The following is a 57671-nucleotide window of genomic DNA, read 5'->3' as shown; positions in this document are numbered from 1 at the left end:
CCCCTGATCATTACCATCCGAAGTATCAGGCGCAGACTGCACAACACTCGACCGCCTCTCAACCCGAAAGAAACTCTGTTGCCTGGATATCAACCGAGCCCCGCAACTGGTCAGATCGCCCTCCAGGGCGATGATGTTTCCTTCGATATGAAAGTTGTTTTCTTCGCCGATGATTTTGCTGGCGCCATGCAGTGGACAGATGACGTCACAGCCCCTGTGCGCTACGGGGAAACCATTGATTCGCTTTGTTTGATCGCCATTGATAACAGACCCTCCGTGGTCTGTGGTATCGCCCTGGACGATGGCCAGAAGTTTCATGCAACTCTCCCTGAGTCGTGTTTTCTACCGACCGCACGAATCCCTGACGTCTGATTTTTTTAATCGACGTGTATGAACAGGCGCGGTGTCTTAATTAATGTGCAGGGAGAGATATCATTACTTTATGTTTTCGGAAATGGCAGATCGCTATTTACGGTATTTAAGGACTGAGCTTACGCTGGGCTGATAAAACTCTTACCTATGGGCTGGATATTTCCCACAGAAATAGAACATTCAGAGGTGGGTATCGGTAATCGATAGGGTTCGCCCTGCTTGATTGATAAATACGGCGAACAGACAGACCCAAGACGTTATCGATTCAGTTGAACCGACTGATCAACCGCCGCCCAACACTACGCTCAGCGCATTGCGCGCATCGTCCAGTTGCACCAGCGAGGCATGGCGTGCGCCGAGGGCGTCGCGGTTCTGGATGGCGGTAAGGATGGCTTTGTGGCGGGGCATGGCCAGCTCGTGCAGGTTGGGGCGTTTGTTGGAGTATTTGAGTGCTTCGCGCAAGGCCAGTGACAGCATGTTGCACAAGTGCGCCAACAGGTCGTTGTGGGTGGCGTCGGCGATCCGGCTGTGGAAGTCGAGGTCCGGTTGCAGCAGGTCTTCCGGCGTCGGTGCGGCTTCCATGCGCAGGTAGGCTTCGTGGATCGACTCGATTTCTGCGTCCGTGGCATGTTGCGCAGCCAGCGCTGCAACAGCCGGCTCGATGACGGCGCGCACGCTGGTCAGCAAGTTGAAGAATTCGTTCTGCGGCGAGCTTTGCATCACCCAATGCAGCACGTCCGGGTCCAGCAGGTGCCATTCGCGGCGGGCCTTGACCACCGTGCCGACGCGTGGCCGTGAGTAAACCAGCCCCTTGGCCACCAGCACTCGGGTGGCTTCGCGCAGTACCGGACGGCTGACCGCGTATTCTTCGCAGAGCAACGCTTCGGCGGGCAGCTTTTCGTCAGGTTTGAAACGGCCGGATACGATCTGCATGCCCAGTTCCTGGACGATACGGGCGTGCATGCTTTTTCGGTCGGAAGGCTTTCGGTAGTCCATGGGAACGCAAGTCGGTCCTGGCGGTGATTGCTGGGCATCATACCATCGCATAACGGTTGCGGCGGTCGCCAGAACAGGGACCGCCGCTTCTTTTAATGCAAGTAGTGCAAGTGACTAGTGCGAGTGACGAGGCACTTCGGAACCCCGGCAACCGACCAGAAAGTCGAAATCACAGCCTTGATCGGCCTGCATCACTTTATCGATATACAGTTGGCGATAGCCGCCAAGCAACAATTGTGGCGGGGCTTGCCATTGCGCCAGGCGTGCGGCCAGTTCGGCTTCCGGGATGTCCAGATGCAGACGGCCGCTGGCGCAGTCAAGCTCGATCCAGTCGCCTTCCTTGACCACCGCAAGCGGGCCACCGGCGGCCGCTTCCGGAGCGACATGCAGAACCACCGTGCCGTACGCTGTGCCGCTCATGCGTGCATCGGAAATACGTACCATGTCAGTCACACCCTGAGCGAGCAGCTTGGCCGGCAGACCCATGTTGCCCACCTCGGCCATACCCGGATAACCCTTGGGGCCACAGTTCTTGAGAACCATTACCGAGCTGGCGTCGATGTCCAGATCCGGGTCGTTGATCCGCGACTTGTACATTTCGAAATTCTCGAACACCACCGCACGGCCACGATGCTGCATCAGTGCCGGCGTGGCGGCCGACGGCTTGAGCACGGCACCCAGCGGGGCGAGGTTGCCGCGGAGCACACAGATGCCACCGTCGGCCCGAATCGGGTTGTCCAAGGCACGGATTACCTGATCTTCACCATAGATGGGGGAATTGCAGGTGTTCTCACCGATGCTCTTGCCGTTGACCGTCAACGCATCCGGGTTGGGCAGCAGTCTGGCTTCGTTCATGCGGCGCAGCACGGCGGGCAGGCCACCGGCGTAATAGAACTCTTCCATCAGGAAACGCCCGGACGGTTGCAGGTCGACGATGGTCGGCATGCCGCGGCCCATGCGGGTCCAGTCGTCCAGGTCCAGATCGACGCCAATGCGTCCGGCGATGGCCTTGAGGTGGATAACTGCATTGGTCGAACCGCCGATGGCCGCGTTGACCCGGATGGCGTTTTCAAAGGCGGCCTTGGTGAGAATCTTCGACAGGCGCAAGTCTTCGCGGACCATGTCCACTGCGCGCATGCCGGACATGTGCGCCAGCACGTAACGGCGCGAGTCCACCGCAGGAATGGCGGCGTTGTGCGGCAACGAGGTGCCCAGTGCTTCAGCCATGCAGGCCATGGTCGAGGCCGTGCCCATCGTGTTGCAGGTGCCTGCCGAGCGGGACATGCCGGCTTCGGCGGAGAGGAATTCATCCAGGCTGATAGTCCCGGCTTTGTAAGACTCGTGCATCTGCCAGACGATGGTGCCGGCACCGATGTCCTTGCCTTCATGCTTGCCGTTGAGCATCGGCCCGCCGGTCACGACGATGGCCGGGATGTCGCAACTGGCGGCACCCATCAACAGTGCAGGCGTGGTCTTGTCACAGCCGGTCAGCAACACGACACCGTCAATCGGGTTGCCGCGAATCGCCTCCTCCACGTCCATACTCGCCAGGTTGCGGGTAAACATTGCAGTGGGGCGCAGGTTGGATTCGCCGTTGGAAAACACCGGAAACTCGACCGGCCAGCCACCTGCTTCGATCACGCCACGTTTGACATGCTCGGCAATCTGCCGGAAATGCGCGTTGCAAGGGGTCAGCTCCGACCAGGTATTGCAGATGCCGATGATCGGCTTGCCCTGAAACTGATGGTCGGCAATACCCTGATTCTTCATCCAGCTACGGTACATGAAGCCATTCTTGTCGGCGGTGCCAAACCACTGGGCAGAACGGAGGGTCGGTTTTTTATCGGAGTCAGACATGATCGGCTCTCTTATTGTAAGACTTAATGACGACGCTGCTGGCTAAGGTAAGCCTAAAAAACCCGTATTGGAAGAGTTGTCAGTTCAAATAGTATTACTATATAGTCGATCTTAGACGAGGGTTCATCCTGGCGTCTGGGCAGCTTCATCAGCACCCAGGCACAGAGATGATCCCCGCAGGTTCCATAACAAAAACAATGGGAGACCGCCTACATGAGCCAGGAACTGCGGCTTATACGCCGCATCACGTTCAAACTGATTCCTTTCCTTATTCTGCTTTACCTCATCGCTTATGTAGATCGTTCCGCCGTGGGTTTTGCCAAACTGCACATGGGCGCGGACATCGGGATCGGCGACGCCGCCTATGGTCTGGGTGCCGGGCTGTTCTTCATCGGCTACTTCCTGTTTGAAATCCCCAGCAATCTGATGCTCGAGCGCTTTGGCGCACGCCGCTGGTTCGCGCGGATCATGATCACCTGGGGCGCGATCACCATCGGCATGGCGTTTGTGCAGGGGCCGCACAGTTTCTATGTGATGCGCTTTCTGCTGGGCGCGGCCGAGGCGGGCTTCTTTCCCGGCGTGCTTTATTACATCACTCAGTGGTTTCCGGTGCGCCATCGCGGCAAGATCCTCGGTCTGTTCATTCTGTCGCAACCCATCGCCATGATGATCACCGGGCCCGTCTCGGGCGGTCTGCTGGGCATGGACGGCGTGCTCGGCCTGCATGGCTGGCAGTGGCTGTTCATCGTCATCGGCACCCCGGCGATTCTGCTCACCTGGCCGGTGTTGCGCTGGTTGCCGGACGGTCCGCAACAGGTCAAGTGGATGGATCAGGCCGAGAAAGACTGGCTGGCCGGTGAACTAAAAAAAGACCTCGAACACTACGGTCAGACTCGGCACGGCAACCCGTTGCATGCGCTGAAAGACAAGCGTGTGTTGCTTCTGGCGCTGTTCTATCTGCCGGTGACATTGAGCATTTACGGCCTGGGCCTGTGGTTGCCGACGCTGATCAAGCAGTTTGGCGGCAGCGATTTGACCACCGGTTTTGTGTCTTCGGTGCCGTACATCTTCGGCATCATCGGCCTGCTGATCGTGCCCCGCAGTTCTGACCGCCTCAATGACCGTTACGGGCATCTGGCGGTGCTTTATGTGCTGGGCGCCATCGGTCTGTTCTGCAGCGCCTGGCTGACCCTGCCGGTCGCGCAACTGGCTGCGCTGTGTGTCGTGGCCTTCGCGTTGTTTTCCTGCACGGCGGTGTTCTGGACCTTGCCGGGTCGCTTCTTTGCCGGTGCCAGCGCGGCAGCCGGTATTGCGCTGATCAATTCGGTCGGCAATCTGGGCGGCTACATTGGTCCGTTCGTGATCGGTGCGCTGAAGGAAATGACCGGCAGCCTGGCCTCGGGCCTGTATTTCCTGTCCGGGGTGATGGTATTCGGCCTGGTGTTGACCGGGATCGTTTATCACGTGCTGGAACGTAAGCATGTGTTGCCGGCTTCTGATTTTGCGGCGAGTGCCAGGTGAAGCAGTTGCGAGCTTCAAGCTTCAAGCGGCAAGAAGAAGCAGGCCTTGGCGTTTTTAATGGTGATGCAGGGAGAATCTTATGCGGTTAGTGCAATTTGAATTGAGCAACGGTCAGCGTCGGGTCGGGCTGATTGACGGTGATCAGGTGCGTGAAGTGCAGGGTGTCGAGAGCGTTCGCGAGCTGGCGCTGGCGGCTATCGAGGCGGGTTCGGGTCTGGCTCGTCAGGTCGAGCAGCGTGGCGTTGGCGAGACGCATGACTACCCGCAATTGCTCAAGGACTTGCGGATTCTGCCGCCGCTCGACCATCCTGATCCGGCGCATTTGCTGGTTAGTGGCACCGGGTTGACGCATCTGGGCAGTGCGTCTGCGCGTGACAAGATGCACCAGCAGTCTGGCGACGAAGCGTCGATGACCGACACCATGCGCATTTTCAAATGGGGCGTGGAGGGCGGCAAGCCAGCGGCGGGGCAGGCGGGTGTTCAGCCGGAGTGGTTCTATAAAGGTGACGGCAGCATCGTCGTACGCCCTGGGCATGCGTTTTCATTGCCGCCCTTTGCCGAAGATGGTGGGGAAGAGCCTGAGCTGAGTGGCCTCTATGTGATCGGCCATGATCGCAAGCCTTATCGCCTGGGCTTCGCTCTTGGCAACGAGTACTCCGATCACATCATGGAACGCCGCAATTACCTGTACCTGGCCCACTCGAAACTGCGCGCCTGCTCTTTCGGGCCGGAGCTGCGCGTAGGCGAGCTGCCACAAAGCCTGACCGGCACCAGCCGCATCTGGCGTGATGGCAAAGTGTTGTGGGAGAAAGAATTCCTCAGCGGCGAGGCCAACATGTGCCACAGCCTGGAAAACCTTGAGTACCACCACTTTAAATACGCCCAGTTCCTAAGGCCGGGTGACGTGCATGTGCACTTTTTTGGCACCGCAACCCTGTCGTTTGCCGATGGCGTACGCACCCAGCCCGGTGATCGCTTCGAGGTCAGCCAGGCCGAGTTCGGCCAGCCGCTGATCAACGGCCTGGCGCCGAGCGAAGCGGTGTTTCAGCCGGGCGGGATTGGCAAGCTTTAACGGTGTTTTAGGCGCTACATTTTCGGCGACTACACCCGCCCTTTCGCGAACAAGTTCGCTCCCACGGCCTACGGCCAGAATCAAGAGCGGACTTGTACAACGATGAGTGCTCTGCGTCCGCTCTTCACCGTGTGACGGCGATCACCGGTGTATCTCCTCCTGCCTTTTGCCCTATCATTCGCGCTTTTGCAGGCCGGATAAATATCATGACCACCACACCCACCACACTGCTCGCCGCCCTTGAAGCGACCACCATGCTGGAAATCGACGGGCTGCACGCCTGGGACTTTTCGCCTGCCGATGACCTGAACATCGAATGCATGGACGGTCGCGAGCGCAAGGTATGGCGTTTCAGCAAAGCCCAGGTCGAAGCTGCAACCTTCGATGAGTCCCTGCAAAGCTGGGTCGTCAACGATGGCAATGCCGATCACCGCATCATCTGCCTGGACGCTTTTACCCCCTCTGATGAAGATGATTCCGGGGAGGATTGATTAAATTCGGGTGGGCGCTGTCATAAACCCGACAATGCCGTAACAGGCATCAATAACCTCAACAAAAAGGGATGCCCCCATGCCCCATAAACTCCTGCCCTGGCTGGCGATTGCCAGTGCCATGAGCGCGTTCACCCTGCAGGCCCAACCCATGCCCGATACTGAATTGCTGATGGGTTCCTACACGCAAGGCAAAAGTGAAGGGATCTACCGCTTCGGCTTCAACAGCCAGACCGGCTTGATCGATGCCAAACCGTTACAGGTCATCAAGTCCGACAACCCCTCCTGGCTGACCTTATCCAAAGACCAGCGTCACCTGTTCGCGGTCAATGAAAACGGCCCGGGGCAAAAAGACGTGGTCGGCAAGGTCAGCAGCTTTGCGATCGACCCGAAAACCCGTCAGATCACGCCGATCAATCAGGTTCAAAGCCGTGGTGAAGAACCGACGCACTCCAGCCTCAGCTACGACGGCCGCTACCTGTTCGTTGCCAACTACGCCGTGAACCCTGACCCGGGCGGCGCGCTGACAGTGGTCCCGGTAGGCAAGGACGGCACGTTGAGTGAGGCCGTTCAGGTCTTGCCACTGGGACCCGGAAGCAAGGTCAACAGTGAGCGGCAACTGTCGTCACATGTGCATCTGGCCGTGCCGACCCCGGATAACAAGTACGTGGTGAGTGCCGATCTGGGCGCCGACAAGCTGTTTGTGTATCGCTACGACGCGAACCAGGCCAAGCCACTGCAGCCTGCCAAAGTGCCGACCGTGCAGTTGCCAGGCGGCTCGGGGCCACGTCATACCCTGTTCAGTGCTGATGGCAAGCATGCCTGGCTGGTGCTGGAAATGACGGCGCAGGTTGCTGTGTTTGATTACCACGACGGCGGCTTCAAGCAGACCCAGCTGGTCGACATGAAGAACAAAGGTGTGGAGGAGAAAAACGGTGGTGGTGCCTTGCACACTTCACCGGATGGCAAGTTTCTGTACGTGACCAATCGGGGTGACGCGAACCAGGTCGTGGTGTTCCGGATCGATCAGGCCAGCGGCAAGCTTGAAGAAATTCAGCGTCGTTCCCTGGAAGGCAAGGAGCCTCGCGAGTTCGCTTTTGATCCGACCGGAAAGTTCATGCTGTTCGCCAATCAGAAGAGCAATCAGATCGTGACCGTGCGCCGTGATCCGCAAAGCGGAATGATCGGTGACACGGTGCAGAAATTTGATGCAGATTCACCGTCTTATTTGCGTTTTCTGACCGAAAAGTAGGTCAGTTCGGCTCCAGCCCGCAAGATATAAGGGCTGGAGCCGTTATCATTCTTGATGATATGGGTTAGTGCTACAAAAGATTTCTGCTGAACCACCCTCGGGCGTAAGTTTGAGTCACGGCCAAGACGGCCAACACGTCAAGCAAACGTACAGACAGACAACGAGGGGTGACCGATATGAACTTCAATATTTTCTCCATCATCGCTGCATCGGCTATTTCGGCAAGCGTCGTGCTTCCGGCCAGCGCCAGTGTCGACGTCACTGATAAAAAAGCTTACGCCAGCCAGACCTACACCACGAAATATCTGCAACAAAGCGCCAATTTCTACGCCGCGCTGGACCACAAAACTCCCCAGTAAATCGTCAGCCGTCACGCTTTCGCGAGCATGTTCGCCCACACAGGTCCCTGCGACTTACTGCCCACTGCGCGGCAGGCCATGCACGGAATGTCAGGTGAGCCTGTTCGCGAAAGCGCTTATGGCGGTGGTGCATTCAAGATCGGACGCAGAGCGTCCAGAGCGGCATGCCGATGTGGAGCGTCGCACGATAGTCATAATTGAGATTATCGTTCCCTACGCTCCAGCGTGAGCATGCCGTTCGTGACGCTCTGGGTCACAGGTTTCTCAGTTACCCACCTCGATCGTACTCAACCCATTGCCCTGACGACGCACTCTGATCTGCACCGGAATTCGCTCATGCATTTCCTGTACGTGAGAGATAACGCCGACTTTGCGGCCCTGTGCCTGCAAGCCGTCCAGTGCGTCCATGGCCAGTTGCAGCGACTCAGGGTCGAGGCTGCCGAAGCCTTCGTCGATGAACAGTGATTCGATACGCAGCGTGCTGGAGGCCATCGACGCCAGGCCCAGCGCCAACGCCAGCGAGACCAGAAAGGTTTCCCCGCCTGACAGCGAATGCACCGAGCGCAGTTCATCGCCCATTTCGGTGTCCATCACCAGCAGGCCGAGCATGCTTCCACCGCGTTTCAGGCGGTAGCGGCGCACCAGTTGCTTGAGTTGCGCATTGGCGTGATGCACCAGCAGATCGAGGTTGTAGGCCTGAGCGATCTTGCGGAATTTATCACCTTCAGCCGAACCGATCAGTGACGCCAGACGAGCCCAGCGCAGGTATTCGCTGTTGGCGTCGGCGATACGCGTCTGCAGTTCGCTGTTGGCATTGCGGCGACGCTGATCTTCACTGAGTTCGGCGCGCAGGTCGGCGCACTGCTGCTCACTCTGCGCCAGTTGCTCCTGAGCCGTTTGCAGGTCGGCGGTCAGTTGCTGGTCGTCGTTCAGGTCGCTGTGCTGCGCCTGATGCTGTTGCAGGCGCTGATCACGTTCCTGCAGCAAGACTTTCGCCTGCTCCAGGTTCTTCTCGGTCGCCTGCAATTGCTGGCGCAGTTGATCGACGTGTGCGTCATCGTAGGTCAGCAGCGTGTCGAGCGCGGCATCGTCCAGTTCCGGGTGCTGACTGCGCCATTCACTGATCTGCACGTCGAGTTCGGCCAACTCTTGCTGAATGGCGTGCTGCTGTTGCTGGCCGGATTTGAGTTCGCCAGCCAGCTGGATCAACTGGCTGTGAATCTGCTGCAAGGCCTCGGCGGCCGAGCTTTCGGTTTGCCTGGCCTGCTCGATGGCGTTCTCCAGCGCCTGCTGCCATTGCTCGGCCGTGGCATGCTCGCCCAGCAGACCGGTCAGTGCCTGCTGGCTGGCCTGTTGCTGCGCGTCGAGCCGGGTGACTTCAAGCGCCAGTTCGCTCTGACGTTGCAGGCGCGCCTGCTGCTCGATTTGCTGCTTTTCGAGCTTCTGCTGGCGTTCGCGCTGTTCCTGCTGTTCTTCAGCCTGTTGCTCAAGCTGGTCCAGACGCTGGGTGATTTGCTGCTCAAGCTGCATCACCGTAGCCGATGCGTCGCTGCGCAGGCCTTCAAGCACCTGCGGCGAGACCAGCGGTGTGAACGCCGTCAGTTCTTCTTCCAGACGCTGTTGATCGGCGTCCAGTTGCTTGAGTTGCTCGGCAACATGGCGCGCAGCGGTCTGGCTGGCGTCGGTTGCGGCCTGGAGCTGCTGCTGCAAACGGGCCGCGTCTTTCTGCAAGGTCAGCAAAGCCTGCTGACGCTGCTCGTCACGGGCGATGACTTCGTTCAACTGGCTCAGTTGCTGGCTCAGCCAGCCGTCGCGTTTATCGGCGTCGCGGTCCAGCAATTGAGCGGCGAGGGGATGGGCTTCAAGGTCGGGCGCCAATGCCTGATGACGCTCAAGAAGCTGCTCGTGCTGGCGCAGCAGTTCTTTCTGGCGAGCGATCACGCCACCCACCTGTTCACGCAACTGATTGCGCTGTTCGGTCAGCAGGTCTACCGCTTTCTGCGCGCTGGCCTGCTCGTCGTCGTCATGCCGGGTGAGGCTTTCAAGCAACGCTTCGGGCTGATGCCACGGATGCTCGACGCTGCCGCAGACCGGGCAGGGCTGGTCGTCCTGCAACTGCACGCGCAGCTCTTCGACACTGGCGCTGCGGGCCAGGCGTTGACGCTCCAGCAGTTGCCGGGTGACGGTCAGGGTCTGCTCGGCGACTGCCAGTTCGTCACGAACCCGCAGGCCTTCACTGTTGAGCTGTTCGCGTTGCTGCTGAGCACTTTGCTGTTGCCGGGTCAGATCAGCAAGCTGACGGTCGACGTCTTGCTGGCTGGCCCACAGGCGAGTCAGTTCTTCAAACGCGCGTTGCTGTTTACGGTTGTCCTGCAACAGGCTGCCAAGAATCTGCACCTGCTCGGTCACAGCCTCGACTTCGCAGTCGGCTTCGCGATAGAGCAATTCCAGCGCGCTGCGCTGCTCGTCCAACTGCTGGTCGGCGACGCCAGCGCGTTGTTGCAGCGCTGGCAGCTCACTGTGCCCGTGCTTGAGGCGGTTGGCGATCAGCGTCAGGGATTTCAGGCGGTCGCGCCAGGCGTTCCAGGCCTGAGCCAGCGGGGCCAGCTCGCTGCTGCGTTGCAGTTGTTCGGCAATCCGTTCAAGGCGCTGCGCAACCTGTTGCTGCTGGTCGAGCAGGGTTTGCAGGCTGGCCTGACCTTCAGCGCAAAGCTGCCCGGTGTGCTGATGCAGGTCGCAGGCCTTGGTCAGTTCCTGGGCCAGGTGATTGAGGGTGTTCTGGGCATCAAACGCCTGTTGCAACAGCGGTTTGGCGCTGCCGTGTTGCTGCTGCGCGTCCAGCAGGCTGGTGTGCGCCTGAGCGCGGTGGGTTTCCAGCTGTTGTTGCTGGCCCTGCAGCGAGGTGTGTTGAGCCTGATGCTGACGAATCTGCTCGGCCAGCGGGTCGAGCTGGGCGTTCAAGGTGGTCCGGCGGGCAAAGCGATGGCGTTGCGGGCCCAGACGCTCCAGTTGGCCGAGAGTTTGCCGCTCGCCGCTTTGCTGGTCCCAGGTCTGTTGCGCACTGTTCAGCGCTTCCTGCGCGGCGAGCTGTTCGTCACCCAGACGATGCAGCTCGATCAGCCATTGCTGCTTGAGTTCCAGCTGCCGCTGTTGTGCTTGATGGGTTTTGAGGTGTTGCTGTGCGTCGCTGAAGCGCTGTTCCAGCTCGACCAGTTGCTCCGGGCCCAGCGGGACGATGTTGCTGGCTTGGGTGGTGAGGGCTTTCAGCGCTTCTTCGGCTTCCTTGCTCTTGCTGTAGGCGCGCCGGCCCAACTGGCTGTAGATCGCAGTGTTGGTCAGCTTTTCCAGCAGTTCGCTGCGTTCCTTGTCATCAGCTTTTAGAAAGGCACTGAACTCGCTCTGGGCGAGCATCACGGCGCGGGTGAACTGCTCGAAATTCAAGCCCAGACGGCTTTCGATCAGTTGCTCGAATTCCCGCTTGCTATGGTTGCTGAGGATTTGCTCGCTGTCCAGATCGGTGAGCGTCTGACGGCTGGCCTGTAGCTTCTTGGTGGCGTTGTCCCGTGCGCGATTGTTTTCCCAGCGGGCCCGATAGCGACGCTGATCGATACCGATGAAATCCACCTCGGCGTAACCGCTTCCGGTGCCACGACGCAGCAGGGTGCGCGGGTCACTGGTGGTGATGTCGCCATCGATGTCCGGGACCTTGGACTGACCGATATTGCTCAGCCGCGGAATCGCCCCGAACAGCGCCAGGCACAGGGCATCGAGCAAGGTGCTTTTGCCCGCGCCGGTAGGCCCGGTAATCGCGAACAAGCCGGCGCTGGCCAGCGGCTCGGCGGTGAAATCAATTTCAAACGGCCCGGCCAGCGAGGCCAGGTTTTTCAGGCGAATGGCAAGAATCTTCATGGCTGTTCGCTCTCCTGCTGAACTTCACGCAGCAGCGTGGCGAAATCGGTCAGGGTCTGTTCGTCCACCTCGCTACCAAAGTTGTCTTGCCAGGCACGGCTGAACAATTCCTGTGGGGTGAGCTGGTCCAGTTCGATCAGGCCCGCCTCGCCGTCGCTGCCATCGGCGCTGCCTTTACCGGCGTATTCGGCACCGATGCGCACCAGCCGTACGGCCTTGCCTTGCAGCGCGGTTTCGATCTGGTTGCGCAGGTCCGGTTGCGGCTCATCCAGACGCACGCGCACTTCCAGCCACGGCTGGCGGTCCGGGTCGGCGAGCAGGTCGATGTCCGGCAGCGACTTGAGCTGCACCAGCAGATCAGCCAATGGCGCAGGCCCGAGACGTTGCAGGTTGACGGCGCGCGGGATCAGGCAGGGCTCGACGCTGGTCAGCGTGTCGCCGTCGCAATTGATCTCGAGAATCTGATGCTGGTAGCCGATTTCCGAAAAGGACAGCGGGATCGGCGAGCCGCTGTAGCGAATACGCTCTTCACCATTGACCCGCTGCGGCTTGTGCAGATGGCCGAGGGCGACGTAGGTGATGCTCGGCCCGAACAGGCTGGCGGGCAAGGCTTCGGCGTTGCCGATGATCAGGCTGCGTTCGGAGTCTTCCGAGACCGAGCCGCCCGCCATGTGTGCGTGGCTGATGGCGATCAATGCCTGGCCTGGCTGGCGCTTGAGATTGGCCGCATCGATCAGCAGTTCATGCACCCGGCCAATGCCGCGCAGGTAGTCATCACCCAGGGTCGGGCCGGTGACTTCAGCGGGGCGCAGGAAGGGCAGCGCCAGGCACCAGGCCTTGATGTCGCCATTGGCATCGGGCAACGGCAGCAGCAGACGTTCGGCATCCAGCACGCCGTCGTTCAGCCACATCACCCTGCCCAGCGCATGGGTGCGCAGACGGCGCATCAGCGGCGCGGGCAGTTCGATGCGCGACCCGGAGTCATGGTTGCCGGCAATCATCACGATGGTCAGCAGCGGCTGTTGCTCGTGGGCGTTGACGATGAAGTCGTACAGCCGTTCCTGGGCTTTGACCGGCGGGTTGACGGTGTCGAAGATGTCGCCTGCTATCAGCAGCACATCAGGCTGTCGTTCGGCCAGACGGGCCAGCAGCCAGGTCAGAAAGCAGGCATGTTCGAAGTCCCGTTCCTGGCCATGCAGGTTCTGACCCAAATGCCAGTCGGAGGTGTGAAACAGACGCATTGGTTTACCTTGTCGTGTAAGGGTAATGCCTGCGCTGCATCCTCACTTGGGATACAGCGGCGGCAACCCGGCATCGCCTGCCGGGTCCTGAATATGTTCGGCGGCCGGCAGTTTGCGCACGGCGCGCCAGAGGTCTTCGCCCAGCCACAGCTTGCCGGTTTCGCTATAAAGCGCACCGTTCAGGCCGTCCAGCGCATCAGACAGCGGCACGAAGCGCGCTGCCATTTCGGCCAGGGTTTCCGGCTGTTGGCGGGCCCAGGCGTCGAGTGCCTGACGGGTCCCTTGTGGGTCGTTGGCCAGGCAGGCGCGCTTGAGATCATCCAGCACGGTACGCGGGCTCGGCCCGGCCTGCACGGTCCGGGCGATTGCCGGTTGCCCACGCGCCCGCCACCACAGCGCAAGGCCCAGCAGGGTGGTGCAGACAAACAGCAACGTGCTCAATTGCCAAGGCCAGACCGGCGGGCCGATCACGGTCATACCGCCTTGCTCATTGCTCACCGGTGTGTCCACCGCAAGCCCGGGGTTGTTGCTGATCTGCAGGGTTCGCGCCGGCAGGCTGGTGTGTTCCAGGTAGTCTTCACGGGTGTTCCACCAGGTCACTTCGACGGCAGGCAGTTCGATTGCTCCGGCACGACCGGGTACCAGTGCCTCGCGCTCTTCACGCGTGCCGATCAGGCCCCGTTCGCTGGGCAGGTTGCGCAATTGTGGCTGATCAGGATAACGCCGCAGGCTCGGCACTTCGGTCGGCGCAAGCGGCGGCAATTGCGCACCGGCCAGCCCCTCTGCCTTGAGGGTGATGGTTCGGGTCAATGAGTCGCCGACCTGAGTGGTACCCGGCTCCGGGCTCCAGTTTTCTTCGAGGCTGATGCTGCGCGCTGGCAACCAGGCGATGTCGGCCGGGTAGTTGGCAGGCTTGGGTTTGACGGTCAGCGGGACTTCGGCGGACTTGACCCGCACTGATTTGCCCGGTTGCGGGCCGAACGGATTGGCCTCCTGGCCCTGCGCTTCGGCAGGGGGTTGCACCAGCGTGGCACTGAAAACCTGCGACGGGATGGTAAGCACGCCGCTTTGCTGCGGGTAAATCGCGTAGCGTGTCTCTATCACGCCGTGGCGCACGCCATTGATGAGCTTTTCGTAGGTGCGCGCGTCGCCGAGTTTTTCGACCCGCGCATCCGGCACTTGCAAGGGGTTCAGGCTGCTGTCGTCGAACAGCGACACCGAATGATAGACGCGCAGGGTCAGCACGGCCTGAGCCTGAACATAGACGCTGTCCTGATCAAGACTCGCTTCGATGAAGATCGACGCCAGGTGGCTGGTTGGTTCCTTGGTTTCGCTCTGCATGACCTGCAAGGTCAGGGGCTGGCTTTTCAGTTCACCCAGCTGCAACGAGGGGATGATCACGCTGCCGGTCTCGCGTGGCAGCAGCGTGACGATCCAGCGCGTGGTGGCCTGGCTGCTGCCGTCGAGTGTCTTCAGGCTGTTGAGCTGGCGGGTATCACGTACCTCGAAACTGGCCTCCAGTGAGCTCATATCGGGTTTGCCGAACTGCGTGACGTCGTCGGTTTCCAGCGTTAGCTCGACCGTTTCACCCGCATTCAGGCGCGTGCGGTCAACGCTGGCCGTCAGTTGCGCAGCCTGCAACGACAAGGCGATCAGGCTGAGCAGCAGGCCGGTCAATAAGGTGTACACGCGACTCATCGGGTCTTTTCCTGATGTTGCTGTTCGTAGCGGAATTTGCGCCTCAGCAGTTCGCCCGGATCATCCGGAATCTGCCTCAGCCACTGCTCCAGCTCCTGACGCCGCTCGCCGGTGATCGGGCTGTCGGCGCCCGGAGTCGGCGGGCGAGTGGTGTGTTCGTCGTCCATCGCCGAGCCTGAGGCCGCCTGGCCGCTGGTATCCGGCGGCAGGCTTTCACTGGTGCCGGGTTGGTCCGTTCGGGACGGGTTTTCATCGGCTGGCGACGCGCTGCTGTTCGGGTCCTGTGAGGCTTGCTGGCCTTCTTCGCCCTGATCGGCCTTGTTTTGCTCGTCCTGCGCAGGCTTTTGCACCTTGGCCTGATCCAGCACACCCTGCACCAGCGCCCGATTGGCTTGCGCGGCAGGAAACTCCGGCTGGCGGTCCAGCGCCTGTTCGTAGGCATCCAGTGCAGCTTCCAGCTCACCACTGCGCGCCAGCGCATTGCCACGATTGTAGTGGTCTGTCGCGCTGTTGCCTTGGGCAAACTGCCGGGCGGCGCTGGCGTAATCCTGCGCTTCGTACAGCGCTACGCCTTTCCAGCGCACATCGTCAAAGCGCTGCGCAGCCTCGGCTGGCCGATGCTGTTCCAGCAGCCGCTGGCCCTGTTGATCGGGGCGCAGCCACAGGTCCTGAAACTCGAACGCCTGGCTGTTCTGCGGAAACACGAACACCAGCGGCAGACAGAACAACCAGCCGCGTCGGCCCGCCAGCGCGGCGATCAGCAACAGCGGCAACAGCAACCAGTGACCCTGATCGGCCCAGGTATCGAGTTGCACCAGTTGCCCGTCGCTGCGCACGTGCTGAGGGCTGGCCAACAGCCCGAGGCTGCGCAGGTCTTCTTCGTCGCCGCGCGCCTGACGGTAGCTGCCGCCGACCTGATCGGCGAAGTCATTGAGGCTGGCGCTGTCCAGGCGTGGCACCAGAATCGCGCCCTGATCGTCCTTGAGCAGGCTGCCGTTTTCCTGGGTCACCGGCGCGCCTTCGGCCGTGCCGATGCCGAGGATCAGCAACGGCGGAGACTGGCCGCGCAAGGCTTCGCGAATGCCTTGGCGCTCCTGCTCACTCAGCGACGAGGTGAGCAGCAGAATTCTCCCCTGACCCAGCGCGCCTTGCTTGAGCAGGGTCAGCGCCTTGTGTACCGCCAGGTCGGCGCGCTGGCCGGTCATGGGCATGATTGACGGCCTGGTGGCATCAAGCAGGTTATGGCTGGTGACCAGATCGTCGGACAGCGGCACCAGCGTGTGCGCGCTGCCTGCGTAGACAACAATGGCGGTTTGCGCGTCGCTGCGTTTCTGCAACAGGTCCAGCAGTTTGCGCCGGGCCTGTTCAAGGCGCGTCGGTGGCGTGTCGGTGGCGAGCATCTGCGGGGTCAGCTCGAGTATCACCACCAGCGGATCGACCGGCTTCTGGCTGATTTGCTCGACGCGCTGCCAGCTAGGCCCCATCAGGGCGAACAGTGCCAGCAACCAGGCCAGCCCCAGCGCGAACCACGGCAATTTGCTGTTGCTGCCTCGCCCGCCATTGAGCAAAACGGCATGAAAGTGCGTGGGCAGCAGCGTTTGCCAGCGCCCGGCACGTTTCTGCCGATGCCAGAGACGCCAGATCAGCAGTGCCAGCAATGGCAGAATCAACAACCATTGGGGGCGGAACCAGTGCGGCCAGAGCGCGGCGATCATCGCGACCTCCGCAGACGATTGAGGCGCTCGCGCCATTGAATGGAACGGGCAAGTGCAAGCAGGCGTTGCAGGGCATTGTTGGGCCACAGTTCGCGCAATACCAGCAGCACACTCAGCAGCAGGGCGCTCGCCAGCGGCCATTGATAAAGCGTCTGTGCCGGGCGCGCCTGGGTGGGCTGCTGGGCAACCGGCTCCAGCGCATCGAGGGTGGCACGGATCTTTTCCAACTGGTCGCCGTCGCGCGCGCGGAAATACTGGCCGCCACTGATACTGGCGATTTCCTTGAGCGTCGGTTCGTCCAGGTCAAGGCTCGGGCTCAGGCCCAGCGCGCTCTGCAGGGCGTCTTTATCGGGGTCCGAGCCGATGCCGATGGGGTAGATTTTCACGCCTTCTTCGGCGGCCAGCCGTGCGGCAGTAATCGGATCGATCTGCCCCGCGTTGTTGGCGCCATCGGTGACCAGCACCAGCACACGGCTGTTGGCCGGGCGCAGGCGCAGGCGTTTCAGGGCCAGGCCGATAGCATCGCCAACGGCGGTATTCTTGCCTGCAATGCCTATTTTCGCTTCGTCGAGCCAGACCCGCACGGTGCGTCGGTCATAGGTCAGCGGTGCTTGAACAAATGCCTGCGTGCCGAACAGGATCAGGCCGACCCGATCACCCTTGCGGCCTTCCAGAAAGTCGCCAAGCAGTTGCTGGACCAGCACCAGTCGGCTGACTTCATCGCTTTTCCACTGCATGTCGGGGTAGTCCATCGACCCGGACACATCGACCGCCACCAGCAGGTCGCGACCGCTGGCCGCCACCGGCAAGGGTTCGCCCAGCCATTGCGGGCGCGCAGTTGCAATCAGCAGCAACAGCCAGATCAGCAGAAACGGCGCACGTTGGCGCCAGACCGGCAGATTGGCCTTGGCACGGCGTCCGCTCAGCCCTTCGAGTTCGCCGAGAAAACTGACCTTGAGCGCCGGCTCTCCACTGTCAGCCATCGGCAGCAAGGCGCGCATCAGCCACGGCAGTGGCAGCAGGACGAAAACCCAGGGCCAGACGAATTCAAACATGTTTGCGAATCCACGTATCGACCGCCTGGGTCAGCCCGGTGATGGCCTTGTCATCCAGCTTGCACTCGGGTTTGTAAGCGCCTTCGACCAGAATCATCCAGCGCGTCAGGCCCGCGGCCGGGCAGCGATTGTCGAGGAACGCCAGCCATTTGCGGCCATTGAGGGTGTGGCTCTGGCTGTGCGGGTAATGATTGCGACACAGGCGTTTGAGCAGCCCGTTGATCTGTTGCAGCCAAGCACCGGCGGGCGCGCCGTCATAGGGTTTGGGCAGGCTGGACAGCTCCGCGAGGGCTGCGACGCGAACCGGGTCCAGTGGTTGCTCGCTGCGTACCTTGCCAGCCTTGACCGGCAGCAGTCGGCGTAAGCGCCACAGGCCCCAGCCCGCAGCTGGGATCAGCAACAGCAGCGCCCACCACCCCGGCGCGAGCGGCCAGAAGCCGACAGCGTCGGGGGCGATCAGCGGTTGCAGTTGATCCAGCGGGTTCATTTGCGTTTTACCGGACGCTGGGCGTTGAGGTATTCACGCAGTTGCTCTACCAGTTCGCTTTGCGTGCTCAGGGGCATGAGCAATACACGCAGCTTTTGCGCGAGCAATTCCCAGCGGGCAGAGCGGTCTTCGCCCTGTTGCCGATAGGCGCGGCGCAACTCGGGGTTGAGGGTGTCGAGTTCCAGTTGCGCGCCGCGCTCGGCAAAGCGCAACAGGCCTGCGGCAGGCAGGGCGCGGTCCAGCGGGTCGGACAACGGCAGCAACAGCAGGTCGCTGTGGCGTGAGAGCAGGCTCAACTGTTGTTCGGCAACATCGGACAGCGCGCGCTCATCACACAGCACGATCACCAGGCTGCCGGGGCGCAGCACTTCGCGGGCGCGCCGCAATGCAGTACCAAAGGCATCGCGGTCGGCGGGGATTTCCGTGTGCAACGACTGGTTGACCCGCACCAGGCGGTTGAGCAGTTGCAACAGGCTCTGCTTGCTGCGTCGCGGTTTGATTTCATAGTGCTCGTTATCGCCGAACACCAGCCCGCCGACCCGGTCGTTGTGCTCCAGCGCGGCCCAGCCGATCAGCGCGGCAGCCTGAGCGGCCAGCACCGACTTGAACATCAGGCCGGAGCCGAAAAACAACCGGCGGCTTTGTTCCACCAGAATGAAAATCGGCCGCTCGCGCTCTTCATGGAATAGCTTGGTGTGCGGTTCCTGGGTACGGGCGGTGACGCGCCAGTCGATGCTGCGCACGTCATCGCCCGCCTGATAGACGCGCACCTGATCAAAGTCCACACCCCGCCCGCGCAGCTTGGAATGGTGCAGGCCGATCAACGGGCTGCGTCGGCTCGGCGTGGAAAACAGCTGCACTTCCCGTACCCGATGACGCATCTCGATCAGCTCGCTGAGGCTGACACGAATGCCCGGCTGGGGGATCAGGTAGGGTTGCATGGGGTCAGGCGACGGCCACGACGTCGAGGATGCGCTGAATCACGCGATCCTGATCGATACCGGCGGCTTCTGCCTCGAACGACAGGATGATGCGGTGGCGCAGCACGTCGAACAGCACCGCCTGAATGTCCTCGGGGCTGACGAAGTCGCGTCCGGCCAGCCAGGCATGGGCGCGGGCGCAACGGTCCAGCGAGATGGAGCCACGCGGGCTGGCGCCGTAGGCAATCCATTCGGCCAGCTCAGGGTCGAACTTGGCCGGGGTGCGGGTGGCCATGACCAGTTGCACGAGGTATTCCTCGACCGCATCGGCCATGTACAGGCCAAGGATTTCCTTGCGTGCAGCGAAGATCGCCTGCTGGCTGACACGCCGCTCGGGCTTGGTCTCGCCGTTGAGGGCTTCGCCACGCGCCTGCTGCAAGATCTTGCGTTCGACGGCGGCATCCGGGAAGCCGATTTTGACGTGCATCAGAAAACGGTCGAGCTGGGCTTCGGGCAGCGGGTAGGTGCCTTCCTGCTCGATGGGGTTCTGGGTCGCCATGACCAGAAACAGCGGCGACAGGTCGTAGGTGCTGCGACCGACACTGACCTGGCGTTCAGCCATGGCCTCAAGCAGCGCCGACTGGACCTTGGCCGGAGCCCGGTTGATTTCGTCAGCCAGCACCAGGTTGTGGAAGATTGGCCCTTGCTGGAACACGAAGCTGCCGGTTTCCGGGCGATAGATTTCCGTGCCGGTAATGTCGGCAGGCAGCAGGTCGGGGGTGAACTGAATACGGTGGAACTGCGCTTCGATGCCTTCTGCCAGTTCCTTGATGGCCTTGGTCTTGGCCAGACCCGGTGCGCCCTCGACCAGCATGTGGCCGTCGGCGAGCAGGGCGATGAGCAGGCGTTCGATCAGCTTTTCCTGGCCAAGGATCTGCGTTGAAAGAAATGTTCGCAGCGCAATCAGCGCTTCACGATGTTCCATCGGTGACGATTCCTGGCAGGGTTATCAGCTGTGTCGGGTGACCGCTGAACTGGGGGCGTTACTTTAATCTATCCGGGTCGTTATCCACTAACGACTGGAGGGTTTTTTATTGCATTTAGAGACGGATACCTCACTTATCCGAGAATTGTCCTACACGTTCCGTCGGCAATTATGTAGGGCTTGAGGCGCAGGCCCTGAGCACCGCTCACGGCAGGCGATAGAAACTCGCGGCGTTGTCCCACATTGCACGCTGTGCGTCTTTCTCACCCAGGGCGTCGATCAGCAACTCGATATCGTCTGCCTGGAAAGGGCGCGGTGCTCGGGTCGAAGGCAGGTCGGTGCCGAACATCAGCGCATTCGGGTTGGCGGCATTGATGTCCCTGAGTGCTTCGCGTACCGGAAAGTCCACACGGCCAAAGCCGCAGGCCTTGATGCGCACACCACGTTCCGCGAGGCGCAGCAACACCGGCAGGCCCTCTGCGCTCAATCCCAGATGATCGATGCTGATCGCCGGCAATTTGTGCAGGCGGGTTTCAATTTCAGCCAGCTCTCGTGAGTCGATGTACAGCTCCGAATGCCAGCCCACACGCTCATGCACGCGCAGCGCCAGGGCTTCCAGTTGGTCAAGCTGCTCCGAGCCGCCACGTTTGAGGTTGAAGCGCAGGGCACGAACGCCCGCCGCATTCAGGGTGTCCAGTTCGGCATCGGTAACGCTGGCGGGCAACTGAGTCACGCCAACGAACCCCGGCCCCAGCAGACGCAGGGCCTCCAACAGGTAGCCCTGATCAAAACCCTGGAAAGAACCGGACACAATCGCGCCACCTTGAACGCCCAGCGGCCCGACGCTTGCCAGATAGTCGCTGACGCCGAACGGCTCCGGCAGGTAGCCGTTATTGGCGATCAGCGGGAAGTGCGGGTCGATGATGTGGCAGTGGGCGTCGAAAATACGGTTCATGATGGGCTCCCAGGTGGCGAAGCCATCACTCTACCGGGTTTTGCCCTTCAATCGACGCTGCTGACGTACTCACCCACGTTGGCCGTGATGATGCGCAACGTCCGGTTAACCTCCGCCAGCTCGTCCGCGTCTGTGCCGTGGATGATTTCAAATTGCTCATGCCCCTTGAGTTGCGCGGCATCTGCCGGGCCGATTTGCACCAGCAGGCGCTGGCCATCCAGGGTGACTTCAAGGCTGGAGACGGTGTGCGACGTGTCATCGCCAACGGTGATTTCCACTTCGTTTTCATCCGGGAAACGGGTCAGGGAAAACAGGTCGCCGCCTTCTCCGTGGCAGCACAGCAGCGCCATGTTGTCGTATTCGTCGTCGCAGGCATTGACGATCAGGGCGGCGGTCTTGATTTGCATAGGGTTTCCAGTGCGGTTGGGAAGCGTGGGATGGATTTTGCCAGCACCGGGCATAAATTGTCGGTCGGTATTGGCACAATCGTGCGGATTTTAGCGTGACCTGATGACCGAATATGTCGCAGCTTCGTAAGCAGTGCGCGGTCAGCTCTCGTTAAGCTGCATGGCAGACGAGTGGTGTAGGGTGTCTGCCCTGCGTCCCGGTTTTTTCATCCCGGCATTCAAATGTGACTACCCTGACACAGCGGGCGTTAGTACTTTAGCTTTACACTCGACGGGGTCGTGCCCACACAGTTGAACGTGAGGGCACCCCGGTCGCAACACCTTCTTCAAGCCTCCCCAATAAAAGCCAAAGCGGAGTACCACAGATGGCGTTCTTCACCGCAGCCAGCAAGTCCGACTTCCAGCATCAACTGCAAGCGGCACTGGCTCAGCACATCAGCGAACAGGCACTGCCACAAGTGGCGCTGTTTGCCGAGCAATTCTTCGGCATCATTTCCCTCGACGAACTCACCCAGCGGCGTCTGTCCGACCTGGCAGGCTGCACCTTGTCCGCGTGGCGTCTGCTGGAGCGTTTCGAACACGCTCACCCGCAGGTGCGCGTCTACAACCCTGATTACGAGCGCCACGGCTGGCAGTCGACTCATACTGCCGTCGAAGTGCTGCATCACGACCTGCCGTTTCTGGTCGACTCCGTACGCACCGAGCTGAACCGTCGCGGTTACAGCATCCACACCTTGCAAACCACCGTGTTGAGCGTGCGCCGCGGCGCGAACGGCGAGTTGCTGGAGCTGCTGCCCAAGGGCGCCACCGGCGAAGACGTGCTGCAGGAATCGCTGATGTACCTGGAGATCGACCGCTGCGCCAGTGCCAGCGAGTTGAACGTGCTGGCTCGCGAGCTGGAGCAGGTGCTCGGCGAGGTGCGGGTCGCGGTAGAAGATTTTGCGCCGATGAAAGCGCGTCTGCATGATCTGCTGGCGAGCATCGATGCCAACGAATCCAACACCGATGCGGAAGAAAAGGCCGAAATCAAGGTCTTCCTGCAATGGCTGGTGGACAACCACTTTACCTTTCTGGGTTACGAAGAGTTCGAGGTGCGCACGGACGCCAATGGCGGTCAACTGGTGTACGACGAATCTTCGTTCCTGGGCCTGACCCGCCTGCTGCGTCCGGGGCTGAGCCACGAAGACCTGCACATCGAAGACTATGCGGTGAAATACCTGCAAGAGCCGGTGCTGCTGTCGTTCGCCAAGGCCGCGCACCCGAGCCGCGTACACCGTCCGGCCTACCCGGACTACGTGTCGATCCGGCAGATCGACGCCTCCGGCAAGGTCATCAAGGAATGCCGCTTCATGGGCCTGTACACCTCGTCGGTGTATGGCGAGAGCGTGCGGCAGATCCCGTACATTCGCCGCAAGGTTGCAGAAGTCGAGCGTCGTTCCGGCTTCGATGCCAAGGCGCACCTGGGCAAGGAACTGGCGCAGGTCGTCGAAGTGCTGCCCCGCGACGACCTGTTTCAGACCCCGGTGGACGAGTTGTTCGCCACGGTCATGTCCATCGTGCAGATTCAGGAGCGCAACAAGATTCGCGTGTTCCTGCGCAAGGACCCGTACGGCCGTTTCTGCTACTGCCTGGCCTACGTGCCGCGTGACGTGTATTCCACCGAAGTGCGGCAGAAGATCCAGCAGGTGCTGATGGATCGCCTGAAAGCCAGTGACTGCGAGTTCTGGACATTCTTCTCCGAATCGGTCCTGGCGCGTGTGCAACTGATCCTGCGGGTAGACCCGAAGATCAACCTGGACATCGACGTTGCCCAGCTGGAAAACGAAGTCATTCAGGCCTGCCGCTCGTGGAAGGACGACTACGCCAGTCTGGTCGTGGAAAGCTTCGGCGAAGCGCAAGGCACCAACGTGCTGGCCGACTTCCCGAAAGGCTTCCCGGCGGGTTATCGCGAGCGCTTTGCGGCGCACTCGGCCGTGGTCGACATGCAGCACATGCTGAGCCTGAGCGAAACCAATCCACTGGTGATGAGCTTCTATCAGCCGCTGGCCGGTGATCGTCAGCAATTGCATTGCAAGCTGTATCACGCCGACACGCCGCTGGCGCTGTCCGACGTGCTGCCGATTCTGGAAAACCTTGGCCTGCGCGTACTGGGCGAGTTCCCGTATCGCCTGCACCACGCCAATGGTCGCGAATTCTGGATTCATGACTTCGCCTTTACCTATGGCGAAGGTTTGAGCCTCGATATTCAACAGCTTAACGACACCTTGCAGGATGCGTTCGTGCATATCGTGCGCGGCGATGCCGAAAACGATGCGTTCAACCGTCTGGTGCTGACGGCCGGTCTGCCATGGCGCGACGTGGCGTTGCTGCGTGCCTACGCGCGTTACTTGAAGCAGATTCGTCTGGGCTTTGATCTGGGTTACATCGCCACCACCCTGAACAACCACACCGACATCGCCCGCGAGCTGACGCGTATGTTCAAGACCCGTTTCTATCTGGCGCGCAAACTGGGCTCCGATGACCTGGACGACAAGCAATTGCGTCTGGAGCAGGCGATTCTGACCGCACTGGACGATGTTCAGGTGCTCAACGAAGACCGCATCCTGCGTCGCTACCTGGACCTGATCAAGGCCACCCTGCGGACCAACTTCTATCAGGCTGACGCAAACGGGCAGAGCAAGAGTTACTTCAGCTTCAAGTTCAACCCGCGCCTGATCCCTGAGCTGCCAAAGCCGGTGCCCAAGTTCGAGATCTTCGTGTATTCGCCGCGTGTCGAAGGCGTGCACCTGCGCTTCGGCAACGTGGCGCGTGGCGGCCTGCGCTGGTCGGACCGCGAAGAAGACTTCCGTACCGAAGTGCTCGGTCTGGTCAAGGCTCAACAGGTGAAGAACTCTGTCATTGTGCCGGTCGGCGCCAAGGGCGGCTTCGTGCCGCGCCGTCTGCCAACCACTGGCAACCGCGACGAAGTGCAGGCAGAAGCAATTGCCTGCTACCGCATCTTTATTTCGGGCCTGCTGGACATCACCGACAACCTCAAGGAAGGCGTGCTGGTGCCGCCGGTCAACGTGGTGCGCCACGACGACGATGACCCGTACCTGGTGGTCGCCGCCGACAAGGGCACCGCGACCTTCTCCGACATCGCCAACGGCATCGCTATCGACTACGGCTTCTGGCTGGGTGATGCGTTCGCCTCCGGTGGCTCGGCCGGTTACGACCACAAGAAGATGGGCATCACCGCCAAGGGCGCGTGGGTGGGCGTGCAGCGTCACTTCCGTGAACGCGACATCAATGTGCAGCAGGACAGCATCAGCGTGATCGGCATCGGCGACATGGCCGGTGACGTATTCGGCAACGGCCTGCTGATGTCCGACAAACTGCAACTGGTCGCAGCGTTCAACCACTTGCACATCTTCATCGATCCAAACCCGGAGCCGGCCAGCAGCTTTGCCGAGCGCGAGCGTCTGTTCAATCTGCCGCGCTCGTCGTGGACCGATTACGACACCAGCATCATGTCCGCTGGCGGCGGGATCTTCCCGCGCAGCCTCAAGAGCATCGCCATCACCGAACAGATGAAGGCGCGCTTCGACATCAAGGCCGACAAGCTGACTCCGACCGAGCTGCTGCACGCGCTGCTCAAGGCGCCGGTTGATCTGTTGTGGAACGGCGGCATCGGTACGTACGTCAAGTCCAGCGAAGAGTCGCATGCCGATGTCGGCGACAAAGCCAACGACGCGCTGCGTGTCGACGGCAACGAGCTGCGCTGCAAGGTGGTGGGCGAGGGCGGCAACCTGGGCATGACCCAGCTGGGTCGTGTCGAGTTCGGCCTCAATGGCGGCGCAACCAACACCGACTTCATCGATAACGCCGGTGGTGTGGACTGCTCCGACCACGAAGTGAACATCAAGATCCTGCTCAACGAAGTGGTGCAGGCCGGTGACATGACCGAGAAGCAGCGCAACCAGCTGCTCGAAAGCATGACCGACGAAGTGGGTCATCTGGTGCTCGGCAACAACTACAAGCAGACCCAGGCACTGTCGCTGGCCGCACGCCGTGCGTACGAGCGGATTGCCGAATACAAGCGTCTGATGAGCGACCTGGAAGCGCGTGGCAAGCTCGATCGCGCCATTGAGTTCCTGCCTGCTGAAGACCAGATTGCCGAGCGGGTTGCGGCCAAACAAGGCCTGAGTCGTGCCGAGCTGTCGGTGTTGATCTCCTACAGCAAGATCGACCTCAAGGAAGCGTTGCTGGAATCGCGTGTGCCGGATGATGATTATCTGACCCGCGACATGGAAACCGCATTCCCGCCGTCACTGGGTGCCAGGTTCTCCACGGCCATGCGCAGCCACCGTCTGAAGCGCGAGATCGTCAGCACGCAGATCGCCAACGACCTGGTCAACCACATGGGCATCACCTTTGTGCAGCGCCTCAAAGAGTCGACCGGCATGAGTGCTGCGGCTGTGGCCGGTGCCTACGTGATTGTGCGGGACATCTTCCACCTGCCGCACTGGTTCCGTCAGATCGAATCGCTGGACTACAAGGTTTCGGCTGAAATCCAGCTGGCGCTGATGGATGAGCTGATGCGTCTGGGGCGTCGTGCCACGCGCTGGTTCCTGCGTAGCCGTCGCAACGAGCTGGATGCCGGTCGTGACGTGGCGCACTTCGGTCCGCACCTCGCCGCGCTGGGCCTCAAGCTCGACGAACTGCTGGAAGGTCCGACCCGCGAGATCTGGCAGACGCGTTATCAGGCTTATGTCGAAGCCGGCGTGCCGGAATTGCTGGCGCGCATGGTTGCCGGGACGACTCACCTGTACACGCTGTTGCCGATCATCGAAGCCTCCGACGTCACCGGGCAGAACGCTGCCGATGTGGCCAAGGCTTACTTCGCCGTAGGCAGCGCGCTGGACATCACCTGGTACTTGCAGCAGATCAGCAGCCTGCCGGTGGAAAACAACTGGCAAGCCCTGGCGCGTGAAGCGTTCCGTGACGATATCGACTGGCAACAGCGGGCGATCACCGTGTCGGTCCTGCAAATGGCAGACGGCCCGTCAGACATCGAAGCGCGTCTGGCTCTGTGGCTGGAACAGCATTCGCTGATGGTCGAGCGCTGGCGCGCCATGCTGGTCGAGCTGCGTGCGGCCAGTGGCACGGACTACGCCATGTATGCCGTCGCCAACCGCGAACTGCTGGACCTGGCCATGAGCGGGCAGAGCCTCACGGTCTGATCCGCTTGTAACAGCTTGACCCATGAAAAAACCGCATCGAGAGATGCGGTTTTTTTGTGGTGCGCCAAGCATGGCGCGTTGCGCCTAAGCGCAACCAGCTTGGATATGGTGGCCACGCTGGTGACTTGGAGGTGCAAGTCCTTTACACACCCGGCAAGGGGAAGCGTTAGCCGAAGGCAAGGGTGTCACGGGTGACTGCGGAAGGGGTCTGGTTGCCCCACACACTGTTTCAGACGAGCAATAACGTCCGGCGTCGTTTTGGTTGTGTTGATCCTGCCGATGTCATCAAGATAGACGTCTATCGTTCTTCCCCATTCCGGCGTGATGTCGATGCACCTCTGAAAACCCTTGTCGGTCCACCAATCGAACATCATGAAAAAGTCCTTGTCAGGGAATATGTAGCTGAACTCAACGGCTGAACCGCCCCCTTTGGGCATGTCACCCTTATAGATTCGATGCTGCGTGTTCCAGATGTACCGAAATTCTTCCTTTCCTTCATGTGAAAAATTGACAGCTACGACCGGCGATGCCAAGTACCAAAATGCAATTGGGCAGATTAATAAGGCGCCAAGCACCCATCGGCCATATCTGAACTTAGCGTTATTCGCCTTTTTTTTCACTGGTGCCTTTCCCCCCCCCCCCCATTCTTCTCGCGTTATTGCAAGAAACTCACTTGTTGCCGTCGTGCGGTAATGTTTCCGTAAGTAAGTCGTCTCGGTCTGCATGGTGGCCGTGCTGATTGTCTTTTTTGTGTTGCTGGCAGGGCGCTTTAGGACCGAAAGGGGTCAGATTCACCCACGCATTGCTTCAACCGGGCAATAACCTTAGGAGATGTTTTTTCGATATCGACCCTACCAGTCCTATCAAGGTAGATGTCTATCGTTGCCCAGCGCTTAGGTGTGATGTCGATGCATTTTCGTAAACCTCTGTCGGTCCACCAAAAGAACACCATGAAGAAGTTCTCATCAGGGAATACATGACCAAACTCCGATGTCGCTTCCCCCGGTAGCATTCGCTGCCTTGTAATCTGGTCGTGAGTGTCCCAAATTAAGCGCAGTTCGTCCGTGGCTTCTTTAGGGTAGTGGAAAATTACGCCGGGAGCAGCAAAATACCAAGCCACCAGCGGAGCTATCAATAGGAAAAGGAACAAGCAACGGACCTTAATTTTTTGCATTTGTGCTCAATAACACGTGCTCTCCATTATCGGGCGGCTGGTTGGGCACCTTAAGGCCGGAAAGGATCAGCGTCACCCTCACATCTCTTCAAGCGAGCAATAACGTCAGGGCCAGTTTTAGCAGTTTCGATGCGGCCTCTGCCATCGAGGTAGATGTCTATCACGCCGCCCCATTTTGGCGTAATTGCTATACACCTCCGCAGACTCTTTTCATTCCACCAATCAAAGTTCATAAAGAATTTCTCATTGGGGAAAATATGCCCGGTATCGTATGTGCCCTGACCCGGTAGCATTCCTTCTTTATGGATGTTGTGCTGGGTGTTCCAGATCACACGAAGCTCGTCTGTAGCTTCTTTAGAATAATGGACACGAACAACTGGGGTCGCCACGTACCAGAACAGCGCTGGAAGAACTATGAATGCCCCAATAAGATACCGGGCCTTAATATCTTTCACAGACATTGACACTGGCGCCATCTCCCCATTCTGACGGTGTGACCGCGAGTACTTTGTCCATGATCATTCTTGCCGTGACGCCTCCGTTTGGATTTTCATAGAAGAGTTTCACGCCAATGCTAATAGAAATCCGATCCGGGACGTCATCCCATGCGCGGAGTCCCTCTACGTTCTCGGCACGTTGAGGCCCTCGGTGTTTTCTGCTTTCCTGTGGTTTTGTTATGTCACAGATCGCCTCGACAGTGTCTGAGACTATCTGCTCTAACCCCGCACCGTCGGCAAGCACGCTTTCTGAAAGCCCCCCTGCGCGGCCAACATAACCGTAGTAAATGTTAGACCAAATATCATAAAAATACCCGTACTCTCCTTGCTTGTGGTAATACCAACCGAACTTCTTATGAATTTTCGGCTTGCGGTCCCAATCCTTATACTGCCCGACACGCTCAGTCCAAATCGCCATTGCAGCAGCGCCATTTGCTGCGCCAATAGCTTGAGGGCTCGTCGCGCCAACCCCAGTGAATTCGGGGATATGGGCACGCCTCGGGGACCATAACGTTTGGACACTTACGGTTCTGGAGTGCCGGTTAAGGTCGGAAGGGGTCTGGTCGCCCCACACACCGTTTCAGGCGAGCAATGACGTCAGGCGCCGTTTTCGCCGTGTCTATCCTGCCGATATCATCAAGATAAATGTCTATCGTACTTCCCCATTTTGGCGTGATGTCGATGCACCGTTTGAAACCCTTATCGGTCCACCAATCGAACATCATGAAGAAGTCCTTATCAGGGAATATGTAGCTGAACTCAACGGCTGAGCCGCCGTGCCTGATATCGCCCCTGTGGATTCTGTCCTGAGTGTTCCACACATATCGAAACTCTTCCTTGCTATTCGGAGAAAAATTGACCGCAACGACCGGAGAGGCAAAATACCAAAAAGCCACAGGAAGGATGACGAGTAGAAGAAGCATCCAACGGCCATATCGGATCTTGGGTTTAGGAACAGGCATGTATTTGGACCCCTTTACCCCATGCCTGGGGCGGTACTGCAAGCACTTCGTCCATGATCATCTTGGCCGTGATGCCTCCGTTGGGATGTTGTTGATAGAGCTTCACCCCAATGCTAATAGATATTCGGTCGGGAGCATCATCCCAAGCCCTCAGGCCATCGACATCACCGGAGCGGTTCGGACCGGGTAGCTCCCATTGAGCCTTAGGCTTTGTAAACACCTCATCAACCTTCCGTCCGGCGTCTGAAATTATCTGCTCGGCTCCGGCGCCATCCAATAGAACGCTTTCGGAAAGACCCCCAGCCATGCCCACATATCCGTAATGGACGTTAGACCAGATGTCATAAAAATAATCGTACTTGCCTTGTTTGTGCCAAATCCCACCAATTGTTCGACGGATGATCGGCTTGTGGTCCCACGGGCGATTCTGACCAACACGCTCTGCCCAGATGGCAAAAGCCTTGGCTTGCATGCCGGCCGCCATGCTGTAGAAATCCGGGCCGGGACCAAGGCGCAAGTAAAATGGAAGCGCCTCATACTCCTTCATCTTTGCAGCCGCATCGAAGCTATTGAGGTCTCTCATCTGCCGAACTTCTGGGCTGTTGATGTTGGTGTTCATCTCGCCAGCAATGTAGGTCGCCAGCTCTTCCATCCTGTCGGGATCTTTGCAAACAAAGGTTTCCGCTTTTGGCTCAGGCTTCGCCTCTGACTCTTTACCGGCAGCCCCAGGCTCAACCAAAGTGTTCGCCGCCAAGGCTTTCTCCGTGAGCTTCGGATCAGCCAACAAGGTCGCCATCTTCTCGTCGTCCACGGAACCGTCTGGCCGGAAGGCCCCCAGCGCCATGAAGTTAATAATGGTCGCGCGTCCAGCGTCACCCATGACGAAGCCGCCACCAACATTATTGGAGCCCGTGATGATTGTCCCGCCGTGACTGGTTGGGCTTCCCAGGTGGGCCATAGGACGGCCATTCACTTGAATAGAGGGGAAACCCGAAGTGATGACCGCCCCGCACCCACAGGTATCACCCACGCGTGCCGCGCCCAGGCCGTTGATGTTGACGTCACCGGATGCAGAAGCGATCGGTGTTGTACCGTGACCCGGCACTGGGCAGGCGTGCTTGTCGCCTAATCGAGCTGAAGAAATCATTGCAGGCCGTCCTTGTGTCTTTGATCCTTAGACAATAATCAGCGTTTAGTTGACGCATGGGAGGCTAACGGAAACGTGAAAGGCGGTCTGTAGGAGAAGTCTTGATTTTCGCGAAGTGCCCTGAGAATCTGATCGAGATGTCATCTTTATTTCTGGCTGTGGTGAGTGACATCGTCGTAGTGGTAACAAATCTTAGTGCCTGAAAGGATCTGGCTGGCCGGGGGGGGGGCGGTGGTGTGAGAGGACGGCGGGTGTGACCCCGCCCCCTACTCGATTCTGCGTTTGTAGGTCTCGGGCCCTCAATCAGGCCGCCGCAGTCAGATGCTCGTACAGAATTGTTGTGCCAACCACGATCAGCACGATACCGCCAACGATTTCAGCACGCTTGCCGACCATGGTGCCGAGTACGCGACCGAGCATTACGCCGATGGTAACCATTACGGTCGTGGCCAGGCCGATAGCCAGCGCAGCGACCATGATATTAACGTCGACAAACGCCAGGCCCACGCCAACCGCCAGTGCATCGATACTGGTGGCGAAGGCGGTCACGGCAAGAATCCAGAAGGAGTGTGAGCCGGGTTTTTCCTGCTCCTCTTCGTGGTCATGCTTGAGGCCGTTGTAGATCATGTGCAGGCCGAGCACCAGCAGCAGCGTGAAGGCGATCCAGTGGTCCCAGCTTTCAGCGAAGCGGGCCGCCACTTGACCGATGCCCCAACCGATCACCGGGGTGATGGTTTCGATGGCGCCGAATATCAGGCCGGTACGAAGCGCTTCGATAAAGCGCGGTTTGTGCAGGCTTGCTCCTTTACCCAGGGCCGCAGCAAAGGCGTCCGTGGACATGGCAAGCGCGAGAAAGAGGAGGGAAATCGGGTTCACGGTTATATCCAGTCGGGCTATGAGTCAACGACGCAACCACACGCCCGACTTTAGGCATGGATGCATCGTTGGTCTCGCCAACCAGAAGGTGTTCGTACCACGGCATGCTGCCGAGAATGTTGATACGAACGCTCAGTGACCGGGGTCACGAACAGGCTACTCCCCAACAAGGGCCGTCACTATAGCCATTTGAATGTGAAAAATATATGTACAGACAGGTTTTAGGTTATGTACGAAAAGTCGGCGGGCGAAGGTCAGGCAAGGCAAAAACAGGTGAGGAACGGCCGGGGTCGCGTTCGACTCTACGGGTTGTAGATGAGCATTCCGATCGGACTCGCGCTCGAGCCTGTTTTTAACGCAGCACCACCGAGCGCAGCCACTTTTCGTACAAAGCCCGGCTCAGAGGAAACCATGGACGACCAAGGGCAGTTGATCGGGTAGAGCAGTTCGGCGTCAGGCCATGAGATCAAAGGTCGGGCTGCGCTCAGGCCCCTGTCGCTTTCAGACTCGCTCATGATGGCCGTCATCGAAAATGCGGGCGTGCGACTGACCGTTCCTGATCAAAAAAGTAGCGGTAGGGCGTCCCTGAAAAGTTGATGGTCATTCAAGGCCGGTATCTAAATAAAACATTTTTGGGGTGAAAATTCATACTGATCGGATACGCCTATACTGAGGCGGTGGTCGTAGGAGGTCTGTTGGGCACCGATGAATGAACCTGACTTGCTGGCGTGTGTGGAAGAAACTCGCTCTTCTATATTTCAAGGCGATATGGATGAGGCCATTCTTCTGCATTATGACTTGGTCATGGAGAGCTATCGACGCAAGCCGCTCTTCTATAAGAAGCTGTTGAAGTACGACAGGTTTATCGTCACCCTCTCGCTGTTAAGTTTCATGTTTGCGGACGATAGGGTTCCTCTGTCTAGAGTGAAAGCGTTCTGTCAGGCACGTGGTTATATGTCGCGCAACAGCCTGGATACCTATTTTTCCTTTTTATTGAGCGCGGGCTATATGCAGGTTCGACTCCATGATGAAGATGAGCGGCAGCGTGTTTTCAAATTGACGGATCGGGCCGTGTGCGAGGTCAGACAAATGATTGATTCATATGTGCTGCCCTCGCAGATTGTCGCACCGTATGAACGAGGGCTCGTAGGCGCCGGTATACCAGAAGATGTTGTGCCTTCTTACTTTCATGGCATTGCCAGGGTGTTGTACGCAAACGGGACCCTCGACCAGCGATTGCCTGAAGCAAGGTGGATGATCAACCGGGATGGCGGTCACTTGCCGATGCTTGCACTGTACTCGGATAGCCTGAGGAACGGACCGTTGAAGGTCGGCTACAAAGCCGCGACGTATGTTGAACTCTCGGCACGTCTGGGGGTGTCCAAAACTCATATCATACGAATGGTCAAAGAAGGCGAGTTACGCGGCTATTTCAAATGCCGCAAACATCAGGTTGAACTGCTTCCTGCGTTCATTGATCTCGTCCGAAAAATCATGGCAATCTATTTTTCCGTGGCGCGGGTCAGTATGGAACTGGGCATGGAGTACGGCAGCAAGCGCAACAGACTCTGCGCAGCAGGTTCTTTGTCGGGTGAGTAGTTTTTCGGTTTCAGCGGTTCTTTGAAGGTTGCATAACGGAGGTGGCTTAATTCATGGGGCCGTCCGTTTTTCTTGAAATTATAATCGTCAAGACCGGAGTCTAGTGTGTTTAATCGTCGTATCAAGAATGCCTTGCTTGCCTGCGAGGAAGAGTTGATTGCATTGCAAGTCATGTGCGCCCGCCTCGAATCGGTTTTTCTGTCAGTACATATCAATCAGGCCGGCCGGATCATTTCTGCCAACCACCGGTTTGCCCAGACGCTCGGTTACTTGTTGGATGAACTGCCGGGCGTAGAGATCGGCGACATCCTTGCTGAACCACACGGCGTATTTTCGCCAAGCCTGATGGCCGATGAGCAGATGCGCTACACCGCCGCTGATGGCCGGATTGTAACGCTCAGTACCTGTTGGATAGCTTTGTCGGACTGCACATTCCAGTGCTATGGCTGTCTCGCGCCGATTCTGACGAGGGATGAGCAGGAAAGCATTGAACTGTTATGCGCACTGAACCGCTCGACAGCGATCGTACAGTTCAGCCTCGACGGTACAGTTCTGTATGCCAACAAGCCATTTATCGAGACCATGGGGTACAGCCTCGCGGAAATCGAGGGCAAGCACCACCGATTGTTTTGCCTGGACGAGGACGCGGCCTCTGCGGAATATGCCAAGTTCTGGAAATCGTTGAGTGAGGGAGTGTTCGTCGCAGGGCGATTTCGTCGTCTGGATAAACGCGGCCGGGTGGTGTGGTTGGAGGCTACCTACAATCCCATAAAAGATGCTTCAGGCCAGGTTTATAAAGTCGCAAAGTTCGCCAGTGTCGTGACCGGGCAGGTGGAGAAAGCTGATAGGGTCAAACAGGCAGCAGATATGGCTTACGAGGTCTCACTTGATACCGATGTGAAAGCGCATCGAGGTATGGACCTAGTGGGTGACTCAGTCATCGCCGTGCAAACGATTTCGCAACAGATGGCCTCGGTAACCGACAGCATGACGGCACTTAAATCTCAGGCGCTATTGATCGGGTCCATTGTCGATACTATTGGCTCGATTGCTGCTCAAACAAATCTTCTCGCGCTCAATGCTGCCATCGAAGCGGCGCGAGCGGGCGAACACGGGCGTGGTTTTGCGGTCGTTGCGGATGAGGTGCGTAAACTTGCTGGCCGCACCAGCACCGCCACGAAAGAGATCACCGGCGTGGTACGAGAGAATCGCGGGTTGGCTGATCAAGCAGCAACCCAGGTTCAGTGCAGTCGAGATCAGGCTGATCGGTTGCTGGGGCTGGCGGAGCAGGCAGGTACGGCGATGGCGGATATTCAGCAGGGGGCCAGGCAGGTTGTGGGGGCCATTGGTAAAGTCACCAGCGACCTGGATTGATCGGCGCCTCTCACATCGTTTACGTGAAGTCGGCGTTGATTCTGGACGTTTCGTGACCCTGGCATTTGTCTTGAAAACGCCTGATCTGTCATGACGGCATGACGGCATGACGTCAATGTTCAGGGACAAAAAAACACCCCATAAGAGGGGTGTTCAAGTGAGTTGACTCAAAGTCCCCCGACCTCTGTATTCCTCCTTGCGGGAATACTATAAGGTCAGGGTTCTCTCAATGCTTGATTCCGTGATTACACTTGCAGCGCCGGGATGTTGGCGTTTGCAGCGGCTTCACGGAACTCGGCGATCTGATCGAAGCTCAGGTAGCGGTACACGTCCGCGGCCATTGTGTCGATCTGGTTGGCGTAGCCCATGTACTCTTCGACGGTCGGCAGGCGACCCAGAATCGAAGCGACGGACGCCAGCTCGGCCGAGGCCAGGTAGACGTTCGCGCCGTCACCCAGACGGTTCGGGAAGTTACGGGTCGATGTCGAGACGACAGTCGAATTCGGCTCGACGCGCGCCTGGTTACCCATGCACAGCGAGCAGCCCGGCATTTCCATGCGTGCGCCTGCTTTGCCGTAGATGCCGTAGTAGCCTTCTTCGGTAAGCTGGTGAGCATCCATCTTGGTCGGCGGCGACAGCCACAGACGCGTCGGCAACTGGCCTTTGACCTGTTCCAGCAACTTGCCCGCAGCGCGGAAGTGGCCGATGTTGGTCATGCACGAACCGATGAACACTTCGTCGATTTTCTCGCCCTGTACCGAAGACAGCAGGCGGGCATCGTCCGGGTCGTTCGGCGCGCAGAGCACAGGCTCTTTGACGTCGGCCAGGTCGATTTCGATGATTTCAGCGTACTCGGCGTCTGCGTCGGCTTCGAGCAGTTCAGGGTTGGCCACCCAGGCTTCCATCGCCTGAGCACGACGCTCCAGGGTGCGCGGATCGCCGTAACCCTGTTCGATCATCCAGCGCAGCAGGGTGATGTTCGAGTTCAGGTATTCGATGATCGGCTCTTTGGCCAGCTTGATGGTGCAACCGGCAGCCGAACGTTCGGCCGAGGCGTCGGACAGCTCGAAAGCCTGTTCGATGCTCAGGTTATCAAGGCCTTCGATCTCCAGAATGCGACCGGAGAAGGCGTTCTTCTTGCCTTTCTTCTCTACGGTCAGCAGGCCAGCCTGAATCGCGTAGTAAGGAATGGCGTGAACCAGGTCACGCAGGGTGATGCCAGGTTGCAGCTTGCCCTTGAAGCGAACCAGAATCGACTCGGGCATGTCCAGCGGCATGACGCCGGTGGCCGCGGCGAACGCTACCAGGCCGGAACCGGCCGGGAACGAGATGCCGATCGGGAAACGGGTGTGCGAGTCGCCACCGGTGCCGACGGTGTCCGGCAGCAGCATGCGGTTCAGCCAGCTGTGGATGATGCCGTCGCCCGGCCGCAGCGATACGCCGCCACGGGTCATGATGAAGTCAGGCAGCGTGTGGTGTGTCTTGACGTCGATCGGCTTTGGATAGGCAGCGGTGTGGCAGAACGACTGCATGACCAGGTCGGTCGAGAAACCCAGGCAGGCCAGGTCTTTCAACTCGTCGCGGGTCATCGGGCCAGTGGTGTCCTGGGAACCGACGGTGGTCATTTTCGGTTCGCAGTAGGTGCCAGGACGGATACCGGCTACGCCGCACGCCTTGCCGACCATCTTCTGCGCCAGGGTAAAACCCTTGGTGCTTTCGGCTGGCTGGTCCGGGGTCTTGAACAGGTCGAATGCCGGCAGGCCCAGTTCGGCGCGCGCCTTGCTGGTCAGGCCGCGACCGATGATCAGCGGGATACGGCCGCCAGCGCGAACTTCGTCGAGCAGCACCGGGGTCTTCATTTCGAAGGTGGTGATGACTTCGTCGCTGTCGTGCTTGCAGACCTTGCCTTCGTAAGGGTAAACGTCGATCACGTCGCCCATGTTGATGTTCGAGACATCGAATTCGATTGGCAGAGCGCCAGCATCTTCCATGGTGTTATAGAAGATCGGAGCGATTTTGGTGCCGAAGCAGAAACCACCGGCACGCTTGTTCGGCACGTAAGGAACGTCGTCGCCGAAGAACCACAGCACCGAGTTGGTTGCCGATTTACGCGAAGAACCTGTACCGACCACGTCACCGACGTAGGCGATAGGGAAGCCCTGGCCGCGCATTTCTTCGATCTGCTTCATGGGGCCGATGGAGCCCTGTACGTCCGGAACGATGCCGTCACGGGCCATTTTCAGCATGGCCAGAGCGTGCAGCGGGATGTCCGGGCGCGACCAGGCATCGGGTGCCGGGGACAGGTCGTCAGTGTTGGTTTCGCCCGTCACCTTGAAGACGCGCAGGCTGATCTTGTCGGCCAGGGTCGGGCGCTTCTTGAACCACTCGCCGTCAGCCCAGGACTGCACGACAGCCTTGGCGTGAGCGTTGCCGCTCTTGGCTTTTTCGGCGACGTCGTGGAAGGCATCAAACATCAGCAGAGTGTGCTTGAGTTGTTCGGCGGCGACCGGGGCCAGCGTGGCGTCGTCGAGCAGTTCGACCAGTGTGACGATGTTGTAGCCGCCCTGCATGGTGCCCAGCAGCTCGGTTGCGCGCTTTTTGTCGATCAGGGGAGAAGTGGCTTCGCCCTTGGCCAGGGCAGACAGGGAACCGGCCTTGACGTAGGCAGCTTCGTCAACACCCGGTGGAATGCGATTGGTGATCAGGTCGACAAGGAAAGCTTCTTCGCCAGCCGGGGGATTTTTCAGCAGCTCGACCAGGCCTGCGGTTTGTTCGGCGTTAAGCGGCTGGGGCACGATACCCTGGGCGGCACGCTCTTCGATGTGTTTACGGTAGGCTTCAAGCACAGTATTAACCCTCATCAGTGGTCCCAAATGGGTGTCCGGGACGCTCATCCAGAAATCGTACGCACCCACGCAAGGCTTATTGAGCCTTGTTGGCAGGGTGTCGGCGATTCCTAACAGAAGCTGTTTTCAAAGTTTTACGCCTGCAGAACGGGGGGAGGGACGGTCGACACGGCCATTCTTGATGAGGGAATGGCCCGTCGACGCCGCAATGCGGGGTTAACCTGACTGTGCTCGTGACGCTTTGAAAACAGCTTCCAACGGACATTGGCGCCTTTAAAAGGCTCGCTGATTCTACGCCAAAACTTCGCTAAAGGTAAGTTAGCCCCTACATCTTCGGGGGTGAACTTGCTTAGACAAAGGGCTAACATACGCGCTTGTTTCGCCTTCCCCAGTCCTGCCTGACATGCCCGATTACATCATCAAGACACCCTGCGTCGGCCTTTGCTCCACTGTTTACGGGGATCTAGTGTGCCGTGGCTGCAAGCGGTTCCACCACGAGGTCATCCACTGGAACGGCTACAACGAAGACGAAAAAAGAGCCGTCTGGTTGCGTCTGGAACAATTGCTGGTTCAGGTGATGACCGCCAAGCTTGAAGTTTTCGATGCTGGCAAGCTGCGTGCGCAGCTCACTCAGCGCAAAATCCGCTTCGTGCCGCATCAATCCGAGTACTGCTGGGCCTATCAACTGATCGCCCGCGGCGCGCGGGTCATCAGCCAGGTCGAGGCCTACGGGTTTGTGCTGTTGCCGGAGTTTCGCAACTGGACGCTGCCGGAGCTGCGCGACGCGATCGACCGCGAATTCTTCCTGCTGTCCGAGGCGCACTACCAGCGCTACATCGCACCGGGCTTTCTGAAGGATGCATTCGGCGCCTGAGCGGGTGTTTGTGCTTTTGTGTCGCGAGTCCCTGTTGCTGCTCGTATAATGCCGCGCTTTGCCTCTCTGTCATCTGTGAGCTTATGTACCCGATCCCTGAAATCGAAGCCTTTCTGCTCTGCCGCACACCCGACAGCTGGGTCCAGGCTGCACTGCGCAACCTGGACATCCTGCTGATCGATCATGCGAACAACGAGAAGAAGGCCGCAGGGGCGGCGTTCCAGTTCATGTTCCAGTACAACGACAAGTTCGATCTGCTTAGCAAGATGTCGCGCCTGGCCCGCGAAGAACTGCGCCATTTCGAGCAGGTAATCAGCATCATCAGAAAGCGCCAGATCCCGATGGCCAACATCAGCTCGGCGCGTTACGCCGGAGCGCTGCGCAAACTCGTGCGCAATCACAACCCGTACCGGCTGACCGACGCGTTGATCGTGGGTGCCATCGTCGAAGCGCGTTCTTGCGAGCGTTTTGCTGCCCTGGTGCCGCATCTGGATGAAGAGCTGGCCAAGTTCTACGGCGGTTTGCTCAAGTCCGAAGCGCGGCATTTTCAGGATTATCTGAAGCTGGCTTACAGCTATGGCGACAAGGCTGACGTAGACGCCAAGATCGAGGAAATCCGCCTGGCCGAGCGCGAGCTGATCGAGAGCCCCGACGAAGAATTCCGCTTTCACAGTGGCGTACCAACTGGCGTATCTGCCGCCGCCTGATGTTCGTAACACCTCAAAAAACGACCGCCTCACCAGCGGTCGTTTTTTTTGCGCTTTTAGTAAGCAAGCTAATAAATGCTTTGACAATGGCTGCCTAGGCAGTAATATTTTGTAATCACTGCCTAGGCAGCTATCCGGGTGAAACCTTGAAACATTTCAGCTCCGAGAATTTCGATTCCAGCCTGATCGGGCTGCTGGTCGGCCGCACCAACGCGCTGAAGGACCGCATGCTGGATAAGTACCTGCTGCCTTATGACGTGACATTTGCGCAGTTCAAGGTGCTGATCATCATTTCCCAGTTTTCCAGCGATACGCCGGTGGAATTGTGTCGGCACCTGTCGCTGGACAGCGGTTCGATGACCCGCATGCTGGACCGTCTGGAGCAAAAAGGCCTGATTGCGCGGACGCGCTCGGCGACCGATCGTCGTCAGGTACGTCTGGTGCTCACCGAACAAGGGCAGACCCTCAGCGACCTGTTGCCGCAGATCGGTGCCGATGCCATGAACGAGATTTTCGCCACGCTGGACGCGGAGGAGGTTGCGACCCTGCAACGGATTCTCACCAAAGTGCTGGTGGCCGCAGATGACCACATCACGCTGACTCGCTTGAGCTTCACTCCCAAAGCCAAAAGCTGAACGGTACGACATGGCGAGCCTGCTCGCCGACCACGGCCCTGAACGGGCATTGGCAACTGTCCCACCGTCGCTGACTACAAGGTAATCGTCATGGACACTGCCGCCACTGAAAACACATCTGCAGCGTCACAGGAAAAAAAACCGAATTCCGGCAAACGCAAATTGCTGCTCACCGGGCTGGCGATCATCGTTGTGCTGTGCGGTCTGGCCCTCTGGGGCTGGTACCATTTTTATGGCCAGTGGAGTGAGGAGACTGACGATGCCTACGTGAATGGCAACGTGGTTGAAATCACGCCGTTGGTCACCGGCACGGTCATCAGTATCGGCGCCGATGATGGCGATCTGGTCCACGAAGGGCAGGTTCTGCTGCAGTTCGATCCGAGCGACGCAGCGGTTTCACTGCAAAGTGCCGAGGCCAATCTGGGCAAGGTCGTGCGGCAGGTGCGTGGCCTTTACAGCAATGTCGATGGCATGAAAGCGCAACTGGCCGCACAGCGCACTGCCGTGCAGACCGCGCAGGACAACTACAGCCGTCGTCGCAGCCTGGCAGCGGGCGGTGCGATTTCGCAGGAAGAGCTGTCGCACGCCCGAGACAGCCTGACCAGCGCGCAAAGTGCGTTGAACAACATTCAGCAGCAGTTGAGCACCAGCGTGGCGCTGGTCGATGACACGGTGGTGTCCTCACACCCTGACGTCAAGGCGGCTGCCGCCCAGTTGCGTCAGGCCTTTCTGGCCAATGCACGCAGCACGCTGGTAGCGCCGGTCACCGGTTACGTGGCCAAACGCAGCGTGCAACTGGGCCAGCGTATTCAGCCGGGCACCGCGACCATGGCCGTCATCCCGCTGGACCAGTTGTGGATCGATGCAAACTTCAAGGAAACCCAACTGGGCAAGATGCGCATCGGCCAGCCCGTGGAAATCAGCTCCGACCTGTATGGCAGTGATGTGAAATACAGCGGCACCATCGACAGCCTGGGCGCCGGCACCGGCAGTGCCTTCGCGCTGTTGCCTGCACAGAACGCTACCGGTAACTGGATCAAGATCGTCCAGCGTGTACCGGTCCGCGTGCACATCAACCCCGAAGAGCTGGCTCAGCACCCGCTGCGCATTGGCCTGTCGACCACGGTCGAGGTCAATCTGCACGATCAGAGCGGTCCGGTACTGGCGCAGCAGCCGCGCAAACAGGCGGCGTTCAGCACCCAGGTGTACGCCGAGCAACTGGCCGATGCCGATGCGCTGATCACTCGCCTGATTCACGAGAACAGTGCTGCCAGCGGCAAGACATCCGCGCAGCGCTGAACCGCACTTGTTTTCAGGAATTTGCGATGAGCAACAATGCCCCCGCTTCTTTTACTCCGCCCAGCTTGTTGCTCTGCACCATCGGTCTGTCGCTGGCGACATTCATGCAGGTGCTCGACACCACGATTGCCAACGTAGCGCTGCCGACCATCGCCGGTAATCTGGGGGTCAGTTCGGAGCAGAGCACCTGGGTGATCACCTCGTTCGCGGTCAGCAACGCCATTGCCTTGCCGTTGACCGGCTGGCTCAGCCGTCGCTTTGGCGAGGTCAAACTGTTCCTGTGGGCCACCATTCTGTTCGTGCTGGCGTCGTTTCTGTGCGGAATCTCTCAGTCGATGCCAGAGCTGGTGGGGTTTCGGGCCTTGCAGGGCATGGTTGCCGGGCCGCTCTATCCGATGACCCAGACCCTGCTGATCGCGGTGTACCCGCCTGCAAAGCGGGGGATGGCGCTGGCGTTGCTGGCGATGGTCACGGTGGTTGCGCCCATCGCCGGGCCGATTCTCGGTGGCTGGATCACCGACAGTTACAGTTGGCCATGGATCTTTTTCATCAACATCCCGATCGGCCTGTTCGCCGTGCTGGTGGTGCGCTCGCAGATGGCTAAACGGCCGGTAAGCACTGCTCGTCAACCGCTGGACTACATTGGCTTGCTGGCCCTGATCGTCGGCGTCGGGTCGCTGCAAGTGGTGCTCGACAAAGGCAATGATCTGGACTGGTTCGAGTCGAATTTCATCCTGTTCGGCTCGTTGATTTCACTGGTCGCACTGACGTTTTTCGTGATCTGGGAAATGACCGACAAGCATCCGATCGTCAACCTGCGGCTGTTTGCCTACCGTAACTTTCGTATTGGTACGCTGGTGATGATCGGCGGCTATTCGGGGTTTTTCGGCATCAACCTGATTCTGCCGCAGTGGTTGCAGACACAAATGGGTTACACCGCCACCTGGGCGGGGCTGGCGGTAGCGCCGATCGGCATTCTGCCGGTACTGATGTCGCCGTTTGTCGGCAAGTACGCGCACAAGTTCGACCTGCGTCTGCTGGCAGGGCTGGCGTTTCTGGCGATGGGGCTGAGCTGCTTCATGCGTGCCGGTTTCAACACTGATGTGGATTTTGAGCACGTGGCGATGGTGCAACTGTTCATGGGCATTGGTGTGGCGCTGTTTTTCATGCCGACCTTGAGTATTCTGCTCTCCGACCTGCCGCCGGACCAGATCGCCGATGGTTCGGGGCTGGCGACATTTCTGCGGACCCTGGGCGGCAGCTTCGCGGCGTCGCTGACCACCTGGATCTGGATCCGTCGCGCGAACCAGCATCACGCTTACCTGAGCGAAAACATCAGCACATTCGACCCCACCACCCGCCACGCCCTCGACAGTCTTGGCGGCGCCAGCCCACAGGCCTACGCGCAACTGGAGCGCACCCTCAACGCCCAGGCCTACATGATGTCCACGGTGGACTACTTCTACCTGCTGGGCTGGATATTCGCGGGCCTGATCCTGCTGGTCTGGCTGGCCAAACCCCCATTCGGCGCGAAGGCCGGGCCGGCGGCGGGGGGCGGGCATTGAGAAGGGTTTCTCGTGCCAATGGGGTCGCATGCAGTTGTGACTGCTTTAACTGCTTTAGATCTGCTTTTCGATCACGATGGCACTGACGACGCAGATTGCGACGTAAGTGACGGCTGAGCCCTGACACTGATCCGGGGGGAACTCGGCAAGGATGCCGAGTTAGCTGCACCGGGCCAAGGATGGCCCGTTGCAGCGACCCCCGGATCAGTGTCAGGGCGAAGGAACCCGACGAAGTCGGGCCGGAAACGGAGCCAGGGGTAATGAGATGGTCAGCCCGATCCGAGAAACCCGGAGTGTCTACACTTTCCGGGTTTCTCTCTAACGTCGAGGAGATCACTCATGAAAAACGGCCTCAAGCTCTTAGGCATCGACATTGGTAAAAACAGTTTTCACCTCATAGGCCATGATGCAGGCGGCCACCAAGTATTACGCAAGTGCTTCAATCGCAATCGCCTTCTGCAGTTTGCGGCTCAGATTGAACCCTGCACCATTGCAATGGAGTCGTGCGGTGGCTCTCACTGGCTTGCCAGGAAACTCGCCTCGCTGGGGCACCGGGTGAAGTTGATTGCTCCGCAACATGTGAAGCCCTACGTGACGGGCAACAAGAATGACTTCATCGATGCCGAAGCTATATGCGAGGCGGCCTCCAGACCACGTACTCATTACGTTGCCGTCAAGACTGTGGAGCAGCAGGTACTTTCTGTACAACATCGTCTTCGCGAGTCACTGGTTTGCCACCGTACTGAAGCCATCAACAGGGTGCATGGTTTTTTGCTTGAGTTCGGAATTGCCTTGCCAGCCACCAAGGCAGCGATCGCCAAAGTGCCTGAGCTGATTGACGATTCACGTAGCGACCTGCCGCTGCAGTTCAAAAGGGTCATGGAGCATTTGCTGGAGGATATTCATCGCCTTGATACCGAAATAAAGGCCTGTGATGCGCAAATCAAGCAGCAACTGGCGCAAGACGATGCTGGTACACGCTTGATGACGATTCCTGGCATTGGTCCTATTACCGCCAGCGCATTTGTAGCGGATCTGGGTGACGCTTCCAATTTTCGAGCCTCACGAGACCTTTCCGCTTTTCTGGGGCTGGTTCCCAGACAGTTCTCTACAGGCGGGAGACCCGTATTGCTGGGTATCAGCAAGCGAGGTGACAGGCACCTGCGAACCCTGTTGGTGCAAGGTTCTCGAGCGCTCATGATTCGAATAGAACGCCGCGATGATGCCCTTGGGCAGTGGGTAAGAGACTTGTTGGCACGCAAGCATCCGAACAAGGTGGCATGTGCTTTAGCGAACAAGCTGGCAAGAATCGTATGGGCGGTGCTCAGACGAGGTAGCACTTACAACGCATCAATGATCTGAGTAGGACATAGGCGTACCGGCTTTTGCGACGCAGTGATGATGACGATAAACAGCTCATGGCCAGACTGAAAACCTGATAGGCAAAGCAGCCTTCGAGGCTTTAGGGATTTTTGAGGACAGTAAGGCGGCGAATACTCATCAAGGGCCGGGCAGCGAAATTGCCCAGAATGAGCCCGGATACATTAGCGCAAGCATGCTTTACCGCTCATCGAACTGCGATTGCAGGAGGTGGGCTGACCATACATTTGCCTACTTTGGCCCCATCAAAGTAGGTCGCCGAGGGGCGAAAAGGTGCCTCGAGCCGTAAACAAACATCACTGACCTCGCCGAACCGCCGTGCGACGCAGAGCGTCCAGAACGGCATGCCGACGCGGAGCATCGGCACGATAGTCAGTTAGATTTGTGTCTAACGCTGAGCGCGGGGGAGATAATCATCAAAGCCCCACTTTTCGTGCCGTCAGTTCAGCAACGCAACCGTCTCCGGCACAAAGTCGAACGAGCCGAGATTCATCCCCTGTTCATCGACCTGCAGCACCCAGCCCTGACGGTCCCAGTCACCCAGCACGATACGTTTTGCCGACTGATCGCCAATCTGCAATTTGTGAATCGCCGGGCGGTGAGTGTGGCCGTGGACCAGCGTGCGCACACCGAACTGCTGCATGATCCTCGGCACTTCGTCCGGCGTCACATCGACAATGTCGTTGGCTTTCATGCGCGTCTGGGCGCGGCTTTCGTTGCGCAGCTTGCGCGCCAGTTTATGGCGGGTGCTCAACGGCAGATGACGCAATATGAACAACGTCAACGGGTGGCGCAGGTAGCGGCGCATCCGCATATAACCTTCATCGCGCGTGCACAGGCTGTCGCCGTGCATCAACAGCACCGGCTCACCGTTCAACTGCACGACGCTGGGGTCGCTCAACAGCGTGCAGCCTGCTGCCTTGCAGAAACCCTTGCCGAGCATGAAGTCACGGTTACCGTGCATCAGAAAAATTCGTGTGCCGCTGTCGCTCAGTTCGCGCAGGGCCTGGCAGATCGAACGCTGGAACGGCGACATGGCGTCGTCACCGATCCAGGCTTCAAAGAAATCCCCGAGGATATACAACGCTTCGGCCGTACGGGCACGACCAGCGAGGAGAGCCAGAAACGCCCGGGTAATGTCCGGGCGCTCCTGCTCAAGGTGCAGATCGGAGATCAGCAGTATCACTCAACGATCTCGGCTTTCTCGATGATCACGTCTTCTACCGGTACATCCTGGTGACCGGCTTTGCTGGCGGTAGGGACGCCCTTGATCTTGTCGACGACGTCAGTGCCTTCGATCACTTCGGCGAATACCGCATAACCCCAGCCCTGAGTGGTCTTGGCGCTGTGGTTCAGGAAGGCGTTGTCAGCCACGTTGATGAAGAACTGCGCAGAAGCCGAATGCGGCTCCATGGTGCGGGCCATTGCAACGGTGTACTTCTTGTTCGGCAGGCCGTTGTCAGCTTCGTTCTGGATGCTCGGGCGCTTGTCTTTCTTTTCTTTCATGCCAGGCTCGAAACCGCCGCCCTGGACCATGAAATTACCGATCACACGGTGAAAAACAGTGTTTTCATAGTGGCCGGCGTTAACGTATTCGATGAAGTTGGCTACAGTCAGTGGCGCTTTTTCTGCGTTCAGCTGCAGAACGATGTCGCCGTGGTTGGTGGTCAGCTTTACTTTGGACATGTGGAAAGTCGCTCTCTAGTCATGCATGAGTGGGCACATTATGACCCTGACGCGCAGTTTACAGGCGAGGTAACATTTTTCAGCGCTTTTGCAGCTTTTATGACCTCAAATGTGCAGTCTGTTGTCAGGGGCTTGACAGCTTCGGCTATGATAAGCGCTTTGATTTAGTCGGCCTACCCTGGCCGCGCACGTATGTCCAAGGATCCTATGAGCAAGCCCACTCCAGAACCCGCTGCCCATTCAAAGGCAGGCCCAGCCGTACCGACCAACTTCCTGCGTCCGATCGTGCAGGCAGACCTGGACTCGGGCAAACACAGCAAAATCATCACGCGCTTTCCGCCGGAGCCCAATGGCTACCTGCACATTGGTCATGCCAAGTCGATCTGCGTGAATTTCGGTCTGGCCAAGGAGTTCGGTGGCGATACGCACCTGCGTTTCGATGACACCAACCCGGCCAAGGAAGACCAGGAATACATCGACGCCATCATGAACGACGTCAAGTGGCTGGGCTTCGAGTGGGCCGGTGAAGTGCGTTACGCCTCGCAGTATTTCGATCAGTTGCACGACTGGGCGGTCGAGCTGATCAAGGCCGGCAAGGCCTACGTGGACGATCTGACCCCCGAGCAGGCCCGCGAATACCGTGGCACCCTGACCGAGCCGGGCAAGAACAGCCCGTTCCGTGAGCGCAGCGTTGAGGAAAATATCGACCTGTTCGCGCGCATGAAGGCTGGTGAATTCGAGGACGGCGCTCGCGTACTGCGCGCCAAAATCGACATGGCCTCGCCCAACATGAACCTGCGTGATCCGATTCTGTACCGCATTCGTCATGCACACCACCACCAGACCGGTGACAAGTGGTGCATCTACCCGATCTACGACTTCACCCACGGCCAGTCGGATGCCATCGAGGGGATCACCCACTCGATCTGCACCCTGGAGTTCGAAAGCCACCGTCCGTTGTATGACTGGTTCCTCGACAACCTGCCGGTGCCGTGCAAACCTCGCCAGTACGAGTTCTCGCGCCTGAACCTGAACTACACCATCACCAGCAAGCGCAAGCTCAAGCAACTGGTTGACGAAAAACACGTCAACGGCTGGGATGACCCGCGCATGTCGACGCTGTCGGGTTTTCGCCGTCGTGGCTACACGCCCAAGTCCATTCGCAATTTCTGCGAAATGATCGGCACCAACCGTTCCGACGGCGTGGTCGATTTCGGCATGCTCGAGTTCAGCATTCGTGACGATCTGGACCACAGCGCCCCGCGTGCCATGTGCGTGCTGCGCCCGCTGAAAGTCGTGATCACCAACTACCCGGAAGGTCAGGTCGAGAAGCTGGAGCTGCCGCGCCATCCGAAAGAAGACCTGGGCATGCGCGAGCTGCCGTTTTCGCGGGAAATCTACATCGACCGCGACGATTACATGGAAGAGCCGCCGAAGGGCTACAAGCGCCTTGAGCCCAATGGCGAAGTGCGTCTGCGTGGCAGCTATGTGATCCGTGCCGACGAAGCGATCAAGGACGCCGACGGCAACATCGTCGAACTGCGTTGCTCCTACGACCCGGACACCCTGGGCAAGAACCCCGAAGGCCGCAAGGTCAAAGGCGTGGTGCACTGGGTGCCGGCGGCCGAGAGCGTTGAATGCGAAGTGCGTCTGTACGATCGCCTGTTCCGCTCAGCCAACCCGGAAAAAGCCGAAGACGGCGCGAGCTTCCTGGACAACATCAACCCCGATTCCCTGCAAGTGCTGACCGGTTGTCGTGCCGAACCTTCATTGGGTCATGCGCAACCGGAAGACCGTTTCCAGTTCGAACGCGAAGGTTATTTCTGCGCGGACATCAAGGACTCGAAACCCGGTCAACCAGTCTTCAACCGCACGGTCACGTTGCGGGATTCCTGGACCTGAGATGTCCGAGGGGCAGATAGTGCTTTCTATTTACAACACGCTCACCAAGAGCAAAGAAGTATTCAAACCGCTGGATGGCAACAAGGTGCGCATGTACGTCTGCGGGATGACCGTGTACGACTACTGCCACCTGGGGCACGGCCGCAGCATGGTGGCGTTCGACCTGGTTACCCGCTGGTTGCGCTTCAGCGGCTACGACCTGACGTATGTGCGCAATATCACCGACATTGACGACAAGATCATCAATCGCGCACGTGACAACGGCGAGTCGTTCGACGCGCTGACCGCGCGCATGATAGATGCCATGCATGAGGACGAGGCGCGCCTCAACATCCTCAAGCCGGACATGGAACCGCGTGCCACCGACCATATCCCCGGCATGCATGCCATGATCCAGACGCTGATCGACAAGGGCTATGCCTACGCGCCGGGCAACGGCGATGTGTATTACCGGGTCGGCAAGTTTCAGGGTTACGGCAAGCTGTCGCGCAAGAAGATTGAAGACCTGCGCATCGGCGCGCGCATCGAAGTGGACGAGTCCAAGCAGGATCCACTGGACTTCGTGCTCTGGAAAGGCGTCAAGCCAGGCGAGCCGAGCTGGGAGTCGCCGTGGGGTGCGGGTCGCCCGGGCTGGCACATCGAATGCTCGGTGATGTCCACCTGCTGCCTGGGTGACACCTTCGACATTCATGGCGGCGGCAGCGATCTCGAGTTTCCGCACCATGAAAACGAAATCGCCCAAAGCGAAGCGGCCACTGGCAAGCCTTACGCCAACGCCTGGTTACACTGCGGGATGATCCGCATCAATGGCGAGAAGATGTCCAAGTCCTTGAACAACTTCTTCACCCTTCGCGACGTGCTGGAAAAATACCACCCGGAAGTGGTGCGTTACCTGTTGGTGTCGAGCCACTATCGCAGCGCGATCAACTATTCCGAAGACAGCCTGCGCGAGTCCAAGGCAGCTCTGGAGCGCTTCTATCACGCGCTCAAAGGCTTGCCGGCTGCCGAGCCTGCAGGTGGCGAGGCGTTCGTCGAGCGTTTCACCACCGCGATGAACGATGACTTCGGTACACCGGAAGCCTGCGCAGTGCTGTTCGAGATGGTTCGTGAAATCAACCGCCTGCGTGAAACCGACGTTGCAGCAGCGGCGGGCCTGGCGGCGCGTTTGAAGCAACTGGCCAGCGTGCTGGGTGTGCTGCAGCTGGAAGCCGACGACTTTTTGCGCGCAGGCGCGCAAGGGCGGGTCGATGCAGCAGAGGTAGAAGCGCTGATTCAGGCGCGTCTGGCCGCGCGTGCAGCCAAAGACTGGGCCGAGTCCGACCGAATCCGCGACCAGATCACCGCCATGGGCGTGCTTCTGGAAGACGGCAAGGGCGGCACGACCTGGCGTCTGGGGGACTGATTAGATAAGGCTGCCTGAACTCCGCAGTGGCTTGCACTGGGTGACGCGGAGCGTCACGAAATGCATTCCCAAGCGGAGCGTGGGAACGATAAAGGACTATCCCTGAAACACTGTCGTGCCCATGCTCCGCGTGGGTATGCTGTTCTTGTCCCATCTTCGCTGTGCGGCCTGCCGAGCTCAAAAGCTAAACAATCCGCTGTTCCCGCAACCGCTTGTACAGCGTGTTGCGGCTCACGCCCAACTGTTTGGCCAGCAGTGAAATATTTCCGCCCGCGGCCTGCAACTGGTGGCTCAGGTCTTGCGTCGACGACTGTCGGTAGGGCGATTGACGGGCTTGCGCCGTCTCCCGGCATTCCTCATCCATGCCCACATCCAGCAGAAAGTCTTCCGGCAGGTGTTCGGCACTGATCGGCTGCTCGTCCGCCAATGCCAGTGCCACCTGAATCACGCTGTTGAGCTGGCGAATATTGCCCGGCCAGGGATGGTGTTCAAACAGCTCAAGCACCTCTCGGGAAAACCCCGCCCGTTGATGCGCGTCGCGATGCCGCTCCCAGATACGCTGGATGAGTGCATGTTTGTCGGTGCGCTCGCGCAATGGTGGCAATTCGATGTTGAGCCCGCTGATTCGATAATAAAGGTCCTGACGAAAATGCCCGGTCTGCACCTGATCACGCAGGGTTCGGTTGGTGGCGGATATCAGCCGTATGTCTACCGGATACAACTCGCTGCTGCCCAGTGGTTGAACGCAGCGCTCCTGCAACACCCGTAGCAATCGCGCCTGCACCGGCATCGGCATGTCGCCGACCTCATCGAGAAACAGCGTGCCTTTATCGGCCTTGCGAATCAGCCCGATGCTGCCTTTCTGGTTTGCGCCGGTAAACGCGCCTCTCTCGTAGCCAAACAGCTCGGCCTCGACCAAATCGGCCGGAATTGCCGCGCAGTTCACCGCGATCAGTGGCTCGCTGGCGCGCGAACCGGCCTGATGCAGCGCTTTGACGAACACTTCCTTGCCCACCCCGGTTTCCCCGTGAATCAACAACGGTATGTCTTTTTCCAGCAGGCGCTGCGCCTGGAGCACGGCTTTCTCGATTCTTGCATCGCCGAGGCTGATCGCCTCCAGATCGAGGCTGCGCGGCGCAACAGGTGCCTGAGCGGGCTTTACGCTGTGCAGCTTGAGCGGCTTGCGAGTCGGACGCTTGAGTAGGCATTGAAAGCGATTGTTGCCAAACGCATGCAGCGCGAAGGGGCGCGCTTGCGTCTCGCTCAGCAGTTGCAGAATCGGGCACTTGAACAGCGTCTCGATATTGACACCAGAAAGCCGGGTGCCCAGCAAATTGTCGGCGCGGCGATTAGCGCAGAGAATCCGGCCGCTTTCGTCGAAAATCAGCAGGCCTGCCCACTGGCTGTCGAGGTTGTTCAGGGCTGTATTGAAGATCAGCTGGAAATGCGTGTCGCGGAACTGATCGAGGATCAGGCGGTTTTCCACCGACTGGCTCATCATTTTGACCATGCCCAGCGTGTGCGAAGGGGGAAGGAAGCTGTCACTCGACACATCCAGTACGGCAATGATGCGCCGATCGGCATCGAAGATCGGCGAAGCAGAACCGGTCATGAACCGGTTGGCTTTGAGAAAGTGTTCATCCGGCTCGATATGAATCGCCTGTTCGCAGGCCAGCGCCGTGCCGATGGCGTTGGTGCCGGTGCCGCGTTCGCTCCAACTGGCTCCGGCCAGGAAGCCCAGGGTTTGCGAAGCTTCGACGAAACGCTGATTGCCCCACGACTTGAGTAACTGGCCATCAGTGTCGGCCAGCATGATCAGGCAATTGGAGTTGCTGAGGATGTTTTCATAGACCGGCAACACCTCCTGATGGGTGGTTTGCACCAGACCGTGATGGCGTTCCAGCAGCCGGGAAACCTCTGCGCCCGGCAGCTGGCCGAACGATGGACGCGTCTGATGGCTGAGACCGAAGTCCCGGCAGCGAGTCCATGAATCCTGAATGATGAGGTCGTGAGCAAGCGAAGCGCTGGGTTGAGACATGAGGATGCCTGCGAATATGACGTATTGTTTTTGTTTTTAGGTCCCGTCGGCGTGACCATCCTTGCCCGCAACGTCCGTCCAGTGTCGTTCAGATTCGCTCAAAGTCAATGTTCATTTTGTTCAAGTGTTCAATATTTCTGTTCATTTTTGTTCAGCTGCGAAACCCGTTTGACGCCGTAAAACCGGGCGAATGCTCTGGTTCGGGCTTCTGCGCGAAAGTGCCAGAACTGGCACGAATGTCGCTATCTGCAAAGTGTCACGCATTCACCCTTATGAAAAAAACAACAAAGGGCACGCCATGTCACTCACGCTGGAGCATGTCAGTCGCGCAGTCGATGGCCAGATCTGGATCGACGACGCTTCCCTGAGCTTTGAGCCGGGATCATTCAACGTTCTGCTGGGGCGAACCCTGTCAGGTAAAACCAGCCTGATGCGCCTGATGGCCGGGCTGGACAAGCCCGACAGCGGGCGGGTGCTGATGAACGGGGTCGATGTCACACAACGACCGGTTCGTCTGCGCAACGTCTCGATGGTTTATCAGCAGTTCATCAATTACCCCAGCATGACGGTGTTTGAAAACATCGCATCGCCGCTGCGCCAGGCGGGTCTGTCCAGGGACGTGATCCAGAGTCGGGTGCAGGAAACCGCGAAGATGCTGCGCATCGAGAAATTCCTGCAACGCCACCCGCTCGAATTGTCTGGCGGACAGCAACAGCGCACGGCGATGGCCAGGGCGCTGGTCAAGGATGCCGAGCTGATTCTGTTCGACGAGCCGCTGGTCAACCTCGACTACAAGCTGCGCGAAGAACTGCGCCAGGAGATGCGCGAACTGTTTGCAGCTCGCCACACCATCGCCATTTACGCCACCACCGAGCCCAATGAAGCACTGGCGCTGGGCGGCACCACGACCATCCTGCACGAAGGCCGGGTGGTGCAGAGCGGCAAGACTCCCGAGGTTTATCACCGGCCAGCGACCGTATTGGCGGCAGAGCTGTTCTCCGAACCGCCGATCAACCTGATGCCTGGGCGCATTGAAGGCAACGAGGTCAGTTTCGCCAACTTCGTACATTTCCCGCTCAACGTTGATTTACGTGCCGTTGGCGACGGTGAATACCGCTTCGGCGTGCGCCCCAGTCACCTGAGCCTGGTGCCCTCCAATGATGACGATCTGGAACTGGCCGTTACCGTGGAACTGGCTGAAATCAGTGGTTCGGAAACCTTCCTGCACGTGCGCAACGAGTTGTTCTCGCTGGTCCTGCATTTGCCCGGCGTGCATGCCTACGACGTTGACGCATCGATTCGGGTGTACATCCCGACTCATAAATTATTTGTATTCGATCAGCAGGGCGGCCTGATTCAGGCACCGGGCCTGCGTATGGCGAGGGTAGCCTGATGGCCGAGATTCGCTTGCAGAACCTGGCGCACAGCTATAGCGCCAACCCTGGCCCCGAGGATTACGCGATCCGGGAAATGAGCCACATCTGGGAGCAGGGTGGTGCTTACGCGCTGCTCGGGCCGTCCGGTTGCGGCAAATCGACATTGCTCAACATCATTTCGGGTTTGCTCAGCCCGTCTCAAGGGCAGGTACTGTTCGATTCAAAAGTGGTCAACGAGCTGCCGCCGGAGCGCCGCAACATTGCGCAGGTTTTCCAGTTTCCGGTGATCTACGACACCATGACCGTGTTCGATAACCTGGCTTTCCCGCTGCGTAATCAGGGCATGGACGAGGCGCGGGTGCTCATCAAGGTCAACGAGATTGCCGACGTACTCGACTTGCAACCGTTGCTGAAAAAGAAAGCGCGCAACCTGAGTGCCGATGAAAAGCAAAAGGTCTCGATGGGCCGCGGTCTGGTGCGTGATGACGTGTCGGCAATCCTTTTCGATGAGCCGCTGACGGTCATCGACCCGCACTTGAAGTGGAAGTTGCGCCGCAAGCTCAAGCAGATTCACGAGCAGTTCAACATCACCATGGTCTACGTCACCCATGATCAGCTGGAGGCTTCGACCTTCGCTGACAAGATCGCGGTGATGTATGGCGGGCAAATCGTGCAGTTCGGCACACCTCGCGAACTGTTTGAAAAGCCTTCGCACACCTTTGTCGGTTATTTCATCGGCAGCCCGGGCATGAACCTGATCGACGTCACGCCGCAGCCGGGTGGGGTCGGTTTTGCCGATATTCGTCTGCCGCTGTCTGAATCGCTGCAGCACAAGCTCGCCAATACCTCGTGGGAAAGTCTGAAGGTGGGCATTCGCCCGGAGTTCGTGCACGTCTGGGACGGGCCTTACGACGACGCGATGTGCGCGGATGTGACCTACGTCGAGGACCTGGGGACGTACAAGATCATCACCCTGAAACTGGCCGGCCAGTTGCTGAAAGTGCGTCTGCAGGAAGACAAACCGGTGCCGCAAGGCCAGGCCTGGATCAGTTTTCCGGGGCAATGGCTGATGCTGTATGCCGACGATTACCTGCTTGAAGCCGGTCCTGCGAGTGAGGTGCCCCATGCGTAAGGTGCAGAACAACAAGGCCTGGTGGCTGGTGATGCCGGTGTTTCTGCTGGTGGCATTCAGCGCAATCATTCCGATGATGACCGTGGTCAATTATTCGGTGCAGGACATCTTCGATCAGTCCAGCCGCTATTTCGTCGGCACCGACTGGTTCAGACAGGTCTTGCAGGACCCGCGCCTGCATGATTCGCTGCTGCGCCAGTTCATCTACTCGGGCTGCGTGCTGCTGATCGAGATCCCGCTGGGCATCGCGATCGCCCTGACCATGCCCACCAAAGGCCGCTGGTCGTCGTTGTGCCTGATCGTGATGACCATTCCGTTGCTGATTCCGTGGAACGTGGTCGGCACCATCTGGCAGATCTTCGGCCGTGGCGACATCGGTCTGCTCGGTTACACGCTGAACAACGTGCTGGGCATCAACTACAACTATGCCGCCAATGCCTCGGACGCCTGGGTGACCGTGCTGGTCATCGACGTCTGGCACTGGACCTCGCTGGTGGCGTTGCTCTGCTATTCGGGGCTGCGGGCCATTCCGGATGTTTACTATCAGGCGGCGCGGATCGATCGTGCTTCCGGCTGGGCCATCTTCCGGCATATCCAGTTGCCAAAAATGAAGAGCGTGTTGTTGATCGCGGTGATGCTGCGTTTCATGGACAGCTTCATGATTTACACCGAGCCGTTCGTGCTCACCGGTGGCGGTCCGGGCAACTCCACGACGTTCCTCAGTCAGACCCTGACCACCATGGCGCTCGGTCAGTTCGACCTGGGGCCTGCGGCGGCGTTCTCGCTGGTTTATTTCCTGATCATTCTGTTGGTGTCATGGGTGTTTTACACCGCCATGACTCACAGCGAAAAGAATTGAGGGGCTGGTCATGAGTCTGCGCAAAATCATACCGCTGTGGATTTACCTGCTGTTCCTGCTGGTGCCGATCTACTGGCTGGTCAACATGTCGTTCAAGACCAACACCGAGATTCTCGGCGGGCTGACGCTGTGGCCGCAGGATTTTACCCTGGCCAACTACAAGGTCATTTTCACCGACGAGAGCTGGTACAGCGGCTATCTTAATTCGCTGTATTACGTGTGCCTGAACACGGTGATATCGCTGAGCGTCGCATTACCGGCGGCCTACGCGTTTTCACGCTATCGTTTTCTCGGCGACAAGCACCTGTTCTTCTGGCTGCTGACCAATCGCATGGCACCACCGGCGGTGTTTCTGCTGCCGTTTTTCCAGCTGTATTCGTCCATCGGGTTGTTTGACACGCACATTGCCGTCGCTTTGGCGCATTGCCTGTTCAACGTCCCGCTGGCGGTATGGATTCTGGAGGGCTTCATGTCCGGCGTCCCCAAGGAAATCGACGAAACGGCCTACATCGACGGTTACAGTTTTCCCAAGTTCTTCGTGAAGATTTTCATCCCGCTGATTGGCTCGGGAATCGGTGTCACGGCGTTTTTCTGCTTCATGTTTTCCTGGGTCGAGCTGTTGTTGGCGCGCACCCTGACATCGGTCAACGCCAAACCGATTGCCGCGGTGATGACCCGTACGGTCTCCGCGTCCGGCATCGATTGGGGGGTGCTGGCAGCGGCGGGAGTATTGACCATCCTGCCAGGCATGCTGGTGATCTGGTTTGTTCGCAACCACGTGGTCAAGGGCTTTGCTCTTGGTCGGGTCTGAGGAGTCGAGAAAATGGAGTGGATGTCCTGGACACTGCCGACTGCGGCGTTCTTCATCAGTATCGGGTTGTTGCTGGTGGGTATGACGGTATGGGAATTGCGCTCGGCGAGCATCGAGCGTCGCGGTTTTCTACCGATTGTCACCACGCGTGGCGACCGCTTGTTCATTGGCCTTCTGGGTAGCGCCTACCTGCATTTGCTGGTCATTGGTGTGACTGACTGGAATATCTGGGTCGCTTCAGGGATTTCCCTGGTGTGGCTCGTGGTGGTGATGCGTTGGGGTTAGGCGGCAGTCAGGCGTGATCATCAACGTGATCCGCTCGGCAGTGTTCGAAAAGCGGGACTACATAAGAGCAACATTGGAGATGACTATGTTCAATAAGAAAAACAAGCTGCAACATAGCGTGACGCTGGCAACTATGATCATGCTCAGCGGGTTGAGTGTGTCGGCATGGGCGGATCAGTACGAAGAGAAGGCAAAGGAATGGGCGGCCAAAGAGTTCAAGCCGAGTACGCTTTCCGATGCCGAGCAGTTGAAAGAGCTGGAGTGGTTCATCAAGGCTGCCGAACCGTTCCGTGGCATGGATATCAAAGTGGTGTCGGAAACCCTGACCACCCACGAGTACGAGTCGAAAACCCTGGCCAGGGCGTTCACTGAAATCACCGGCATCAAAGTCACCCACGACCTGCTGCAGGAAGGTGATGTCATCGAGAAGCTGCAAACGGCCATGCAGTCTGACAAGAGCATCTATGACGGCTGGGTCAACGACTCAGACCTGATCGGTACGCACTTTCGCTACGGCAAGGCCATGTCTCTGACCGACCTGATGGCCAGCCCTGAAGGCAGCAAAGTCACGTCTCCGACCCTGGACCTGAAAGACTTCATCGGCACCTCGTTCACCACCGCGCCGGACGGCAAGCTCTATCAGTTGCCCGACCAGCAATTCGCCAACCTGTACTGGTTCCGTGCCGACTGGTTCGAGCGTCCTGACCTGAAAAAGAAATTCAAGGACAAATACGGTTACGAGCTGGGCGTTCCGGTCAACTGGTCGGCTTATGAAGACATCGCCAAGTTCTTCAGTGAAGACGTCAAGGAGATCGACGGCAAGAAAGTCTTCGGCCACATGGATTACGGCAAGAAAGACCCGTCGCTGGGTTGGCGTTTCACCGATGCCTGGTTCTCCATGGCGGGCAGCGGCGACAAGGGCCTGCCTAACGGTCTGCCGGTGGACGAGTGGGGCATTCGCGTCGAGGATTGTCATCCGGTCGGTTCCAGCATCACCCGCGGTGGCGACACCAACGGGCCAGCGGCAGTCTTCGCCACCCAGAAATACATTGACTGGCTGAAAGCCTATGCACCGCCGGAAGCGGCGGGCATGACCTTCTCTGAATCCGGACCGGTGCCTTCGCAGGGTAACGTTGCGCAGCAGATCTTCTGGTACACCGCCTTCACTGCCGACATGACCAAGCCGGGTCTGCCGGTCATGAACGCCGACGGCACGCCGAAATGGCGCATGGCACCGTCGCCAAAAGGTCCTTACTGGAAAGAAGGCATGAAGCTGGGCTATCAGGACGTGGGTTCGTGGACCTTCCTGAAGTCTTCCGACGAGAAAAAACGTCTGGCGGCCTGGCTGTATGCGCAGTTCGTGACGTCGAAAAGCGTTTCGCTGAAGAAAACCATCGTCGGCCTGACGCCGATTCGCGAGTCGGACATCAACTCCAAGGAGATGACCGCTCTGGCGCCAAAACTGGGTGGCCTGGTGGAATTCTATCGCAGCCCGGCGCGCGTTCAGTGGTCGCCAACCGGCACCAACGTGCCTGACTATCCGAAGCTGGCGCAACTGTGGTGGAGCCACGTTGCCGAGGCGGTCACCGGCGAGAAAACAGCGCAGCAGGCGCTGGACGGTCTGGCCAAGGATCAGGATGCAATCATGACGCGCATTGAGCGTTCCAAAGTGCAGGAAGCCAGCAAATGTGCACCGAAGATGAATCCTGAGACGTCGGCCGAAGAGTGGTATTCCAAGGCTGAGAAAAGCGGTGGCAAGTTCCTCGCGCCACAACGCAAGCTGGCCAACGAGAAACCGAAGGGTGAAACCATCGCCTACTCCGACCTGCTGAAAAGCTGGGAAGCCGGCAAGAAGTAAGGTGGTGAAGAGGTAACAAAAAACGGCACCCTTGCAGACTGTGTGAAAACCTAGCAATCTGCGCAGCGCTCAAAGAAAATGCTCCGTATCGAAAGATACAGAGCATTTTTCGTTATGGCCTACATCCAAGGTGAGTCCCGCAGCCAGACCAGCCTATTCCCGGTCTCGCTGGAAGAGTTGATCCCCGAGGATCACCTCGTTCGTGTCATTGACCTGTACGTTGCCAAGCTCGATCTGGTGCAACTGGGCTTCGATAAAGCGATTCCAAAAAGCACGGGGCGCCCTGCTTATGATCCCGCCGATCAGCTAAGACTCTACCTCTACGGCTATTTTCAGCGGATTCGCTCATCGCGACGTCTTGAAGCCGAGTGTCAGCGCAACATCGAAGTGATGTGGCTGATCAACCGGCTCAAGCCCGACTTCAAGACCATCGCCGACTTTCGCAAGAACAATAAACCCGCCTTCATCGCGACCTGCCGTGCTTTCGTTCGATTTTGTCGCACAGCAGGCTTGATCGCCGGTGAATTGGTGGCCATCGACGGCAGCAAGTTTCAGGCGGTCGCCTCCTCACGGCGTCATGTGAATTTGAAGCAGCTCAAGCGCCAGGAAGAAAAACTGGATAAGCGCATCGCTCAGTATCTGGCCGAGCTGGATGAGGCCGACAAGGCTGAAACCACAGATTCAATTGATCGCAGCGCAATCAAAGCAGCACTGGCACAGCTTGAGGCTCGACAACAGGATAATCAGAGTTGCCAGGCACTGATGCGTTCGATGGGCATCGAGCAGTTCAACACTCATGAAAGCGATGCCCGAATGATGCGCACGGCCAAAGGGCCACGTGTGGCCTACAACGTGCAAACCGTCGTGGACGCC

Annotated in this window: 46 protein-coding genes and 1 pseudogene (2 of these 47 only partly in view); 23 read left to right on the top strand and 24 right to left on the bottom strand. The window is 58.9% G+C overall.

What is annotated here, in order from left to right; translation table 11 throughout:
* The 3 genes from PSPTO_RS19550 to PSPTO_RS19540 all read right to left on the bottom strand — a co-directional run.
* Positions 1-318: the 5' portion of a PAAR domain-containing protein gene (locus PSPTO_RS19550; RefSeq protein WP_011104714.1), read on the bottom strand. 267 nt of this gene lie to the left of the window's left edge; only the first 318 of its 585 coding nucleotides appear in the window; its start codon is at positions 316-318; the stop codon falls past the left edge of the window.
* 336 nt (positions 319-654) lie between these two features.
* Positions 655-1368, bottom strand: a complete 714-nt coding sequence (locus tag PSPTO_RS19545; RefSeq protein ID WP_002554489.1) for a FadR/GntR family transcriptional regulator — start codon at positions 1366-1368, stop codon at positions 655-657.
* Positions 1369-1482: 114 nt separating this feature from the next.
* The gene (locus PSPTO_RS19540; protein WP_005769126.1) at positions 1483-3225 is read right to left on the bottom strand and encodes an IlvD/Edd family dehydratase; all 1743 of its coding nucleotides are present in this window, start codon (positions 3223-3225) and stop codon (positions 1483-1485) included.
* 213 nt (positions 3226-3438) lie between these two features.
* Here PSPTO_RS19540 and PSPTO_RS19535 point away from each other — a divergent pair, with 213 nt between their 5' ends.
* From PSPTO_RS19535 to PSPTO_RS19515, 5 genes are all read left to right on the top strand, one after another.
* On the top strand, positions 3439-4746 hold the full coding sequence (locus PSPTO_RS19535; protein ID WP_005769128.1) for an MFS transporter: 1308 nt from the start codon (positions 3439-3441) through the stop codon (positions 4744-4746).
* A gap of 79 nt (positions 4747-4825) precedes the next feature.
* Positions 4826-5818, top strand: a complete 993-nt coding sequence (gene araD1 / locus PSPTO_RS19530) for an AraD1 family protein (protein WP_005769130.1) — start codon at positions 4826-4828, stop codon at positions 5816-5818.
* Positions 5819-6024: 206 nt separating this feature from the next.
* Positions 6025-6309, top strand: coding sequence for a DUF5629 family protein (locus tag PSPTO_RS19525; protein ID WP_046463335.1), 285 nt, complete (start codon positions 6025-6027; stop codon positions 6307-6309).
* 79 nt (positions 6310-6388) lie between these two features.
* The gene (locus tag PSPTO_RS19520) at positions 6389-7561 is read left to right on the top strand and encodes a lactonase family protein (RefSeq protein ID WP_005769135.1); all 1173 of its coding nucleotides are present in this window, start codon (positions 6389-6391) and stop codon (positions 7559-7561) included.
* A gap of 176 nt (positions 7562-7737) precedes the next feature.
* Positions 7738-7920, top strand: a complete 183-nt coding sequence (locus PSPTO_RS19515) for a hypothetical protein (protein ID WP_005769138.1) — start codon at positions 7738-7740, stop codon at positions 7918-7920.
* 264 nt (positions 7921-8184) lie between these two features.
* Here PSPTO_RS19515 and PSPTO_RS19505 read toward each other — a convergent pair whose 3' ends face one another.
* The 10 genes from PSPTO_RS19505 to PSPTO_RS19460 form a co-directional block, all read right to left on the bottom strand.
* The gene (locus tag PSPTO_RS19505) at positions 8185-11829 is read right to left on the bottom strand and encodes an AAA family ATPase (protein WP_011104711.1); all 3645 of its coding nucleotides are present in this window, start codon (positions 11827-11829) and stop codon (positions 8185-8187) included.
* On the bottom strand, positions 11826-13070 hold the full coding sequence (locus tag PSPTO_RS19500) for an exonuclease SbcCD subunit D C-terminal domain-containing protein (RefSeq protein WP_011104710.1): 1245 nt from the start codon (positions 13068-13070) through the stop codon (positions 11826-11828). The genes PSPTO_RS19505 and PSPTO_RS19500 overlap by 4 nt, the downstream gene beginning before the upstream one ends.
* 42 nt (positions 13071-13112) lie before the next feature.
* Positions 13113-14768: a BatD family protein gene (locus PSPTO_RS19495; RefSeq protein WP_011104709.1), complete on the bottom strand. Its 1656-nt coding sequence runs from the start codon at positions 14766-14768 to the stop codon at positions 13113-13115.
* Entirely contained in the window at positions 14765-16483 is a 1719-nt protein-coding gene (locus PSPTO_RS19490; protein WP_005769148.1) for a VWA domain-containing protein, read from the bottom strand. The genes PSPTO_RS19495 and PSPTO_RS19490 overlap by 4 nt, the downstream gene beginning before the upstream one ends.
* On the bottom strand, positions 16480-17538 hold the full coding sequence (locus PSPTO_RS19485) for a vWA domain-containing protein (protein WP_005769151.1): 1059 nt from the start codon (positions 17536-17538) through the stop codon (positions 16480-16482). The genes PSPTO_RS19490 and PSPTO_RS19485 overlap by 4 nt, the downstream gene beginning before the upstream one ends.
* Complete coding sequence (locus PSPTO_RS19480; protein WP_011104708.1) at positions 17531-18025, bottom strand: DUF4381 domain-containing protein; 495 nt, start codon at positions 18023-18025, stop codon at positions 17531-17533. Before PSPTO_RS19480 ends, PSPTO_RS19485 begins: the two co-directional genes overlap by 8 nt.
* Positions 18022-18966: a DUF58 domain-containing protein gene (locus tag PSPTO_RS19475; RefSeq protein WP_003376303.1), complete on the bottom strand. Its 945-nt coding sequence runs from the start codon at positions 18964-18966 to the stop codon at positions 18022-18024. Before PSPTO_RS19475 ends, PSPTO_RS19480 begins: the two co-directional genes overlap by 4 nt.
* Before the next feature lie 4 nt (positions 18967-18970).
* A complete protein-coding gene (locus tag PSPTO_RS19470) occupies positions 18971-19930 on the bottom strand; it encodes an AAA family ATPase (RefSeq protein ID WP_002554476.1) in 960 nt (319 codons plus the stop codon).
* 205 nt (positions 19931-20135) lie between these two features.
* On the bottom strand, positions 20136-20885 hold the full coding sequence (locus PSPTO_RS19465) for an amidohydrolase family protein (protein ID WP_011104707.1): 750 nt from the start codon (positions 20883-20885) through the stop codon (positions 20136-20138).
* Between the two features lie 47 nt (positions 20886-20932).
* Positions 20933-21292 (bottom strand): hypothetical protein, encoded by a 360-nt coding sequence (locus PSPTO_RS19460; protein WP_044392753.1) that lies wholly within the window; start codon positions 21290-21292, stop codon positions 20933-20935.
* 365 nt (positions 21293-21657) lie between these two features.
* On the opposite strand from PSPTO_RS19460, the gene PSPTO_RS19455 reads away from it, so the two are divergent.
* Complete coding sequence (locus tag PSPTO_RS19455) at positions 21658-26514, top strand: NAD-glutamate dehydrogenase (RefSeq protein ID WP_011104706.1); 4857 nt, start codon at positions 21658-21660, stop codon at positions 26512-26514.
* Positions 26515-26699: 185 nt separating this feature from the next.
* On the opposite strand, the gene PSPTO_RS19450 is transcribed toward PSPTO_RS19455, so the two are convergent.
* From PSPTO_RS19450 to mntP, 7 genes and pseudogenes are all read right to left on the bottom strand, one after another.
* Positions 26700-27134, bottom strand: coding sequence for a hypothetical protein (locus PSPTO_RS19450; protein WP_007245189.1), 435 nt, complete (start codon positions 27132-27134; stop codon positions 26700-26702).
* Positions 27135-27283: 149 nt separating this feature from the next.
* Complete coding sequence (locus tag PSPTO_RS19445; RefSeq protein ID WP_005769163.1) at positions 27284-27688, bottom strand: hypothetical protein; 405 nt, start codon at positions 27686-27688, stop codon at positions 27284-27286.
* 50 nt (positions 27689-27738) lie between these two features.
* Entirely contained in the window at positions 27739-28149 is a 411-nt protein-coding gene (locus PSPTO_RS19440; protein WP_005769165.1) for a hypothetical protein, read from the bottom strand.
* Positions 28130-28654, bottom strand: a pseudogene (locus PSPTO_RS19435) (polymorphic toxin type 44 domain-containing protein); the annotation flags it as partial. The pseudogene PSPTO_RS19435 and the gene PSPTO_RS19440, both read right to left, overlap by 20 nt.
* Before the next feature lie 73 nt (positions 28655-28727).
* Positions 28728-29147: a hypothetical protein gene (locus tag PSPTO_RS19430; protein ID WP_024668228.1), complete on the bottom strand. Its 420-nt coding sequence runs from the start codon at positions 29145-29147 to the stop codon at positions 28728-28730.
* Positions 29134-30294, bottom strand: a complete 1161-nt coding sequence (locus PSPTO_RS19425) for a polymorphic toxin type 44 domain-containing protein (protein ID WP_011104705.1) — start codon at positions 30292-30294, stop codon at positions 29134-29136. Before PSPTO_RS19425 ends, PSPTO_RS19430 begins: the two co-directional genes overlap by 14 nt.
* 303 nt (positions 30295-30597) lie before the next feature.
* Complete coding sequence (mntP, locus tag PSPTO_RS19420) at positions 30598-31170, bottom strand: manganese efflux pump MntP (protein ID WP_005769175.1); 573 nt, start codon at positions 31168-31170, stop codon at positions 30598-30600.
* 705 nt (positions 31171-31875) lie between these two features.
* Between mntP and PSPTO_RS19415 the strand changes: the two genes are divergently transcribed.
* Positions 31876-32769, top strand: coding sequence for a hypothetical protein (locus PSPTO_RS19415; protein ID WP_011104704.1), 894 nt, complete (start codon positions 31876-31878; stop codon positions 32767-32769).
* Between the two features lie 105 nt (positions 32770-32874).
* Complete coding sequence (locus PSPTO_RS19410) at positions 32875-34143, top strand: PAS domain-containing methyl-accepting chemotaxis protein (RefSeq protein WP_011104703.1); 1269 nt, start codon at positions 32875-32877, stop codon at positions 34141-34143.
* A gap of 245 nt (positions 34144-34388) precedes the next feature.
* Here PSPTO_RS19410 and acnB read toward each other — a convergent pair whose 3' ends face one another.
* The gene (gene acnB / locus PSPTO_RS19405; protein WP_011104702.1) at positions 34389-36989 is read right to left on the bottom strand and encodes a bifunctional aconitate hydratase 2/2-methylisocitrate dehydratase; all 2601 of its coding nucleotides are present in this window, start codon (positions 36987-36989) and stop codon (positions 34389-34391) included.
* Positions 36990-37392: 403 nt separating this feature from the next.
* Here acnB and PSPTO_RS19400 point away from each other — a divergent pair, with 403 nt between their 5' ends.
* The 6 genes from PSPTO_RS19400 to PSPTO_RS19375 all read left to right on the top strand — a co-directional run bounded on the left by PSPTO_RS19400 (position 37393) and on the right by PSPTO_RS19375 (position 43431).
* Positions 37393-37863: a DUF1289 domain-containing protein gene (locus PSPTO_RS19400; RefSeq protein WP_007245200.1), complete on the top strand. Its 471-nt coding sequence runs from the start codon at positions 37393-37395 to the stop codon at positions 37861-37863.
* Between the two features lie 83 nt (positions 37864-37946).
* Positions 37947-38570: a tRNA-(ms[2]io[6]A)-hydroxylase gene (locus PSPTO_RS19395; RefSeq protein ID WP_011104701.1), complete on the top strand. Its 624-nt coding sequence runs from the start codon at positions 37947-37949 to the stop codon at positions 38568-38570.
* A gap of 146 nt (positions 38571-38716) precedes the next feature.
* Positions 38717-39205, top strand: a complete 489-nt coding sequence (locus PSPTO_RS19390; protein ID WP_005740056.1) for a MarR family winged helix-turn-helix transcriptional regulator — start codon at positions 38717-38719, stop codon at positions 39203-39205.
* A gap of 90 nt (positions 39206-39295) precedes the next feature.
* Positions 39296-40504, top strand: a complete 1209-nt coding sequence (locus PSPTO_RS19385) for an HlyD family efflux transporter periplasmic adaptor subunit (RefSeq protein ID WP_011104700.1) — start codon at positions 39296-39298, stop codon at positions 40502-40504.
* A gap of 26 nt (positions 40505-40530) precedes the next feature.
* Positions 40531-42069, top strand: coding sequence for a DHA2 family efflux MFS transporter permease subunit (locus PSPTO_RS19380; protein WP_011104699.1), 1539 nt, complete (start codon positions 40531-40533; stop codon positions 42067-42069).
* Between the two features lie 339 nt (positions 42070-42408).
* On the top strand, positions 42409-43431 hold the full coding sequence (locus PSPTO_RS19375; RefSeq protein ID WP_011103120.1) for an IS110-like element ISPsy7 family transposase: 1023 nt from the start codon (positions 42409-42411) through the stop codon (positions 43429-43431).
* A gap of 457 nt (positions 43432-43888) precedes the next feature.
* Here PSPTO_RS19375 and lpxH read toward each other — a convergent pair whose 3' ends face one another.
* Together lpxH and PSPTO_RS19365 are read right to left on the bottom strand one after the other, a co-directional pair.
* Positions 43889-44635: a UDP-2,3-diacylglucosamine diphosphatase gene (gene lpxH / locus PSPTO_RS19370; RefSeq protein WP_005769188.1), complete on the bottom strand. Its 747-nt coding sequence runs from the start codon at positions 44633-44635 to the stop codon at positions 43889-43891.
* The gene (locus PSPTO_RS19365; RefSeq protein ID WP_005740060.1) at positions 44632-45135 is read right to left on the bottom strand and encodes a peptidylprolyl isomerase; all 504 of its coding nucleotides are present in this window, start codon (positions 45133-45135) and stop codon (positions 44632-44634) included. The genes lpxH and PSPTO_RS19365 overlap by 4 nt, the downstream gene beginning before the upstream one ends.
* Positions 45136-45342: 207 nt before the next feature.
* On the opposite strand from PSPTO_RS19365, the gene PSPTO_RS19360 reads away from it, so the two are divergent.
* Both PSPTO_RS19360 and cysS read left to right on the top strand, forming a co-directional pair.
* Positions 45343-47037 (top strand): glutamine--tRNA ligase/YqeY domain fusion protein, encoded by a 1695-nt coding sequence (locus PSPTO_RS19360; RefSeq protein ID WP_044393841.1) that lies wholly within the window; start codon positions 45343-45345, stop codon positions 47035-47037.
* Positions 47038-47056: 19 nt separating this feature from the next.
* Positions 47057-48439 (top strand): cysteine--tRNA ligase, encoded by a 1383-nt coding sequence (gene cysS / locus PSPTO_RS19355; protein WP_005769192.1) that lies wholly within the window; start codon positions 47057-47059, stop codon positions 48437-48439.
* A 184-nt stretch (positions 48440-48623) separates the two neighbouring features.
* On the opposite strand, the gene PSPTO_RS19350 is transcribed toward cysS, so the two are convergent.
* A complete protein-coding gene (locus tag PSPTO_RS19350) occupies positions 48624-50477 on the bottom strand; it encodes a sigma-54-dependent Fis family transcriptional regulator (RefSeq protein WP_005769193.1) in 1854 nt (617 codons plus the stop codon).
* 298 nt (positions 50478-50775) lie between these two features.
* Between PSPTO_RS19350 and PSPTO_RS19345 the strand changes: the two genes are divergently transcribed.
* From PSPTO_RS19345 to PSPTO_RS19315, 7 genes are all read left to right on the top strand, one after another.
* On the top strand, positions 50776-51870 hold the full coding sequence (locus tag PSPTO_RS19345) for an ABC transporter ATP-binding protein (protein ID WP_005740065.1): 1095 nt from the start codon (positions 50776-50778) through the stop codon (positions 51868-51870).
* Positions 51870-52985, top strand: coding sequence for an ABC transporter ATP-binding protein (locus PSPTO_RS19340; protein ID WP_011104697.1), 1116 nt, complete (start codon positions 51870-51872; stop codon positions 52983-52985). The genes PSPTO_RS19345 and PSPTO_RS19340 overlap by 1 nt, the downstream gene beginning before the upstream one ends.
* Positions 52978-53844 carry a carbohydrate ABC transporter permease gene (locus PSPTO_RS19335; protein ID WP_002552729.1) on the top strand — a complete coding sequence of 289 codons (867 nt, stop codon included), beginning with the start codon at positions 52978-52980 and terminating at the stop codon, positions 53842-53844. Before PSPTO_RS19340 ends, PSPTO_RS19335 begins: the two co-directional genes overlap by 8 nt.
* Positions 53845-53854: 10 nt before the next feature.
* Entirely contained in the window at positions 53855-54655 is an 801-nt protein-coding gene (locus PSPTO_RS19330; RefSeq protein ID WP_003376266.1) for a carbohydrate ABC transporter permease, read from the top strand.
* Positions 54656-54667: 12 nt separating this feature from the next.
* Entirely contained in the window at positions 54668-54940 is a 273-nt protein-coding gene (locus PSPTO_RS19325; protein WP_003376264.1) for a DUF2160 domain-containing protein, read from the top strand.
* An 85-nt stretch (positions 54941-55025) separates the two neighbouring features.
* Entirely contained in the window at positions 55026-56798 is a 1773-nt protein-coding gene (locus tag PSPTO_RS19320) for an ABC transporter substrate-binding protein (RefSeq protein WP_011104696.1), read from the top strand.
* Between the two features lie 114 nt (positions 56799-56912).
* Positions 56913-57671, top strand: partial view of an IS1182-like element ISPsy6 family transposase gene (locus PSPTO_RS19315; RefSeq protein ID WP_164923171.1) — the 5' portion only. The gene runs 666 nt beyond the window's last position; only the first 759 of its 1425 coding nucleotides appear in the window; it begins with the start codon at positions 56913-56915; its stop codon lies off the right edge, out of view.

The organism is Pseudomonas syringae pv. tomato str. DC3000, assembly GCF_000007805.1.
Taxonomy (GTDB): Bacteria; Pseudomonadota; Gammaproteobacteria; order Pseudomonadales; family Pseudomonadaceae; genus Aquipseudomonas; species Aquipseudomonas avellanae.
This window is presented reverse-complemented; position numbering and strand designations above follow the sequence as displayed.

Excerpts from the sequence above, each read along its gene's own strand:
- PSPTO_RS19545 (WP_002554489.1), bottom strand. The coding sequence starts at position 1,368 with ATGGACTACCGAAAGCCTTCCGACCGAAAAAGCATGCACGCCCGTATC.
- PSPTO_RS19540 (WP_005769126.1), bottom strand. The coding sequence starts at position 3,225 with ATGTCTGACTCCGATAAAAAACCGACCCTCCGTTCTGCCCAGTGGTTT.
- PSPTO_RS19535 (WP_005769128.1), top strand. The coding sequence starts at position 3,439 with ATGAGCCAGGAACTGCGGCTTATACGCCGCATCACGTTCAAACTGATT.
- araD1 (WP_005769130.1), top strand. The coding sequence starts at position 4,826 with ATGCGGTTAGTGCAATTTGAATTGAGCAACGGTCAGCGTCGGGTCGGG.
- PSPTO_RS19525 (WP_046463335.1), top strand. The coding sequence starts at position 6,025 with ATGACCACCACACCCACCACACTGCTCGCCGCCCTTGAAGCGACCACC.
- PSPTO_RS19520 (WP_005769135.1), top strand. The coding sequence starts at position 6,389 with ATGCCCCATAAACTCCTGCCCTGGCTGGCGATTGCCAGTGCCATGAGC.
- PSPTO_RS19515 (WP_005769138.1), top strand. The coding sequence starts at position 7,738 with ATGAACTTCAATATTTTCTCCATCATCGCTGCATCGGCTATTTCGGCA.
- PSPTO_RS19505 (WP_011104711.1), bottom strand. The coding sequence starts at position 11,829 with ATGAAGATTCTTGCCATTCGCCTGAAAAACCTGGCCTCGCTGGCCGGG.
- PSPTO_RS19500 (WP_011104710.1), bottom strand. The coding sequence starts at position 13,070 with ATGCGTCTGTTTCACACCTCCGACTGGCATTTGGGTCAGAACCTGCAT.
- PSPTO_RS19495 (WP_011104709.1), bottom strand. The coding sequence starts at position 14,768 with ATGAGTCGCGTGTACACCTTATTGACCGGCCTGCTGCTCAGCCTGATC.
- PSPTO_RS19490 (WP_005769148.1), bottom strand. The coding sequence starts at position 16,483 with ATGATCGCCGCGCTCTGGCCGCACTGGTTCCGCCCCCAATGGTTGTTG.
- PSPTO_RS19485 (WP_005769151.1), bottom strand. The coding sequence starts at position 17,538 with ATGTTTGAATTCGTCTGGCCCTGGGTTTTCGTCCTGCTGCCACTGCCG.
- PSPTO_RS19480 (WP_011104708.1), bottom strand. The coding sequence starts at position 18,025 with ATGAACCCGCTGGATCAACTGCAACCGCTGATCGCCCCCGACGCTGTC.
- PSPTO_RS19475 (WP_003376303.1), bottom strand. The coding sequence starts at position 18,966 with ATGCAACCCTACCTGATCCCCCAGCCGGGCATTCGTGTCAGCCTCAGC.
- PSPTO_RS19470 (WP_002554476.1), bottom strand. The coding sequence starts at position 19,930 with ATGGAACATCGTGAAGCGCTGATTGCGCTGCGAACATTTCTTTCAACG.
- PSPTO_RS19465 (WP_011104707.1), bottom strand. The coding sequence starts at position 20,885 with ATGAACCGTATTTTCGACGCCCACTGCCACATCATCGACCCGCACTTC.
- PSPTO_RS19460 (WP_044392753.1), bottom strand. The coding sequence starts at position 21,292 with ATGCAAATCAAGACCGCCGCCCTGATCGTCAATGCCTGCGACGACGAA.
- PSPTO_RS19455 (WP_011104706.1), top strand. The coding sequence starts at position 21,658 with ATGGCGTTCTTCACCGCAGCCAGCAAGTCCGACTTCCAGCATCAACTG.
- PSPTO_RS19445 (WP_005769163.1), bottom strand. The coding sequence starts at position 27,688 with ATGCAAAAAATTAAGGTCCGTTGCTTGTTCCTTTTCCTATTGATAGCT.
- PSPTO_RS19440 (WP_005769165.1), bottom strand. The coding sequence starts at position 28,149 with ATGTCTGTGAAAGATATTAAGGCCCGGTATCTTATTGGGGCATTCATA.
- PSPTO_RS19430 (WP_024668228.1), bottom strand. The coding sequence starts at position 29,147 with ATGCCTGTTCCTAAACCCAAGATCCGATATGGCCGTTGGATGCTTCTT.
- PSPTO_RS19425 (WP_011104705.1), bottom strand. The coding sequence starts at position 30,294 with ATGATTTCTTCAGCTCGATTAGGCGACAAGCACGCCTGCCCAGTGCCG.
- PSPTO_RS19415 (WP_011104704.1), top strand. The coding sequence starts at position 31,876 with ATGAATGAACCTGACTTGCTGGCGTGTGTGGAAGAAACTCGCTCTTCT.
- PSPTO_RS19400 (WP_007245200.1), top strand. The coding sequence starts at position 37,393 with ATGCCCGATTACATCATCAAGACACCCTGCGTCGGCCTTTGCTCCACT.
- PSPTO_RS19395 (WP_011104701.1), top strand. The coding sequence starts at position 37,947 with ATGTACCCGATCCCTGAAATCGAAGCCTTTCTGCTCTGCCGCACACCC.
- PSPTO_RS19385 (WP_011104700.1), top strand. The coding sequence starts at position 39,296 with ATGGACACTGCCGCCACTGAAAACACATCTGCAGCGTCACAGGAAAAA.
- PSPTO_RS19380 (WP_011104699.1), top strand. The coding sequence starts at position 40,531 with ATGAGCAACAATGCCCCCGCTTCTTTTACTCCGCCCAGCTTGTTGCTC.
- PSPTO_RS19375 (WP_011103120.1), top strand. The coding sequence starts at position 42,409 with ATGAAAAACGGCCTCAAGCTCTTAGGCATCGACATTGGTAAAAACAGT.
- PSPTO_RS19365 (WP_005740060.1), bottom strand. The coding sequence starts at position 45,135 with ATGTCCAAAGTAAAGCTGACCACCAACCACGGCGACATCGTTCTGCAG.
- PSPTO_RS19360 (WP_044393841.1), top strand. The coding sequence starts at position 45,343 with ATGAGCAAGCCCACTCCAGAACCCGCTGCCCATTCAAAGGCAGGCCCA.
- PSPTO_RS19350 (WP_005769193.1), bottom strand. The coding sequence starts at position 50,477 with ATGTCTCAACCCAGCGCTTCGCTTGCTCACGACCTCATCATTCAGGAT.
- PSPTO_RS19345 (WP_005740065.1), top strand. The coding sequence starts at position 50,776 with ATGTCACTCACGCTGGAGCATGTCAGTCGCGCAGTCGATGGCCAGATC.
- PSPTO_RS19340 (WP_011104697.1), top strand. The coding sequence starts at position 51,870 with ATGGCCGAGATTCGCTTGCAGAACCTGGCGCACAGCTATAGCGCCAAC.
- PSPTO_RS19335 (WP_002552729.1), top strand. The coding sequence starts at position 52,978 with ATGCGTAAGGTGCAGAACAACAAGGCCTGGTGGCTGGTGATGCCGGTG.
- PSPTO_RS19330 (WP_003376266.1), top strand. The coding sequence starts at position 53,855 with ATGAGTCTGCGCAAAATCATACCGCTGTGGATTTACCTGCTGTTCCTG.
- PSPTO_RS19325 (WP_003376264.1), top strand. The coding sequence starts at position 54,668 with ATGGAGTGGATGTCCTGGACACTGCCGACTGCGGCGTTCTTCATCAGT.
- PSPTO_RS19320 (WP_011104696.1), top strand. The coding sequence starts at position 55,026 with ATGTTCAATAAGAAAAACAAGCTGCAACATAGCGTGACGCTGGCAACT.